59 protein-coding genes and 1 other RNA gene are annotated in these 57,671 nt (G+C 39.6%); 51 read left to right on the top strand and 9 right to left on the bottom strand.

Annotated elements, in window-relative coordinates; genetic code table 11:
* Positions 1-30 precede the first annotated feature (30 nt).
* From JOD21_RS00300 to JOD21_RS00290, 3 genes are read left to right on the top strand one after another with little or no spacing between them, the layout of a single operon-like run.
* Complete coding sequence (locus tag JOD21_RS00300) at positions 31-711, top strand: DnaD domain-containing protein (protein WP_204727668.1); 681 nt, start codon at positions 31-33, stop codon at positions 709-711.
* 14 nt (positions 712-725) lie between these two features.
* A complete protein-coding gene (gene nth / locus JOD21_RS00295) occupies positions 726-1,391 on the top strand; it encodes an endonuclease III (RefSeq protein WP_204727667.1) in 666 nt (221 codons plus the stop codon).
* Complete coding sequence (locus JOD21_RS00290; protein WP_204727666.1) at positions 1,388-1,882, top strand: YpoC family protein; 495 nt, start codon at positions 1,388-1,390, stop codon at positions 1,880-1,882. Before nth ends, JOD21_RS00290 begins: the two co-directional genes overlap by 4 nt.
* A gap of 15 nt (positions 1,883-1,897) precedes the next feature.
* Here the strand turns inward: JOD21_RS00290 and JOD21_RS00285 are convergent, their stop codons facing one another.
* Positions 1,898-4,654 carry a PBP1A family penicillin-binding protein gene (locus tag JOD21_RS00285; protein WP_204727665.1) on the bottom strand — a complete coding sequence of 919 codons (2,757 nt, stop codon included), beginning with the start codon at positions 4,652-4,654 and terminating at the stop codon, positions 1,898-1,900.
* Between the two features lie 3 nt (positions 4,655-4,657).
* Positions 4,658-5,278, bottom strand: a complete 621-nt coding sequence (recU, locus tag JOD21_RS00280; protein ID WP_204727664.1) for a Holliday junction resolvase RecU — start codon at positions 5,276-5,278, stop codon at positions 4,658-4,660.
* 147 nt (positions 5,279-5,425) lie between these two features.
* Here recU and JOD21_RS00275 point away from each other — a divergent pair, with 147 nt between their 5' ends.
* From JOD21_RS00275 to JOD21_RS00230, 10 genes are all read left to right on the top strand, one after another.
* Complete coding sequence (locus JOD21_RS00275; RefSeq protein ID WP_204727663.1) at positions 5,426-5,800, top strand: YppE family protein; 375 nt, start codon at positions 5,426-5,428, stop codon at positions 5,798-5,800.
* Between the two features lie 267 nt (positions 5,801-6,067).
* Positions 6,068-8,356 (top strand): DEAD/DEAH box helicase, encoded by a 2,289-nt coding sequence (locus JOD21_RS00270; RefSeq protein WP_204727662.1) that lies wholly within the window; start codon positions 6,068-6,070, stop codon positions 8,354-8,356.
* Positions 8,346-9,572 carry a ribonuclease H-like domain-containing protein gene (locus JOD21_RS00265; protein WP_204727661.1) on the top strand — a complete coding sequence of 409 codons (1,227 nt, stop codon included), beginning with the start codon at positions 8,346-8,348 and terminating at the stop codon, positions 9,570-9,572. The genes JOD21_RS00270 and JOD21_RS00265 overlap by 11 nt, the downstream gene beginning before the upstream one ends.
* 384 nt (positions 9,573-9,956) lie before the next feature.
* Positions 9,957-10,517, top strand: a complete 561-nt coding sequence (locus tag JOD21_RS00260) for an SLOG family protein (RefSeq protein ID WP_204727660.1) — start codon at positions 9,957-9,959, stop codon at positions 10,515-10,517.
* Positions 10,518-10,576: 59 nt separating this feature from the next.
* Positions 10,577-10,900 (top strand): cell division regulator GpsB, encoded by a 324-nt coding sequence (gpsB, locus tag JOD21_RS00255; RefSeq protein ID WP_204727659.1) that lies wholly within the window; start codon positions 10,577-10,579, stop codon positions 10,898-10,900.
* 62 nt (positions 10,901-10,962) lie between these two features.
* Positions 10,963-11,341, top strand: an RNA gene (gene rnpB, locus JOD21_RS00250) — RNase P RNA component class B.
* A gap of 108 nt (positions 11,342-11,449) precedes the next feature.
* The gene (locus JOD21_RS00245) at positions 11,450-12,592 is read left to right on the top strand and encodes a THUMP domain-containing class I SAM-dependent RNA methyltransferase (protein WP_204727658.1); all 1,143 of its coding nucleotides are present in this window, start codon (positions 11,450-11,452) and stop codon (positions 12,590-12,592) included.
* A 12-nt stretch (positions 12,593-12,604) separates the two neighbouring features.
* Positions 12,605-14,518: an ATP-dependent DNA helicase gene (locus JOD21_RS00240; protein ID WP_204727657.1), complete on the top strand. Its 1,914-nt coding sequence runs from the start codon at positions 12,605-12,607 to the stop codon at positions 14,516-14,518.
* Positions 14,519-14,653: 135 nt separating this feature from the next.
* Positions 14,654-16,177 (top strand): carboxypeptidase M32, encoded by a 1,524-nt coding sequence (locus tag JOD21_RS00235; RefSeq protein ID WP_338032853.1) that lies wholly within the window; start codon positions 14,654-14,656, stop codon positions 16,175-16,177.
* A gap of 13 nt (positions 16,178-16,190) precedes the next feature.
* A complete protein-coding gene (locus tag JOD21_RS00230) occupies positions 16,191-16,964 on the top strand; it encodes an SDR family NAD(P)-dependent oxidoreductase (RefSeq protein WP_204727655.1) in 774 nt (257 codons plus the stop codon).
* Between the two features lie 67 nt (positions 16,965-17,031).
* On the opposite strand, the gene JOD21_RS00225 is transcribed toward JOD21_RS00230, so the two are convergent.
* Positions 17,032-17,484 (bottom strand): chemotaxis protein CheX, encoded by a 453-nt coding sequence (locus JOD21_RS00225; RefSeq protein ID WP_204727654.1) that lies wholly within the window; start codon positions 17,482-17,484, stop codon positions 17,032-17,034.
* A gap of 182 nt (positions 17,485-17,666) precedes the next feature.
* On the opposite strand from JOD21_RS00225, the gene JOD21_RS00220 reads away from it, so the two are divergent.
* From JOD21_RS00220 to JOD21_RS00205, 4 genes are all read left to right on the top strand, one after another.
* The gene (locus JOD21_RS00220) at positions 17,667-21,236 is read left to right on the top strand and encodes a dynamin family protein (protein WP_204727653.1); all 3,570 of its coding nucleotides are present in this window, start codon (positions 17,667-17,669) and stop codon (positions 21,234-21,236) included.
* 174 nt (positions 21,237-21,410) lie between these two features.
* Positions 21,411-22,262: a sulfurtransferase gene (locus JOD21_RS00215; protein WP_204727652.1), complete on the top strand. Its 852-nt coding sequence runs from the start codon at positions 21,411-21,413 to the stop codon at positions 22,260-22,262.
* A 3-nt stretch (positions 22,263-22,265) separates the two neighbouring features.
* Positions 22,266-23,132 (top strand): 5'-3' exonuclease, encoded by an 867-nt coding sequence (locus tag JOD21_RS00210; protein ID WP_204727651.1) that lies wholly within the window; start codon positions 22,266-22,268, stop codon positions 23,130-23,132.
* On the top strand, positions 23,129-23,398 hold the full coding sequence (locus tag JOD21_RS00205; RefSeq protein WP_204727650.1) for a DUF6123 family protein: 270 nt from the start codon (positions 23,129-23,131) through the stop codon (positions 23,396-23,398). Before JOD21_RS00210 ends, JOD21_RS00205 begins: the two co-directional genes overlap by 4 nt.
* A gap of 46 nt (positions 23,399-23,444) precedes the next feature.
* Here JOD21_RS00205 and JOD21_RS00200 read toward each other — a convergent pair whose 3' ends face one another.
* Positions 23,445-23,846, bottom strand: a complete 402-nt coding sequence (locus JOD21_RS00200) for a reverse transcriptase-like protein (protein WP_204727649.1) — start codon at positions 23,844-23,846, stop codon at positions 23,445-23,447.
* A gap of 90 nt (positions 23,847-23,936) precedes the next feature.
* Here JOD21_RS00200 and JOD21_RS00195 point away from each other — a divergent pair, with 90 nt between their 5' ends.
* Positions 23,937-24,605: a reverse transcriptase-like protein gene (locus JOD21_RS00195; RefSeq protein WP_204727648.1), complete on the top strand. Its 669-nt coding sequence runs from the start codon at positions 23,937-23,939 to the stop codon at positions 24,603-24,605.
* 1 nt (position 24,606) lies between these two features.
* A complete protein-coding gene (locus JOD21_RS00190) occupies positions 24,607-24,783 on the top strand; it encodes a zinc-finger domain-containing protein (RefSeq protein WP_152614718.1) in 177 nt (58 codons plus the stop codon).
* 35 nt (positions 24,784-24,818) lie between these two features.
* Here the strand turns inward: JOD21_RS00190 and cspD are convergent, their stop codons facing one another.
* Positions 24,819-25,022 (bottom strand): cold-shock protein CspD, encoded by a 204-nt coding sequence (gene cspD / locus JOD21_RS00185; RefSeq protein ID WP_204727647.1) that lies wholly within the window; start codon positions 25,020-25,022, stop codon positions 24,819-24,821.
* 225 nt (positions 25,023-25,247) lie between these two features.
* Here cspD and mntR point away from each other — a divergent pair, with 225 nt between their 5' ends.
* The 8 genes from mntR to JOD21_RS00145 all read left to right on the top strand — a co-directional run bounded on the left by mntR (position 25,248) and on the right by JOD21_RS00145 (position 32,993).
* A complete protein-coding gene (gene mntR, locus JOD21_RS00180) occupies positions 25,248-25,667 on the top strand; it encodes a transcriptional regulator MntR (protein ID WP_204727646.1) in 420 nt (139 codons plus the stop codon).
* A gap of 86 nt (positions 25,668-25,753) precedes the next feature.
* A complete protein-coding gene (locus JOD21_RS00175) occupies positions 25,754-27,439 on the top strand; it encodes a formate--tetrahydrofolate ligase (RefSeq protein ID WP_204727645.1) in 1,686 nt (561 codons plus the stop codon).
* A 134-nt stretch (positions 27,440-27,573) separates the two neighbouring features.
* Positions 27,574-28,074, top strand: a complete 501-nt coding sequence (locus JOD21_RS00170) for a hypothetical protein (protein WP_204727644.1) — start codon at positions 27,574-27,576, stop codon at positions 28,072-28,074.
* The gene (locus tag JOD21_RS00165) at positions 28,071-28,685 is read left to right on the top strand and encodes an HD domain-containing protein (protein WP_204727643.1); all 615 of its coding nucleotides are present in this window, start codon (positions 28,071-28,073) and stop codon (positions 28,683-28,685) included. The genes JOD21_RS00170 and JOD21_RS00165 overlap by 4 nt, the downstream gene beginning before the upstream one ends.
* Positions 28,682-30,562 carry an ABC-F family ATP-binding cassette domain-containing protein gene (locus JOD21_RS00160; protein WP_204727642.1) on the top strand — a complete coding sequence of 627 codons (1,881 nt, stop codon included), beginning with the start codon at positions 28,682-28,684 and terminating at the stop codon, positions 30,560-30,562. The genes JOD21_RS00165 and JOD21_RS00160 overlap by 4 nt, the downstream gene beginning before the upstream one ends.
* Before the next feature lie 72 nt (positions 30,563-30,634).
* Positions 30,635-31,774 (top strand): conserved virulence factor C family protein, encoded by a 1,140-nt coding sequence (locus JOD21_RS00155; RefSeq protein ID WP_204727641.1) that lies wholly within the window; start codon positions 30,635-30,637, stop codon positions 31,772-31,774.
* A gap of 1 nt (position 31,775) precedes the next feature.
* Positions 31,776-32,210 carry a BrxA/BrxB family bacilliredoxin gene (locus JOD21_RS00150; RefSeq protein ID WP_204727640.1) on the top strand — a complete coding sequence of 145 codons (435 nt, stop codon included), beginning with the start codon at positions 31,776-31,778 and terminating at the stop codon, positions 32,208-32,210.
* 9 nt (positions 32,211-32,219) lie between these two features.
* On the top strand, positions 32,220-32,993 hold the full coding sequence (locus JOD21_RS00145) for a class I SAM-dependent methyltransferase (RefSeq protein ID WP_204727639.1): 774 nt from the start codon (positions 32,220-32,222) through the stop codon (positions 32,991-32,993).
* Positions 32,994-33,031: 38 nt separating this feature from the next.
* Here the strand turns inward: JOD21_RS00145 and JOD21_RS00140 are convergent, their stop codons facing one another.
* Complete coding sequence (locus JOD21_RS00140; RefSeq protein WP_204727638.1) at positions 33,032-33,607, bottom strand: YpjP family protein; 576 nt, start codon at positions 33,605-33,607, stop codon at positions 33,032-33,034.
* A 268-nt stretch (positions 33,608-33,875) separates the two neighbouring features.
* Here JOD21_RS00140 and JOD21_RS00135 point away from each other — a divergent pair, with 268 nt between their 5' ends.
* Together JOD21_RS00135 and JOD21_RS00130 are read left to right on the top strand one after the other, a co-directional pair.
* Positions 33,876-34,817 (top strand): thymidylate synthase, encoded by a 942-nt coding sequence (locus JOD21_RS00135; protein WP_204727637.1) that lies wholly within the window; start codon positions 33,876-33,878, stop codon positions 34,815-34,817.
* A gap of 12 nt (positions 34,818-34,829) precedes the next feature.
* Positions 34,830-35,312, top strand: coding sequence for a dihydrofolate reductase (locus tag JOD21_RS00130; RefSeq protein WP_204727636.1), 483 nt, complete (start codon positions 34,830-34,832; stop codon positions 35,310-35,312).
* 35 nt (positions 35,313-35,347) lie between these two features.
* Here JOD21_RS00130 and trhA read toward each other — a convergent pair whose 3' ends face one another.
* The gene (gene trhA / locus JOD21_RS00125) at positions 35,348-35,983 is read right to left on the bottom strand and encodes a PAQR family membrane homeostasis protein TrhA (RefSeq protein WP_041122646.1); all 636 of its coding nucleotides are present in this window, start codon (positions 35,981-35,983) and stop codon (positions 35,348-35,350) included.
* A gap of 247 nt (positions 35,984-36,230) precedes the next feature.
* On the opposite strand from trhA, the gene JOD21_RS00120 reads away from it, so the two are divergent.
* The 16 genes from JOD21_RS00120 to JOD21_RS00045 all read left to right on the top strand — a co-directional run bounded on the left by JOD21_RS00120 (position 36,231) and on the right by JOD21_RS00045 (position 49,810).
* Positions 36,231-37,052 carry a DegV family protein gene (locus JOD21_RS00120; RefSeq protein WP_204727635.1) on the top strand — a complete coding sequence of 274 codons (822 nt, stop codon included), beginning with the start codon at positions 36,231-36,233 and terminating at the stop codon, positions 37,050-37,052.
* Between the two features lie 145 nt (positions 37,053-37,197).
* Positions 37,198-38,010, top strand: coding sequence for an SGNH/GDSL hydrolase family protein (locus tag JOD21_RS00115; protein ID WP_204727634.1), 813 nt, complete (start codon positions 37,198-37,200; stop codon positions 38,008-38,010).
* A gap of 1 nt (position 38,011) precedes the next feature.
* The gene (locus JOD21_RS00110) at positions 38,012-38,587 is read left to right on the top strand and encodes a YpmS family protein (RefSeq protein WP_204727633.1); all 576 of its coding nucleotides are present in this window, start codon (positions 38,012-38,014) and stop codon (positions 38,585-38,587) included.
* 15 nt (positions 38,588-38,602) lie between these two features.
* Positions 38,603-39,139, top strand: a complete 537-nt coding sequence (msrA, locus tag JOD21_RS00105) for a peptide-methionine (S)-S-oxide reductase MsrA (RefSeq protein ID WP_204727632.1) — start codon at positions 38,603-38,605, stop codon at positions 39,137-39,139.
* Positions 39,136-39,558, top strand: a complete 423-nt coding sequence (gene msrB, locus JOD21_RS00100; RefSeq protein ID WP_204727631.1) for a peptide-methionine (R)-S-oxide reductase MsrB — start codon at positions 39,136-39,138, stop codon at positions 39,556-39,558. Before msrA ends, msrB begins: the two co-directional genes overlap by 4 nt.
* A 94-nt stretch (positions 39,559-39,652) precedes the next feature.
* Positions 39,653-40,153 (top strand): PTS sugar transporter subunit IIA, encoded by a 501-nt coding sequence (locus JOD21_RS00095; protein ID WP_204727630.1) that lies wholly within the window; start codon positions 39,653-39,655, stop codon positions 40,151-40,153.
* A 70-nt stretch (positions 40,154-40,223) separates the two neighbouring features.
* Positions 40,224-40,442: a YozE family protein gene (locus JOD21_RS00090; RefSeq protein WP_204727629.1), complete on the top strand. Its 219-nt coding sequence runs from the start codon at positions 40,224-40,226 to the stop codon at positions 40,440-40,442.
* 98 nt (positions 40,443-40,540) lie between these two features.
* Positions 40,541-41,245 (top strand): purine-nucleoside phosphorylase, encoded by a 705-nt coding sequence (deoD, locus tag JOD21_RS00085; RefSeq protein WP_204727628.1) that lies wholly within the window; start codon positions 40,541-40,543, stop codon positions 41,243-41,245.
* Between the two features lie 168 nt (positions 41,246-41,413).
* On the top strand, positions 41,414-42,907 hold the full coding sequence (locus tag JOD21_RS00080) for a S41 family peptidase (RefSeq protein WP_204727627.1): 1,494 nt from the start codon (positions 41,414-41,416) through the stop codon (positions 42,905-42,907).
* A 60-nt stretch (positions 42,908-42,967) separates the two neighbouring features.
* On the top strand, positions 42,968-43,882 hold the full coding sequence (locus tag JOD21_RS00075; protein ID WP_204727626.1) for a CobW family GTP-binding protein: 915 nt from the start codon (positions 42,968-42,970) through the stop codon (positions 43,880-43,882).
* Entirely contained in the window at positions 43,879-44,136 is a 258-nt protein-coding gene (locus JOD21_RS00070; protein WP_204727625.1) for a hypothetical protein, read from the top strand. Before JOD21_RS00075 ends, JOD21_RS00070 begins: the two co-directional genes overlap by 4 nt.
* A gap of 299 nt (positions 44,137-44,435) precedes the next feature.
* Complete coding sequence (locus JOD21_RS00065) at positions 44,436-45,203, top strand: CAP domain-containing protein (protein WP_204727624.1); 768 nt, start codon at positions 44,436-44,438, stop codon at positions 45,201-45,203.
* A gap of 90 nt (positions 45,204-45,293) precedes the next feature.
* On the top strand, positions 45,294-46,796 hold the full coding sequence (locus tag JOD21_RS00060; protein WP_204727623.1) for a spore germination protein: 1,503 nt from the start codon (positions 45,294-45,296) through the stop codon (positions 46,794-46,796).
* On the top strand, positions 46,783-47,871 hold the full coding sequence (locus tag JOD21_RS00055) for a GerAB/ArcD/ProY family transporter (protein ID WP_204727622.1): 1,089 nt from the start codon (positions 46,783-46,785) through the stop codon (positions 47,869-47,871). Before JOD21_RS00060 ends, JOD21_RS00055 begins: the two co-directional genes overlap by 14 nt.
* On the top strand, positions 47,868-48,962 hold the full coding sequence (locus tag JOD21_RS00050) for a Ger(x)C family spore germination protein (protein ID WP_204727621.1): 1,095 nt from the start codon (positions 47,868-47,870) through the stop codon (positions 48,960-48,962). Before JOD21_RS00055 ends, JOD21_RS00050 begins: the two co-directional genes overlap by 4 nt.
* A 74-nt stretch (positions 48,963-49,036) precedes the next feature.
* Positions 49,037-49,810 carry an SDR family oxidoreductase gene (locus JOD21_RS00045; RefSeq protein ID WP_204727620.1) on the top strand — a complete coding sequence of 258 codons (774 nt, stop codon included), beginning with the start codon at positions 49,037-49,039 and terminating at the stop codon, positions 49,808-49,810.
* Between the two features lie 12 nt (positions 49,811-49,822).
* On the opposite strand, the gene JOD21_RS00040 is transcribed toward JOD21_RS00045, so the two are convergent.
* On the bottom strand, positions 49,823-51,184 hold the full coding sequence (locus JOD21_RS00040; protein WP_204727619.1) for an MATE family efflux transporter: 1,362 nt from the start codon (positions 51,182-51,184) through the stop codon (positions 49,823-49,825).
* 98 nt (positions 51,185-51,282) lie between these two features.
* Here JOD21_RS00040 and JOD21_RS00035 point away from each other — a divergent pair, with 98 nt between their 5' ends.
* From JOD21_RS00035 to JOD21_RS00010, 6 genes are all read left to right on the top strand, one after another.
* Positions 51,283-52,035, top strand: a complete 753-nt coding sequence (locus tag JOD21_RS00035) for a carotenoid biosynthesis protein (protein ID WP_204727618.1) — start codon at positions 51,283-51,285, stop codon at positions 52,033-52,035.
* Positions 52,032-52,736, top strand: coding sequence for a lysophospholipid acyltransferase family protein (locus JOD21_RS00030; protein ID WP_204727617.1), 705 nt, complete (start codon positions 52,032-52,034; stop codon positions 52,734-52,736). The genes JOD21_RS00035 and JOD21_RS00030 overlap by 4 nt, the downstream gene beginning before the upstream one ends.
* 30 nt (positions 52,737-52,766) lie before the next feature.
* Positions 52,767-53,855 carry a glycosyltransferase family 2 protein gene (locus JOD21_RS00025; protein WP_204727616.1) on the top strand — a complete coding sequence of 363 codons (1,089 nt, stop codon included), beginning with the start codon at positions 52,767-52,769 and terminating at the stop codon, positions 53,853-53,855.
* Entirely contained in the window at positions 53,852-55,324 is a 1,473-nt protein-coding gene (locus JOD21_RS00020) for a phytoene desaturase family protein (RefSeq protein ID WP_204727615.1), read from the top strand. The genes JOD21_RS00025 and JOD21_RS00020 overlap by 4 nt, the downstream gene beginning before the upstream one ends.
* 50 nt (positions 55,325-55,374) lie before the next feature.
* On the top strand, positions 55,375-56,451 hold the full coding sequence (locus JOD21_RS00015; protein WP_204727614.1) for an undecaprenyldiphospho-muramoylpentapeptide beta-N-acetylglucosaminyltransferase: 1,077 nt from the start codon (positions 55,375-55,377) through the stop codon (positions 56,449-56,451).
* Positions 56,452-56,525: 74 nt separating this feature from the next.
* Positions 56,526-57,173: an SDR family oxidoreductase gene (locus JOD21_RS00010; RefSeq protein WP_204727613.1), complete on the top strand. Its 648-nt coding sequence runs from the start codon at positions 56,526-56,528 to the stop codon at positions 57,171-57,173.
* A gap of 66 nt (positions 57,174-57,239) precedes the next feature.
* Here JOD21_RS00010 and JOD21_RS00005 read toward each other — a convergent pair.
* Positions 57,240-57,671 (bottom strand): IS3 family transposase (locus JOD21_RS00005; RefSeq protein WP_204727612.1); only part of this gene is annotated, 432 nt, incomplete at its 5' end.

Raw genomic sequence — 57,671 nt, 5'->3', positions numbered from 1 at the left:
GGTCATTTTTCAACAGGAAGGAGTGACATAATGGGACAGACCTCACTGCAATCCTGGATTAAAGAGGGCTATACAGCCATACCTGTTATGCTGCTGAAATACTATAAAAAATTAAACCTGACAGAAACAGAGAGTATGCTGATCATACAGCTCCATGCATTCATAGATAAAGGCAACCTATTTCCAACACCGGATCAGATTGCTGACAGGATGACACTTACTTCTTCAGAATGTCTGAAAATCATTCAGAAGCTGATGAAAAAAAACCTGATTGCCATACATGAGGGTGAAGAAGAGATAAAGACTGAACATTATTCACTCGACCCGTTATGGAATTGTATCCTGACCATTGCAGAGCAGGAAAAATTCCAGGAAACAGTCGAACAGACCATGGCGATGCAGACGGATCTATATACAATGTTTGAGCAGGAGTTTGGCAGACCTCTTTCCCCGCTTGAATGTGAAACTCTTGCGATGTGGATTGATCAGGATGGTCACAGTTCAGAAATTGTTAAGGCAGCACTGAGAGAAGCGGTCATCTCTGAAAAACTGAACTTCAGGTATATTGACAGAATTCTTTTTGAATGGAAAAAGAAAGGGATTAAATCATCTGCTGATGCCAAAAAGCAGGGTGAACAATTCAGAAAACCTAAGCAGCAGGCAGAAAAACCTCACGAGCCTGCACCATTTTATAACTGGCTTGAGAACTGATAGGAAGTGAACATATGCTGACTAAAATCCAGATCAGAGAGTGTCTCAATGAAATGGAGAAAATGTTTCCGGATGCTCATTGTGAATTAATTCATGAAAATGCTTTTGAACTGACAATAGCTGTATTATTATCTGCGCAATGTACAGATGCACTCGTAAATAAAGTGACTGCAGAATTATTTAAAAAATATAAAACACCTGAAGATTACCTGGAAGTTTCACTTGAAGAGTTGCAAAATGATATCCGCTCCATCGGACTTTACAGAAATAAAGCCAAGCATATCCGTAATCTGTGCGAAAGACTGATAGAACATTATAACGGCGAAATCCCTGCCGATCACAAAGAGCTGACAACGTTGCCCGGAGTGGGTCGTAAAACTGCAAATGTGGTGATGTCTGTAGCATTTAATTGGCCTGCGATTGCAGTAGATACCCATGTTGAAAGGATATCAAAAAGGCTTGGGATTTGCCGGTGGAAGGATTCTGTGATTGAAGTAGAGGAGACGCTGATGAGAAAAGTTCCAAAAGATGAATGGTCTGTTACTCATCACAGGATGATCTTTTTTGGCAGATATCATTGTAAAGCGCAGCGACCTGACTGCGTAAATTGTCCACTACTTCATTTGTGCAGAGAAGGAAAGAAGCGTCAAAAGAAAAATAATCAGGAGTTAATAACATGAAAATAATTGTTCCTGAGCAATATAAGCACCCATTGTTTTACAGAGAATCAGCTGATGTGGAGATAAATGAGACATGTTTATTTGAACATCATTTTGGTCCAGATCTATTCTATCTTAATCAACAGGAAAAGCCATGGGAAGAAATTGAACGGTGGACAAAGTTGATTAAACTGGAATGGGAAACGCTCTCGGCTGAGATGAGACCACTATTTGAAGGGCATGCTGATCAGACATATGACTCAATGGTGAAAGGACTGTCTTTATTTTTTACTCTGCTTTACTGGAGTAATGAGCAGCACATTTCTGTTTCTTCATGGGAGGAAGATCTGAAAAAATTTGAAGTATCAATTATGAATGCCCATGAAAGAATTTCATTTGTCATGAAGCGCCCGGCTGTGTACTTTTCATATATACAGCTTGATGAGATGTTTCGTGAGTTAAATAAAACTTCAGCTAAATTTCATGCAATGAGAAAAAGAAAGCGCGGATAAGCCCGCGCTTTCTTTTTATTGTTCACTATCACTGTTGTTTCCGTCGGATGCTCCTTCAGCAGGCTCTTCCGGATTTTCATCTCCACCGGTATCTTCTCCGTCCTGTCCACCGGTGTCTCCGTTACCGCCTTCCTGACTGTCACCCTGGCCCTGACCGTCGCCCTGGCCCTGATCATTTCCCTGGCCGTTATTCTCTTCGCCAGTGTTACCTTCACCATTATTGCCTTCATTGCTGCTATTGTCTGTATTTTCATCTTCAGGATTTTGTTCTTCCTGATTTTCATTTTGATCTTCACTGTTTTCTTCATTTTCCTGATCGGTATTTTCATCTTCGTTCTGGTTTTCCTCTTCAGAACGGATGACTTCAACATTGGTACTTGCAGAACTGCTGCGCTCTTCATCAGCGATTGCAGTTACAGTGAAGGTATAAGTTGAACCTTCTTCAACCTGTTCAATATTCAAGCCGTTCTGTGCAGTCACAGCAAGTTCTCTTTCTTCACCGCCATCAATACTGACAAGTACTTCAAATTCGACTTCTCTATTATCATTTTCATCCTGGCTGTGATCCCAGGTCAGCTGTATGGTGCCGTTTTCAGCATTGTAAGCTGCTGACAGGTTTGAAGGAGCCTGCAGATCCGGTATAACATATTCTTCTGAAACTGAAGTTGGCTCAGTACCTTTGATAAATAATTCAACCGATTTCTGATCAGCCGGTGTATATTCACTTGCAAGCTGAACAGGGGAGGTACCTTTTTCGATTTCTACTTCAACAACACTCTCCGGTTTCTCAAAATCAGGTGTCTCAATTCCTTCATGAACACCGCTCATGATATCTCTGAAAATATATTGTGATACCCAGCGGTCCTGAGGCGACAGGTAATTAATATCCTGATCTTTTTCATAACCGAGCCATACTGCAGCTGTGTACTGAGTTGTAAACCCGGCGAACCACGAATCAGGAGCTCCGTTTGAAGGGATGCCACCTGCATTTAACTGATCAGCTGTATAGTTGGTCGTTCCGGATTTACCTGCAAGCGGCAACCCGTTAACCTGTGCCAGCTCACCAGTAGCACCAGGCGCTAATACATCTTTGAGCATATCTGCCATCATATATGCAGTAGAATCTTTCATTACAACTTCTGATTCTGATTCAAGTTCCATAGAAGAACCATCTCTGAATTCAATGCTTGTAACTGAATAAGGTTCATTGTATACACCGTTGTTTCCAAATGCTGCGTACGCGCCTGCCATTTCAAGAGTATTTGTACGCGGTTCACCGCCGATTGCAGCACTTTCACACAGGACGTCTCCGCAGGCTTTCGTATCAAAATTCCATCCTAGATCTCTTAAAAATTGTGTACCCTGTTCCTGACCGACTTCCATATAAGCTTTGATCGCTGTAATATTTCTTGAGTCAGCGAGTGCATCTCTCATCGTCATAGGACCTTTAAACTGTCCATCATAGTTATTTGGAGCAAATCCGTCTGAATACTCATATGGTTCATCAACTAAAGTGTGAGCAGTAGACCAGTCCAGGTATTCAATTGCCGGCGCATAATCAAGCAAAGGTTTTATCGCTGATCCTGGCTGCCGGTTTATATCTGTAGCAAAATTATAACCTCTCTTCACTTCGTCACCGTATCCGCGTCCGCCGCCAATCGCTCTGATTGCACCTGTTTGCGTATCAAGCAAGGTGACACCTGCTTGTGATATTGTGCCATTCATATCGGCAGGAAACTGAATACTGCCATCATTTAATGTATTTTCAACAACTGTTTGTGCGTCGGGATTAAGTGTTGTATTGATTGTCAGTCCATCTTCGTAAGGATTAACATCCTCTAAACTTTCCAATTCATCAAGTACAACATCTACAAAAGCGTCATATTGTGATTCTTCTGCAGCAAGCTGCTGTCTTGGATTGCCGGACCCTTCACTGCGGTCAACAAGGCCATCTGTAATATCTGTTTCAATCGCCTGAGTCATTTCTTCCTCTGAGATTTTACCGTGATTATGCATTTGTCTTAATACAATATCACGACGTTCTTTCGCAAGCTCAGGATTTTCATACGGGTTATAGGCATTAGGACGCTGAGGCAGGCCTGCAAGAAGGGCAGCCTGATGCAGCTGAAGATCAGCAAGATCAGCATCAAAATAATATTCAGAAGCCGTTCTGATTCCGTATATGCTGTCTGAATAATAGATTTTATTTACATACATCTCAAAGATCTCTTCTTTTTTATAATCCTGCTCAAGCTGATAAGCAAGCCATGCTTCCTGAGCTTTACGCTCAAGAGATTTCTCAGGTGTCAGTACTGACTGCTTAATAACCTGCTGGGTTAATGTACTGGCACCTTCAGCACCGAAACCTTCTGTTATGTTAGCGAGAACCGCACCCATCAGACGGAAAAAATCGACTCCCTGATGTTCATAAAAGCGGTTATCTTCAATGGCAAGTACGGCATTTTCCACTACTGGAGGGATCTCATCGTAAGGAACAAACTCTCTATTCTCCGCTCCGATTTTTGCAAACACATCCCCGTTAACATCAAGTAATTCAGTTGTAATAGGATCCACGAAGTCCTCTTCATTCAGTTCAGGCGCCTGTGAAGCGTAGTATGCGAATAAACCGCCGCCAAACAGCAGACCGGCAACACCTATTACTAAAATAGTAATCAGGATCTTTTTAAAAATTGATCCTTTTTTCTTTTTGGTTTTCTTTTTGGAAGATTTTTGTGCATTTCTTTTTTCTTCCCTTGATTTATAATCAGCCATTTATTAATTCCTCTCTTTCAAAAACTCTTCAAGCAAATGATCAATAATTTTAAGGTAATCTATCCTTGGATGCAAGCCCAAAGGAATAAAGTAACCGGATTCCACAATTTCATCTTTCTTCATAGACTTTCTGCCACCGTTTTGCATCCTTTCCCAGAAGTAATGCAGTCGCTCATAAGGTAACAGGTAGATCTCTTCTGTCATTGAAAACCTGATAATGACAAATGCAATGCCTCTTTGTTTTGTAACCTGCCGCATATGGTCAAGCTGGTGCTGGTGAAAATTCTGAAGCGGAAAAGAAGTACGGTTCCTTGTCTCTTTAGCTTCAAAATCAATATAATAACCGTTGTATACTCCATTATAGTCAGTGGTAGATGCCTGCTTAAAATAAGCTTCCTTAATGACAGCCGCACTTCTCTTCGGATAATCCACTGTGACAATCTGAACAGGAACAGGTTTTTTATGAATGACTGCTTTACCTGTTTCAACATAATAGTCATTCGTTTCATTCAGATCTTCTTCGAGGGTCATTCCTCTTTTTCCATGAGAAAATGATTTTTCCTGTGCTTTTACCGTCTTATTTTTCGGACTGAATTTTTTTCCGTTGGGATAATGAAATTCCATACGTAACACCTCACCTGAACATCATACCACAAGCCATGTCAGCTCAAACCGCAGAGGTCTGACAATTAGACGAACTGACACGCCAAGAAGTTACATGATGAAATTCGTTTGTTAAAATAGCAACATACATGGATTGAGGTGAAGTAAATGGAATATGAAAATATCTATCAGCAGACAGTTCAGCTGATTAACATCACTAATAAAGCAAACGAACAATATAACCAGAGAAGGGAAACAGGTGAAAAAGGAGATTTCTATCAGGAAGTAAAACCTTTTGCTGATCAGGCGCATGTTATTTTAAATCAGTGGAAAAAGGAAGCTTCAGACTTTCTGATCCATCATCCGAAAAAAAATATACATCAGAATCAAATCGCCGCTACTGCCGAGAATCTTGAATTAATTGTGGTACAATGCTTTTTCCCGGAAACAAGCTACAAACGGTTCAAAAGCTACGTACAATCAAGCCTATATGTACTTGAACAGCTCAGAGATCTTCTAATCAGTCACTCATCGGAAGAATAGGCATATGCTGTTTAAAAAGGGGATCAGCTATGAAATATTGTCCATATTGTAATCTTCCCTATGCCCCACGGACTTTACAGGATCAGACGCCACAACAAATACCGGGAAAACCACGGGTTGATGTTAATAATATTATGTCAACCTGCAATCAGGTGATGAGTACAGTCAGCCAGGCAAATCAGCTGATACTGTCACTGACCAGGGTATTCCGGTAGTGATTTGCTATAAAGAATATACGTTCGTATAATAGTGGTATGAGGTGGTCTTATGCGTAAAAAAACACTTAGTGAAATCGCAGAAAATTTCAGAAACGATAAAGAAATCGCCAGTCAAATTATTAAATGGCATACAATCGAACCAAAGGAAGCGGTATATGCACCGCTTCCTGATCAAATACATCCAGATTTATCGAAAGCACTTGAACGAAGGGGAATAGGCAGGCTGTATTCGCATCAGGCTGAAGCCTACCAGGCTGTATCTGACGGGAAATCCATTACAGCGGTGACACCGACTGCATCGGGTAAAACACTTTGTTATAATTTGCCGGTTATCCAGCAGATTATGAACAATAAACATAGCAGGGCACTTTATATTTTTCCGACTAAAGCACTTGCACAGGATCAGAAAACAGAACTGAACGAATTACTTGAACTTGCTGAAGCGTCAATTAATTCTTATACGTATGATGGCGACACACCGGCAGGAATCAGACAAAAGGTCCGTAAAGCCGGTCATATTGTTATTACAAATCCTGATATGCTTCATTCAGCTATATTGCCTCATCACACAAAATGGGTATCATTATTCGAAAACCTTAAATACGTAGTGATAGATGAGCTTCATATATACAGGGGTGTATTTGGAAGTCACGTAGCAAATGTGATTAAAAGGTTAAAGAGAATCTGCTCTTTTTATGGCAGTGATCCTGTATTTATTTGTACATCAGCTACAATTGCCAACCCTAAAGAGCTTGCTGAAAAACTGACAGGAAAACAAATGCAATTAATTGATCAAAACGGAGCCCCGTCTGCGAGAAAGCATTTTGTTTTTTACAATCCACCGGTCGTTAATCACCAGATGAATATCAGGAGAAGTGCAACGCTTGAGGTCAGACGGATTGCAGGATTATTACTGAAAGAAAAAATACAGACCATCGTTTTCGCCAGAAGCAGAGTGCGGGTTGAAATTATTCTGACCTACTTACAGGAACTGGTTAAAAATGAACTTGGTCCAAAATCTATAAGGGGATATCGCGGGGGGTATCTGCCAACTCAACGGAGAGAAATTGAAAAGGGTTTAAGAAATGGAGATGTATATGGAGTGGTCAGCACGAATGCGCTTGAGCTGGGCGTCGATATTGGTCAGCTTCAGGCCTGTGTCATGACAGGATATCCGGGCACGATCGCAAGTGCCTGGCAGCAGGCCGGACGGGCAGGTCGCAGACAGGGCGAAGCATTGATCCTGATGGTGGCGAGTTCAAGTCCGCTGGATCAGTTCGTCATACAGCATCCTGATTATTTTCTCGAAGCAAGTCCTGAAACAGCGAGAATCAATCCTGAAAACATTATTATTATGCTCGATCACCTGAAATGTGCTGCATTTGAACTTCCATTCAATGAGGGAGAAGCATTTGGTGGTATAGACCCGGAAGACCTTCTTGAGTATCTGACTGAAGAAAGAGTGCTCCATAAGTCCCGGGGGAAATGGCACTGGATGAATGATGCTTTTCCTGCACATAACATAAGCTTAAGGTCTGCATCTCAGGAAAATGTTGTGATTATTGATCAGACAGAAACTGCTGCACATAAAGTGCTTGGTGAGATGGATCGCTTCAGCGCAATGACGCTTTTACATGATGAAGCGATTTATTTACATCAGGGTGTGCAGTATCAGGTGGAATTTCTGGATTGGGAAGAAAAGAAAGCTTTTGTACGGGAAGTTGAAGTCGATTATTATACTGATGCCAATCTCGCTGTGCAACTGTCTGTGCTGGAAGAAGATAAAAGCAGTGAGACAGAGCTGGCTCGTGTTTCTTACGGTGATGTATCTGTCAGGGCTATGGCTACGATCTTTAAGAAAATCAAATTTGACACGCATGAGAATATCGGGTCAGGACCGATTGATCTTCCTGAAGAGGAGCTGCACACAAATGCTTCCTGGTTCTCCTTAAAAGAAGAGCTTCAGGATATGACTGATGACAGAGTGGAGCAGGGGCTGATCGGAGCCGCACATGCACTGAAGGCAATTGTTCCTGTTCACGTCATGTGCGATCCTCAGGATATTCAGATTACCCCTCAGGTTAAAGCTGTCCATAATCAGCTGCCTACAATATTTATTTATGACCGCTATCCCGGTGGTATCGGCTTAAGTGAAAAGGTATATGAACTCGGCAGCACACTTATTTCAGAAGCAGCAGGTCTTGTTCGCGGGTGCAGCTGTGAAGAAGGCTGCCCATCATGTGTGGGAACTGAAATTTCGTTAACCGGCGGTAAAAGGGATGCATTAATCCTGCTTAAGCTATTTGCAGAAGCAATGGAGAGTAATCATGAACTTTAAAAAAAAGCTCGAACGCATGAAGCCTCACATTAAAAAGACTACGGAAAAACCTGTGGTTCAGACAGAAAAACTCCCTTTTCTAGACGTATGGAATAATCATGACACTTTTGTGTATCAATCTGAGGATCACTTTTGTCTGATCAGAGAAGTTCATTATGAGTTAGATCACAGACACGGAGAGTTTAAGCTTTCATCATTAATTAAAGCAGTTGAGATGTGGAACAGAAGTGATTTTAATCATTCATTATCCGCTAAAGGCTATAAAGCTGAGGATTTATTCTTTTTTGATACGGAAACAACCGGTCTCAGTGGGACAGGCACGACGATTTTTCTATTGGGATATGCCAGGTTTGACGGTGAAAAAATCATTTTGAAACAGCATATATTAACTGACCCTTCAAATGAAGTAGCTTTATATCTAAGCTTCCTTGAAAATGTTAATTATGAAATGCTCGTAACCTTTAATGGCAAATCATTTGACTGGCCACAGGTGAAATCCCGGCATACATTAATCAGAAATCATGTACCTAAGCTTCCTGAAACCGGCCACTTTGACTTATACCACGCGGCAAAACGTTTATGGAAATCAAGTATGACATCTTTAAAGCTTAAAAGTATTGAAGAAGAAAAGCTTGGATTTGAAAGAAAAGAAGACATTCCCGGTTATCTCGCACCTGCAATCTATTTTGATTTTGTGGAAAGAAAAAATCCTGAAGGTATGTTAAAAGTACTTGAACATAATGAAAAAGATATTTTATCACTGATTACTTTATATGCTCATATATCCGCTCAGCTGCTTGGCAATGATGAAAACCAGAGCAGCAGTGAAAAACTTGAAGCAGGAAAGTGGTACAAAAAAGAAGGGGAACAGAAAAGATCAAGTGATTATCTGAATGCATCATTTGAAATGGACCAAAACCCTTCAGCTGCCTATTATTTAGCAATGGATTACAAAAAACAGGAACACTTTGAGCGGGCTATTTCCCTTTTTGAGGTAACTCTTGAATACGGCTCCCCGAGAGAGCAAAGAGAATCAGCAATCGAACTTGCAAAGATTCATGAGCATCAGCTGAAGAAACTTGATCAGGCTTACCTGTATACAATGAAGGCGATTAAAGCACTTGATGCTGAAGACTTAAGGCAGGAGCGCAAAACAGACAAGCTTGAAAAAATAAAATATAGAATGAACAGAATTTCCCGGAAAATGAGGAAATAATTTAAGATAGTATTTCCCGGGCAAGCGCAAGATATGACAGCTTTCTTCCTTTTTCTTAACGTGAAAAAAACACACATACACATAATTTTCACAAAATAGACATGATTCGATGTTTATCAGGTGGTTGTTTACAATTCAAAACAATTGTACTATTAAATTATTGATAAAATTTGGGGTTGAAAGCATGAGAAAATTATTATTACTATTGTTTTTCTTTGTCATTGGTGCAACTGCTTACGTATTCTCAGCAATAGGAGATCAACTTTCAGTATTATAATAACAAAATACCGGTTAGATCAGCTGAGTAACAGACTATCGGAAGCGGCAGGATAAAGGTCCCGCCGCTTTCTTTTTCTTCAGACAGGGTAAAGGTTGTGAAGAATTGTGAAGACAATATTTATTACAGGATACAAAGCGCATGAAATAGGAATATTTAAAAATGATGATCCTGCAGTCCGGATCATTAGAAAATCTATCAGACAGCATCTTATGTCACTTGCAGACGAGGGCCTCGAGTGGGTATTAGTGTCAGGTTCTCTTGGAGTGGAGTTATGGGCAGCAGAAGAGGTTATTTCATTAAAAGAAACAGTGCCTGAGTTAAAGCTTGCAGTGCTCACTCCTTTTCTTAATCAGGAGGAAAAATGGAGCGAGGGCAATCAGACTTATTATGAGGACATAACTAAGAACGCAGATTTTGTATCCTCTATATCAAATAAACCATATACAGATCCATCCCAATTTAAAAATAGAGATGACTTTATATTGAAAAAGGCAGACGGTCTCTTAGTCATTTATGATGAAGACAAAAAAGGTTCCCCGTCATTCCTGATTGAGAAAGCTGAAAAAGAAAAAACGAAATATAATCTGGATATAATCCGTATTAATTTTCAGGATCTTCAATGGATTGCTGATGAAGAGGCATTATCTGAATCAGAACCAGATTGACAACTGTCCCGCTTTTTGAAAAAATAAACGTATTGGAAAGAATAGCCGAGGTGAAAGGTATGAAAAATGAAGTAGCGCAATTAAGTGCGAAAGAAATTCTAGAACGTGAATTCAAAACGGCAATGAGAGGCTATAAGCCTGAAGAAGTAGACGCTTTTTTAGATCAGATTATTAAAGATTATGAAGCATTTAACGAGAGAATTGAATCGCTTGAAAATGAACTGAAAAAAGCTCAGAAAAGCTCAGAACCCCAGCGGAGATCAGCAGTTCAGCAGACACAGCCACAGACAACTGCTGGCGGCACCACGAACTTTGATATCCTGAAGAGACTTTCGAATCTGGAAAAAGAAGTATTCGGCAGAAAATTATACGAAGACAGGTAAAAGATGTTACTTGCTAAAACTTCCTGATCAATGTATAATTTTATCTTGGCTAAACCGGCTATTTGGTTGGGCAATTGCTGCGTTATGCAGAGGAAAGTCCATGCTCACACGGTGCTGAGATGCCCGTAGTGTTCGTGCTTCGCGAAATAATAAGCGAAGGCAGTCTGAGTGATCGGGCTGACGGCAGAGAGGATACCTAAGTCCACTGGATATGGTATGAATCTCTTGAAAGTGCCACAGTGACGAAGTTCTGTCAGAAATGACAGAAGTGGAACGAGGTAAACCCCGCGAGTGAGAAACTCAAACAATGGTAGAGGCACTTTCCCGGAGGAAATGAACAATGGGAAAGGCTGGCATGATGCCGGCAGATAGATGATTGCCGCATGTCGTACGAGCCTAAAAGGCGCTTAAGTACGCTTGAACAAAACATGGCTTACAGACCATTAGCTGGTTGACCAATTTAATACATGTACATTTCAGAAGGCATGACCGTATCAGGAGGTCTGCCTTTTTTCTTTCAGAAGTGATATAAATAATACGAGGTGACATATGGCTACTTATAAATTAATTGCAACTGCAGCGATGGGGCTTGAATCGATCGTTGCAAGAGAAGTTAAAGACCTTGGATATGAAACAACAGTTGAAAATGGAAAAATCTTTTTTGAGGGTGACGAACTTGCTATTGCGAGATCAAATATGTGGCTGCGCACTGCCGATCGTGTGAAAATTGTGATGGGCGAATTTAATGCTTACACGTTTGATCAGCTTTTTGAAGGGACAAAAGCGCTGCCCTGGGAAACCTTAATGCCGGTAGACGCTGCATTCCCCGTATCAGGAAAGTCTGTGAAGTCAAAGCTGTACAGTGTTCCTGACTGTCAGTCGATTGTTAAAAAAGCTATTGTAGAGCGCATGAAAGCGGCTTATAAAAGAATGAGTTTTCTTGAAGAAAGCGGCCCCACTTACAAGATAGAAGTGGCAATCCGTAATGATAAAGTAACGCTGACTATTGACACAAGCGGTGCCGGACTTCATAAAAGAGGCTACCGAACCGGCCAGGGGGAAGCCCCGCTTAAGGAAACAATGGCTGCTGCCTTAATCAAACTGACGAACTGGCGTCCTGATAAACCATTCCACGATCCGTTCTGCGGTTCGGGAACGATCCCGATTGAAGCAGCACTGATTGGTCAGAATATCGCCCCGGGATTTAACCGGGAATTCATTTCAGAAGAATGGCCGGTCATTCCTGAATCAATTTGGGAAAAAGTCAGATTGGATGCAGAAGAAGCAGCCGACTACGACCAGCCGCTTGAGATTTACGGAACAGATATAGACCATAAAATTATTGAAGTTGCAAAAGAAAATGCAATTGAAGCGGGACTGGGTGATCTGATTCAGTTTAAACAGATGCAGGTGAAAGATTTCACTGCCTCATCAGATTATGGTGTTATCGTAGGTAACCCGCCATACGGTGAGCGGATTGGTGAGGAAGAAGAGGTTGAGAGAATGTATCGTGATATGGGTCAGGTATTTGAACAGTATCCTACCTGGTCAAAATATCTGATTACTTCTCACCCTGATTTTGAGGATCTGTATGGGAAAAAAGCTACGAAGAAACGCAAATTGTTCAACGGCTTTATCCGTACAGATTACTATCAGTATTTTGGTCAGCGCCCACCAAGAAATACGAATTAAAGGAATGATACAATGAAGAGTAAAAGCCTTCCTTTTCCAATAACGAGTGACCAGTCGTTCTATGAAGCACTGGGGGACTGGATTGGAGACGTGTTTTATGACATACTTCCGGAAAAAGGACTTGAACTGCGTGATGAGCAGATTTTTATGGCATTTCAGCTTGAGCAGGCTTATAAAAATAAATCAGTCATTTTTGCAGAAGCGGGCGTAGGTACCGGGAAAACGATCGCCTATCTGCTTTACGCTGTTGCCTATGCCAGATATACAGGAAAGCCCGCTATTATTTCATGTGCAGATGAAACGCTCATAGAACAATTAGTTAAACCGACTGGTGATATAAAAAAAATCGAACAGATGCTTGATATGCAAATCGATGTCAGGCTTGCTAAATCAAGGGAACAGTACTTATGTCTGAAGAAACTTGATGACGCTGATAAGCGGACAGAGGATGAAGCCATTGAAGATGTTTATCTTCAGTTGCCTGAATTTGTTTACGGGGCTGGGTCTATGTCATCATTTTATCCATACGGGGACCGTAAAGAATACCCTTACCTTGATGATGAACAGTGGCAGGCAGTCAATTATGATTCATTGCAGGATTGTCTCAGCTGTGATGTGAGACATCGTTGCGGTCAGACACTGCACCGGGAATATTACAGGCAGGCAGGTGATCTGATTGTGTGTTCTCACGATTTTTATATGGAACACATCTGGACGAAAGACTCCAGAATCAGGGAAGGGCAGCTGCCGTTATTGCCAGAAGCAAGCTCAGTCATTTTCGATGAAGGCCATTTACTTGAATATGCAGCACAAAAAGCATTGACTTATAAAACGTCACTGCAATCAATGGAAAAAGTCCTTTCGAAACTATCTGCCAATGATGTAAGGGAAAAGACACTTCATTTGATTGATTCAATTCTTGAATTACACGATGACTGGTTTTCACTGATCAGTGGAAGTGCAGACCGCAGTTCGGAAAGAATGAAAATCAATAAAACGGATCAGTTGATAAAAACATCAGCAACTTTAAAGAAGTCAATTGATCAGCTGCTTGAAGAACTTGTCTTTGAATCTGAATTATATGTAATAGATGAATATGACCTGAAGATTTCTGAAGAATATTTAGAAACAGTTTTATTCTCATTAAAACTGCTTGCTGAAGATGATAATGCAATCATCTGGCTTGAGGAAAGTTTTGATGATGAAAGACTCGTCATTATGCCAAGGATGGTCGAAGAAATTTTAAGAGAAGAAGTGTTTTCAAAAAAGCTTCCATTTATTTTTTCTTCAGCGACATTATCGGTAGATGAGGATTTCACTTATCTGGCTTCAAGTCTGGGAATTGATGATTACACATCTTTCACAGTAGAATCACCATATGAGTATGATGAAGTCATGAAGATCACTATTTATCTTGAAGATCCTGATAAAACAGATACAATTTCCAAGATTGTGAATCATAATGATGGAGGATCACTCATCCTGTTTAATAACCGTGAAGATCAGGATTTGTTCAGGTTTACAAATATGATTGAAAATAAACAGCTCTTGTTTGAGGGCGATGAAGAAATCAGTTCGCTCGTTGAGAAGTTTCAGGAGGATGCCACGTCTGTACTCGCATCACTGAATTTGTGGGAAGGTCTTGATGTACCAGGCATCAGCCTAAAGCATGTCGTCGTAGATTCACTTCCGTTTCCACCGGATGACCCGGTGTTTGAAGCGAAAAGGAACCATGCTGCAGATCCTTTGACTGAAGTTGATCTGCCCTATATGCTGCTCAGATTACAGCAGGGAGTCGGCCGATTGATTCGTTCTTCTGCAGACAGCGGTCATATATCAATCTTTTTAACTACTGAAGAAGAACAGTGGATTCCTGCAATCAAGAAAATACTTCCGGTTACGCCTGAAATAATCAGTTATGATTGATAAAAAGAATCAAATTTTTAAAAAAGATTGAGACAAACCATTGTCTCAGTCTTTTTTTATATTTCAAAATCCGAAGTAAATCGGACGATTGTTCAGAAAAGTATGATAAGATAAAAGTGATTATTGAATGGAGGGATTAAGTTGACATTAGAAACAGTAAAAAATAATTTTGTAAGCCATTTAAATAAAATTTCGGCGCATGAAGAAGCACTTGGTTTAATATTTTGGGATCTGCGGACAGGGGCACCAAAAAAGGCGATTGGACAGCGGTCTGAAGTCATAGGAATCCTGTCATCAGAAGTATTTAATCTATCAACATCAGATCAGATGGCTGAATACATAAAAGAGTTAACTGCTCACAAAAGTGAGCTCGATGAACTGACAGTAAAAATGCTTGAGGAATGCCGGAAGGATTTTGACCGGAACCGCAAAATCCCCGAAGACGAATTTAAACAATATGTGATTTTAAAATCAAAAGCTGAAAGCATCTGGGAAGAGGCACGTGAGAAATCTGACTTTGCTTTGTTTGAACCCTATTTGACAGAACTGGTAGCGACTACAAGACGCTTTGTGGAGTATTGGGGGTACGAGGAAAATCCTTATAATACGCTGCTTGATATGTTTGAACCTGGTGTGACAGTGGATGTACTTGATCAGGTGTTTGGTCGGGTGCGGGAAGCAATCGTCCCACTGGTTAAAGGAATTGAAGCATCAACAGTTAAACCGGATACAGCGTTTATTTATAAGCATTTTCCCAAGGAATCTCAAAAAGAATTCAGTATTCACGTGTTAAAAGAGCTGGGCTATGATTTTGAAGCAGGCAGACTCGATGAAACGGTTCATCCATTTGCAACAGGACTTAATACGGGCGATGTAAGAATTACAACCCGCTATGATGAATTTGATTTCAGAGGTGCAATTTTTGGAACAATCCATGAATGCGGACATGCACTCTATGAACAGAATATTGATCCTGCTCTTACAGGAACACCGCTGAGTGGTGGTACATCTATGGGAATTCATGAATCTCAGTCCCTGTTCATGGAAAACTTTGTGGGAAGACACCCTGAATTCTGGCGCCGTCATTTACCTTCTCTTCAAAAGTATTCACCTGAACAATTCAATGATGTGTCTGTTGAGGATTTCCTGCAGGGAATTAATGAATCGAAACCTTCATTAATCAGAGTTGATGCGGATGAACTTACTTACACACTTCATATCATGATCAGATATGAGATTGAAAAAGGTTTATTCAATGGAGATTATGAGGTAAGTGAACTTCCTGAAGTGTGGAATCGGAAATATGAAGAATATCTTGGAATCGTACCATCTAATGCCGCAGAAGGTATCTTGCAGGACGTACACTGGTCAGGAGGATCTTTTGGCTACTTCCCGTCATACGCTTTAGGATATATGTATGCAGCACAGTTCAAACAGGCGATGTTAAAAGATATTCCTGAATTTGACCATCACATTGCAAGCGGTGATGTTACACCGATTAAGAATTGGATGACGGAAAAGGTTCATCGCTTTGGAAAAACAAAAAAACCACTAGAAATTCTGCAAGAGGCAACAGGTGAAGGGCTAAATGCTGAATATCTGATACAGTATCTTGAAGAAAAGTATTCTAAGCTATATAATCTGAACGCTGTTAAGTAAGGGGGCATTGACGATGGACCTTCCATCATTTGGACTTGAGGGTAAAAAAGCTATTATTACCGGGGCCGGAAGAGGTATAGGGCGTGCGCTGGCAATTGGTTTTTCAAAAGCAGGTGCAGAAGTTATTCTTTGCTCACGCACGAGATCAGAACTTGAACATGTTAGAAATGAAATTGAGAATAATGGCGGAAGAGCATCTATATTCACGCTTGACGTCACGGATACATCTGCTATTCAGCAGACAGTTCATGATATTTATGAGGATCATGGAAGTATTGATGTGCTTGTTAACAATGCCGGCATGAATATCAGATCAAAAGCAAGTGATGTGACAGAAGATGAATGGGTAAAAATTATGGATACGAATGTTAAGTCCGCCTTTATGATGTCCCAGTCTGTAGGAGCCCGTATGCAGGAGCAGAATAAAGGTGGAAGTATTCTTTCAGTTTCCTCAGTTGCAGGGCATGTGGCACTTAAAACAGGTGTTGTATATGCTGCTTCAAAAGCGGCCATGATACAAATGACAAAAGTGCTCGCATTTGAATGGGGAAACAGTAATATAAGGGTAAATTCGATCGGTCCATGGTATTTTGAAACACCTTTAACAAAAGAACTGCTTGAAGATGAACATTATTTGAGCCAAATCCTGGCTGTGACGCCTTTGAAAAGAGTCGGACAGGTAGAAGAACTTGTTGGCCCCGCTTTGTTCTTATCATCAGATGCAGCGAGCTATGTCACCGGTCAAACGCTATTTGTAGATGGAGGAATGACCATTAACGGTTTTTAATTCATCTATCTGAGATCTCAGCAGCAGGCAATAATAAAAAAGCTGGGACAATGAAGTCCCAGCTTTTTTACTGCTGAATTGAAACAAGAATTGAAAAATCACCAATGCCATTTGCATTGAAAGGTAAATGGATTGCCTGAACAAAATTATAAAGCTTTGTCTGGCCTGACATAACAGAAGGAGGCGTAATATCCATCTCAACACCTTCTGCAGAAATATACGTAGTGAGGTTTCCAGCGATCATATTACCTACTTCTCCAATAAAAGAAATAAGCATTTCATCTTCAAGGTACATCCCATACATAGATTCCCCAAGACTGCTGAAGTGTGCTTTATCCCCATCTATTAAAATATTACCTTTGAGTTCGCCTGTCATACCGATTAATACAGCAATCTGATTCTGCTCATAAGGTGCAGTCAATACTGTAGGTTTGCTATGTTCAATTGGCACAGGAACAACACTGCGGATAGAATGTACCATGCCATTTAAGAGATTAGATACTACTTTTGAATTACTCATGCGCAACCTCCGATCTAATAATGAATATATTATACCATTACTTTATTCATATATAATAGTCAGAACAGATATTTTTTATGTTATTTTCAATTTTATTATCTGTCATGTAAAATTTTCGATACAATTAAGACATAGATGGAGTCACTATTAGAATAGAAACGATCATAAAAGGAATGATTTTAATGAATAGATCCGAATTTAAGACCCGTAAATCAGTGTTACTGGCTGAGTGTAATGGCTTTTATAATAAAGCGATGGATATAGGAGATGTAAAAAGAGCTGAAAAAATAATGATGCTTGCTAAAAAACTTCATCATGAAGAAATAGTCATTGCATTCTGCGGGCATTTTTCTGCCGGGAAGTCTGCAATGATTAACTACTTAGCAGGTGAATCCATTTTACCTTCGAGTCCTATTCCGACTAGTGCCAATCTGATAGCACTGCATTCAGGCGGCTACAAACCTGTCAGAGTAACCACAGAAGATGATCAGGTATTTGAGCTTGAACCGCCACTTAATGAAAGTTCAATTTCGTTACTCGGAAAAGAAGGGTTAAGTGTTAAAAGGATTGATATATGGAAAGAGTCCACTCTGGCTGAAGGTATTACGTTACTTGATACGCCTGGAATCGACTCTGTTGACGATGCGCACAAACGGTCTACAGAATCAGCTATCCACCTGGCGGATCTGCTGTTTTACGTAATGGATTACAACCACGTTCAGTCAGAGATGAATTTTGAATACATAAAACAGATGTCCAGGCATAACAGAAAAATATACGCTGTTATTAACCAGATTGATAAACATAGAGAAGAAGAGCTTACTTTTGATACATTTAGACAATCAGTTGAAAGAGCGTTTTTTGAATGGGGAGCACGTCCGGAAAAGTTTTTCTATACTTCACTGAGACGCACGGAAATGCATGAGAATCAAAGTGATGAACTTAAAGAAGAGATCAGTAAAATGACGGCGAATAAATACAGCCTTCTGATTGATTCAGTTGCGAGCTCTCTCAGCGTACTTAAAGAAGAAATGACAGATTACCTCAAAGAAGAGGCTGAAGAAATAACTGATGCTTACAGTTCAATCATAAGCAGTCAGGATATTGAACAACAGGAGGAACTGTTTAAGCTTGCTGAAGAATCGGAAGCCGGTCAAGTCGTATCTTCAGACGACTGGTCTGACAAGTTCGACAGAGACATGAATAAAATGCTTCAGTCGAGCTACCTGATGCCATCAGAAGTACGTGCAGTTGCTGAAAAATATCTGGAATCAGTTCAGGAGAAATTTAAAGTAGGAATCATGTTCACAGCCAAAAAAACGCAAGAGGAAAAGCAGGCTAGGGAAAATGAGCTGCGATCAAGTTTATCAGCTGTCATTGATGAACAGCTGATCTGGCACGCAAAAGCTCTGATTTACCGTCATTTGGAATTGTCAGGTGTTAATAAGTCTGAATGGACAGATGAGATTGAATCACTGTCCATCGATGATCCGATCAAGCTTGCTCAAAAGAATATCAAGCCGGGGGCAGGTTATACGGGTGAAGCATTATTAAATTATTGCGATGCGCTCGCTGACGACTTCAGAAAAAAAATAAAAACACAAATGCTGGAAATAAAAAATCATATTTTGCAGCAATTTGAGGATTTAATAGAAGAAAACACGCTGAGAAAGTCTGCGGAGTATACAGAACTGATCAAGAAAGTGAACGTGCTCAAACAGTTGAAAACGATTGAAACTAACATTCACGGACTTAAAAACATTGATACCGATCAGGAAAATGCAAATAAATGGATCGGGAATTGGAGTGAAGAGGGCAGCGTTGAGAAAATTTCATCGCTTGATCATCTCCTTAGCAATGAAGACTCCACGCATGAAGAGATCAAAGAATCTGAATCAATTGATACAGTAGACAGAAATGAATCAGAATTACTTAAAAAAAGTTTACAGCTTGCAGAAGCAGTCAGTCATATCAGAGGTTTTGAAAAGCAGTCAGAAATTTTATTCGACCAGGCAGACAGGTTAAAAAATAAAAAATATACAGTCGCTTTATTCGGTGCATTCAGCGCAGGAAAATCAAGCTTTGCCAATGCATTGCTTGGAGATAAAATATTACCTGTTTCACCTAATCCTACTACAGCTTCAATCAATAAAATATTCCCTCCGGATCACGATCATCCGGATCAAAGTGTAATTGTTCATTTTAAAAAAGAAGCAGACCTTTTGGCAGATTTGCAGGAAGCTTCAGGTATAAATCATATCAAAGCGCTGGAAGAAATGGCAGATAAACTTCCGGATCTGATACAGCGTCCAAATGAGATTTCTGAGTCAAAAAAAAGTTTTATCAGAGCTTTTCTCAAAGGCTGGAAAAATTATCACCCTGACCTGGGAACTGAAAAAGAAGTTTCAATGGAAGATTTTGAAGGATTTGTTTCAAATGAATACCAGTCATGTTTTGTAGAAGCAATTGATTTATATGCAGATTCATCAATTGCAGCCAATGGGATCACTCTTGTTGATACACCAGGAGCAGATTCTGTTAATGCCAGACATACGGACGTTTCATTTGATTTTATACGTAACTCAGACGCGATCCTGTTTGTTACTTATTTTAATCATGCTTTTGCCAGAGCAGATCGGGAATTTCTGATTCAGATGGGAAGAGTTAAGGATAGCTTTGAACATGATAAAATGTTTTTTATCGTAAATGCAGTCGATCTTGCTGAGAGTGAAGAAGAAAAACAGGAAGTGATTCAGTATGTTAAAAAGCAGCTTCAAACCTTTGGTGTAAGACAGCCTAAAATTTTTGGCGTATCCAGTCTCCAGGCACTGAGCCATCACGGTGAATCAGGAATTGAAGAATTTAATTCAGCATTCACCACCTTTATCGACCAGGAGCTTGATGTCATTGTCATTAAAAACACTGCTGACTACTATGACCAGACAATTAGCAGAATGAAGTCTTTGCTGAATCAGGCAAGAGCGGATGAAGATAAAAAGGCAATTAGAAAGTTAAGCCTTGAACAGTTGACAGAGAGTATAGATTCATATTTTAATGACGAATATTTAGAATCAGTGCAGTTACAGGCTGATCAGGAACTAAAAGAACTCCTGCACTACGTACATCAACGAGTTTTTTACAGGTTTTCAGATTTCTTTAAAGAGTCATTTAATCCTTCAGGCTTTAACGGGTATTCGAGTAAAATCGCATTGTCAAAAGCCATCAGCGAACTAATTGAAATCGTTAAATTTGATTTTATACAGGAATTCAAGGTTGTAAACTATAGGATGGAACAATTAATCAGGAAGTTATATCAATCTGAACTCGAAAGAATATGGGACCAGGTCAAAGTTGAGTTTCCTGAAGGGATTAAACCCGTTTCAGATGTAAAGCAAACAGAACTACTGACATTTAACCAGTCATTTGAAGATATGAAGGAATCTGATTTTAATAAAGAGCTGTCAATGTTCAAAAATACAAAATCATTTTTTGAGAAAAATGAAAAGAAATTTATGCAGCATGCTTTAGAAGAACGGTTTAAAGAAAAATCGAAAGAAGAAATCTCGCTTATTACAGATCAAATTTCATCATGGGTTTCGAGTGAAGTGATTGATATCCAGCAGAAATTATTTACAGCATGGAAAAAAGACCTGAAAGAACAGATCACTTCAACGCTGAATGGATTATATTCAGAAGAGTTTGCAGCTGAAATAGAACGTGCTCTTGAAAAGGTCAAATCTGATGAGTCATAATCCTTTTCATGTATGTGCCACATGTATTCATTTTCATAGTGATAAAACCAAGAGTGGTCGTATGCGGTATTTTTGTGAAAGACTTGGATACGAAACAAAGCCGGGTTACAAGTTTAACTGCTGGGAACCAAAAGAACATGTCAAAAAACTTATGGACAAAAGGAGGAACACTTGATGCAGTTTTCAGTAACAGCAGAATGGCTGAATGAACAAATCAGACAGAAAAAACCGGTGACGATCCTTGACTGCAGATTTGACTTGAAAGAACCGGATGCAGGGGAAGCGGAGTATTTGAAAAACCATATACCAGGTGCAGTATATATACACCTTGATCGAGACCTTTCGGGTGAAGTGAAAAATCATGGGGGCCGTCACCCTTTACCTGAAATGAATCAATTTCATGATAAAATGCAACGTGCAGGGGTGAATGCTGCAGATCCAGTTATTGTGTATGACGGCGGAGAGGGTGCATTTGCTGCCCGAGCCTGGTGGTTATTTACATTTGCAGGGCATAAGCAAACATTTCTTCTCGACGGAGGGTTTCAGGAGTGGCGTGAAAAAGGATATCCGCTAAGCGAAACGATACCTGATGTTAAAAAAGGTATCTTTGAACTTAATCTTCAGCTCGAAGCAGTAGCTGATACAGCTGAAGTAGAACAGATTGTTGCCGGTCACACAAAAGGCACGCTGATTGATACCAGAGAGTCTATGAGGTACAGAGGTGATCATGAACCAATTGACAGAGTGGCCGGACATATTCCGGGTGCGCTGAACTATGAATGGTTTGAAACCTATCAGGCAGGCAATCTATTAAAAGCTGATGATCAGAAAAAGAGGTTTTCAAACCTGGATCCCGATCAGCCGCTCGTCGTCTATTGCGGAAGTGGTGTCACAGCCTGTCCAAATGTTATTGCTCTCAAAATGGCAGGATTTAAACATGTTAAACTATATACAGGCAGTTACAGTGACTGGATTTCTTATGCAGATCACGAAATTGAAACCTGTGAAACACACAAAAAGGAGTAGAAAATGAAGCATACACTATTAATAGATGGTATGGCACTGTTGTTCAGATCTTTTTTCGCAACAGCAGTGACTAACCAGTTCATGTATAATGATAAAGGTTTACCTACAAATGGTATTCAGGGGTTTGTAAAGCATACGTTGACAGCTGCAAATATTATTAAACCGACACACGTAGCAATTTGCTGGGATATGGGAAAAGACACATTTCGGAACGAATCATTCTCTTCATACAAAGCAAATCGAAATGCACCTCCTGAAGAATTGATCCCGCAATTTGATCTGGTTAAAAAAATTGCTGAAGAACTTCATTTTCACAATATAGGTGTAAAAGGGTATGAAGCAGATGATTGTATTGGGACGATTGCCAAAGCAGAAAGTGATGGGAAAGTCAGTATTGTTAGCGGAGATAAGGACCTGTTACAGCTGTTAAGCCCAAATGTGGATCTCTGGCTCGTTAAAAAAGGATTTGGTACGTATGAAACCTATACGCTAGACCGTTTTGTATCGGAATATGAAATAACACCCCGCCAGTTTATAGATGTGAAAGGACTGATGGGAGACACAAGTGATGGTTACCCAGGGGTGAAAGGGATCGGAGAAAAAACAGCATTCAAGTTGATTAAAGAGTACGGTTCAGTAGAAAACCTACTTAAAAACCTGGATCAGTTGACTCCTGGTCAAAGAAAGAAAATCACAGAAGATGAAGAGATGCTTCACATATCCAGAAAACTAGCAGAGATCTATTGTGAAGTTCCATTAGAACTTCCGGTAATCAGGGAATGGAATGGTCTTCCTGATCATGCTGAAAAAGTGATAGATGAGCATGGTCTCAGATCTGTTAAAAGATTTATGGAGCAGCTCGCAAAATGAAAAAATCCCTTGATGACTTTGTAGCAGATCTCCATGCAAGAGGATTTAAGCTGGACGAGGAAGCAATTGGTTTTATTTATTTTGGAAGGAAATTTACTGGTGCTGAAGACCAGTTAATCAAAATGGCAATAGAGGTTACATTAAAGTGTCAAAAAAGATTCGATTCAAGCTTTTACATGTCAGTGCTCGAAGAACTGTCAGGAAAAGAATGGAGCGGTAAAGATGAAATGACTGCTCATCTGAAGGCGAAGGGAATGGCATTATAATAAAACGGGATTGCTGGTACATCATGTGCAGCATCCCGTTTTTCTTTTAAACATTTTTATCTTTCTGCACATGTATGGCCTGCCTTGCAAGCTTGTCAGCCACGTGATTTTCTTTACCCGGTATCCATTTTATAAACAGTAGATCAAATTGATCAAGAAGCTGAATCATTCTCTCCAGATAATGTGCGTACTTCTTATTCTTTATATACCTCTTTTCAACGGCCTGAAATACAGCCTGTGAATCGGTTTTACATGAAATAATCTGATCTTTATACGGAAGACATTTTTCAAGTCCAAGCAGCAGCGCTTCATATTCAGCTTCATGGTTTGACATCTCCGGTAATGGAAAAGATAATTGAACACTATCTTTACCATTTTTTATAAAAACTCCGGCTCCACTGATTCCGGGATTTCCTGCGCTTGCGCCGTCTATAAATAGTTCAATCATAATTTCAGCCCCCTGAATGAAGTGTATCAGCAGTTGCAACGCTGCACAATTCAAATGTACAATAGAAAGAATGAAGGAGGGATCAGTACGTTGAATATATTTTTTAAAGCAAAATATCAGCACCCTTCAGGCACGTATATCACGTTTCAAAGCAGTTGGCTAAATGAGCAAAGCGCCCCTTTGTTCATTACAGATTTTGAAAAAACGGGAAGGTTTCATGACATCTCCATTCATGATGATCTGGGACAGGAATGGAATGTGAAAGAATTTAAAAAACTGATGACTAAAACAGAAGGAGAGGCAAAGAATATAAATGTTCTCTTCGATGCTTCTTTTGATAAAAGCACCAGGGAGACAGGGCTGGGCTGGATTATTACTTATGACAGGAACGGCGAATCAGTTACTGAAAAGAGTAACCGTTTTGTAAGTGGTGTATTAACGAATAATGAAGCAGAATATATGGCTTTATATTATGCACTTGAACATGCGATTAATGTTGCAAATGGACATATTCAGCAAATCACTTGCAGTGGTGACGCATTGACAGTGATTAATCAGTTGAACGGGGAATGGCCGAGTTATGATGAGAACTTAAATAAATGGGCGGACCGGGTTGAAAAGTTAGCTGCGGACAAAAAGATGCCAATAGTTTTAAAACACATTACAAGGTCAATTAATAAAGGTGCACACAAACTGGCTGATCAGGCGAGAAGCAATGTAAATATAAAAAGTCAAAGCAGGACTGATAGGGATGAATAATATGGAAAAACAAGTTGCTTTATCTGCTGTCGATGAACTGATGAATACGTATTGTAAGAGCTGCCCTGTTAAAAAGCAGCTCCGGGCTGAAAAGGGTAAGCTTTATGCTCATAAATTCTGTATAACGGAATGTTCAATCGGAATGAAAATAAAAGAACTTGGCAAACAGTTGTCATAAGCAATTAAAAAAAGCCGGCAGTGCCGGCTTTTTGCTTACTCTTTTTTTACGACATTCGCAGCCTGAGGGCCGCGATTACCTTCTATGATTTCAAAAGAAACTTCCTGACCTTCTTCAAGGGATTTGTAGCCATCACCCTGCACGGCTGTAAAATGCACAAATACATCATCGCCACCTTCAACCTCTAAAAAACCGTAGCCTTTTTCGTTATTGAACCATTTTACTTTGCCATTATGCATCTGATTTCCTCCCTGCTATTTATCCCTTACAGATTAAAGTATAAAGATATTTATCAATAAATGATAATTTCACTATACACATCATTAAAAATTGAGTCAATCATTAGTTTGAATTTTCTAAATCATTATTCCGGGTTCCTTTTAAGCATTAAGTTGTGTCCCGAAGGCGGTTATAGTACACTTTACAAGTAATGAAATCATGGTTTTTTGAGGAGGGGTCCCCGCATGCCAACGCCCAGCATGGAGGATTATATAGAACAGATTTACATACTAATTGATCAAAAAGGGTATGCAAGAGTGTCAGATATAGCTGAGGCATTATCGGTCCATCCATCCTCTGTTACTAAAATGGTGCAGAAGCTCGATAAGGACGAATATCTGATATATGAAAAATACCGAGGGCTCATTTTAACTAAAAAAGGAAATAAAATAGGCAAGAGACTTGTATTCAGACATGAATTGCTGGAGCAGTTTTTAACTGTTATAGGAGTTAAAGATGAGAATATTTATAATGATGTCGAGGGGATCGAACATCATTTAAGCTGGAACTCCATAGACCGTATAGGAGATCTAGTACAGCTTTTCGAAAACGAACCTGAACTTGTGGAGAAGCTTCGGAGATTACAGGAAAAGGAAGACCAGTAAGCCGCTTTTTAAGCGGCTTTTTGTTTGTTTAAAAATAAATAGGGCATGTTATAATGTTGATATTACATAGGATGTGGAGGCTCATTATGACGACAAAAAAAACTGTTCCTTCTGATATTGATATCGCTCAGGCTGCGACTATGATGCCGATTACCGAGATTGCTGCCGGAGCCGGCATGACACCTGATGATATTGAAATGTATGGTAAATACAAAGCAAAAATCACTTTTGACACGATTGACCGATTAAAAAATGCCAAGGAAGGTAAGTTAATACTTGTCACTTCAATTAATCCGACTCCTGCCGGTGAAGGTAAGTCAACTGTAACTGTAGGACTTGCTGATGCATTAAAGGCATCCGGTAAAAACTCAATGGTAGCGCTGAGAGAACCTTCACTTGGTCCAGTTATGGGCGTAAAAGGCGGTGCAACAGGCGGCGGTTATGCACAGGTGCTGCCAATGGAAGATATTAATCTGCATTTCACCGGTGACATACATGCAATCACAACTGCTAATAATGCACTTTCAGCATTTATAGATAATCATATTCATCAGGGGAATGATCTTCAGATCGATCCAAGAAAGATTATCTGGAAACGTGTGATGGATATGAATGATCGTGCGCTCAGACAGATTGTCGTTGGACTTGGCGGTCCCGCAAGAGGGGTGCCAAGAGAAGATGGTTTTGACATCACCGTCGCTTCAGAAATTATGGCAGTACTTTGTCTGTCATCAGGGATCAAGGATATGAAGAACCGTCTATCCAATATTGTCGTTGCATACACATACCAGGGCGAGCCTGTGACGGTGTCTGACCTTGAAGTCCAGGGCTCATTAGCACTGCTTTTAAAAGATGCGCTAAAACCGAATTTAGTTCAGACGCTTGAACAGACGCCTGCACTCATTCATGGTGGTCCATTTGCAAATATTGCTCATGGCTGTAATTCAGTTCTGGCCACTCAGACAGCGTTAAAACTGGCTGATTATGTCGTAACAGAGTCCGGTTTTGGAGCAGATCTCGGAGCAGAAAAGTTTTTAAATATTAAAACCAGAACTTCAGGGAAACACCCCGATGCAGTGGTGATCGTGGCAACAGTCCGCGCGCTTAAAATGCACGGTGGAAAATCTAAAAAAGAGCTGACAGAAACAGATACTGAAGCATTAAAATCAGGACTTACCAATCTTGAAAAACACCTTGAAACAATCCGTGAATTTGGTCTGCCTGCTGTCGTAGCGATTAACAAATTTCATACTGACAGTGCATCTGAGATTGAAATACTTCAAGATTTCTGCAAAGCACAACAGGTTCCTTTTTCTTTAACCGAAGTGTGGGAAAAGGGTGAAGAAGGCGGTAAAGACCTTGCAGCTAAAGTCATTGATGCGATTGAAGGAGAAAGCAGCTTTAAGTACCTTTATGATCTTGAAATGCCTGTGAAAGAAAAAATTAACATGATCATTCAGAAAGTATACGGCGGGTCAGAGGCAGTATTTTCTAAAAAAGCAGAGGCACAGATCAGACAATTCGAATCATATGGATGGGGATGCCTGCCTGTATGCATGGCAAAAACACAATATTCATTGTCAGATGACCCCACATTGTTTGGCCGTCCTGAAAACTTCAAAGTAACAATCAGAGAAGTTGTGCCAAAACTTGGAGCAGGTTTTCTGGTTGCACTTACAGGAGATGTGATGACAATGCCGGGTCTTCCAAAAACGCCAGCTGCTCAAAACATGGATGTGACAAGCGAAGGTAAAGGAGTAGGACTGTTTTAATATATTCATTAAAGCAAAAGCATCCATCACCGGATGCTTTTGCTTTTTAAGGGCTGACTATGATCAGGCACTCATTTCATCGCTCTTAGCAGCATGAATATGCTATGATGACGAAAAAGAATGCGGGAGGCACTATGTTTGATCCAACAGCTTTTGATAACTTAAAAACCGTATTGGAAGGTACAGTTTATGACCGGGATCTAGATGGTACTATTAAGATCACTTCACGTACAGACCAGGTCGATATTGCAACCTTATGCCGCAGTTTTAATTTAACTTTTCATGTGAAAGAAAATGTATTTGAAGCTGACATGAATCTGTATGCAGACCTGAAAAAGCTGACAGCAGAATTACTGCCGGGCAATAAAGAAGTTGAGGCAGGCGCAGCTATATCTATTATTTTCAGAAAATATGGCGATGCATGGTCTGAATCAGAATTAAGTGTGCTCTCTAAGCAATGGGGAGAGAACAGATGTTATGATATAAGGAAGATCACCTCAACAAGAAACCCTGATTTCTGTGAGGCAGTTGTCCGTTTTGATAGAACAATTACAGAAGATATGCTGAGAGATATAGAAGATATGGTTTACTTCGTTATAGAAACACTCGATTTACTGGAGGTTACAGAACGTTGATTAATATATCCCTCCACCAATTAAAAAAAGCCGAGCAGCAAATGTACTTATTTCACAGGGGTGACAGGAAGGGTCATGGATGGGATCACATCCTCAGAGTAAAAAACCTTGCACTGAAAATTGCAGAGATAGAAGGAGTAAAACAGAAAGAATTAGTTGAACTAATCTCGCTTTTTCATGATGCAGGTGATGATAAAATGCATCGCAGTCCTGAAGAGGCAGCTGAATTTCTGAATCGGATGATCAGCCTGCTTGAATTTTCACCGGCCGAAAAAGATTATCTGATTCCGCAAATTAAAGCAGTCAGCTTCCGGAACAGAGATCTATTCCAGGGAGGATTTGAGAGTCAAATTGTTGCGGATGCTGACAGGCTCGATGCAATAGGTGCAATAGGTGCAGCACGTGCATTTACATATGGGGGAGCCGGCGGTCAAAAGCTTTACAGCATAAAGAGCGGGGAACCTTCAGTCATTGATCACTTCGATAAAAAACTGTTAAAGCTGAAAGATATCATGAATACGAAAACAGGCTATAAAATTGCACTTGAGAGGCATATATTCTTAGAGCAATTTAAAGATCAATTTCTAAACGAATGGAATGGTAAGAAATGAAGCAGTGTAAAGTTTTGAATGTGCAAAAAGCGTATGGGGAAAAAAATCTGTTTCAGGATTTGTCATTCACAATCACTGATACTGATAAAATTGGTCTGATCGGAGTCAATGGAACAGGCAAATCAACCCTAATGAAAATGATTGCCGGAAAAGAATACGCTGACACCGGTGAAATTGAATATCCGAAAAATTATACGATTAAGCTGCTGGACCAGGAGCCGGACCTGAATGACCATTTAACGGTGATGGAAACAGTTTTTGAAAGTGACGCTGACATAACAAAGCTGATGAACCAGTATCAAATGATCATGAATGAATTCGAGAAAAATCCTGAGTCGGATCAAATTCAGGAGAGAATGCTCAGCATCCAGCAGAAGATGGATGAACATAATGCCTGGGATGCTGCTGCAAAAGCAAAAGCGGTTTTGTCAAAACTTGGTATGAATCAGACTGAAATGAAAATCAGTCAGTTGTCCGGTGGTCAGAAAAAGAGAGTGGCACTGGCTCAGGTGCTGCTTGAGGAACCGGATCTGCTGCTGCTGGATGAACCTACGAACCACCTTGATTATGAAGCGATACTCTGGCTGGGCCAATACTTACAAAAGTACAGTGGAGCGATTTTATTCGTATCACATGACCGTTATTTTATTGACCAGGTATCAAATTCTATGCTGGAACTTGAAAAAGGAAAAGCATATAAATACAAAGGGAATTATCAGCAGTTTATTGAAACGAAAGCAGAACGTGAAGAGCAGCAGGCTTCTGAAGAAAGAAAAAAGAATAATCTTTATAAAAACGAACTGGCCTGGATGCGAAAAGGCGCTAAGGCGCGAACGACGAAACAAAAAGCTAGAATCCAGCGTTTTGAGACACTTGAAAAATCGGTTGGAAACCAGGATGATTCTGAGCTTAATATCGGGTCTCTCAGCAGCCGGCTGGGTAAACAGGTGATAGAGCTTAAGGCAGTAACTAAAGCGTATGATCAGGTGTTATTTAAAGATTTCAGTCTGCTTGTAACTCCGGGAGACAGAATCGGAATTGTTGGGTCCAACGGGAGCGGGAAATCAACATTAATGAACTTGATCGCAGGAAGAATTAAGCCTGACAGCGGCAGTGTGGATATCGGACAAACAGTAAAGATCGGCTATTTTTCCCAGGAAATCGAAGAGATGGATCAAACGATGCGAATGATTGAATATATACGTGAATCAGCTGAGGCGATTGAGACCGCTGATGGAACTGTTTCACCATCCCAGATCCTTGAACAGTTCTTATTTCCTCCTGAAGTCCATGGAACTCCGATATATAAGCTGTCCGGCGGAGAAAAGAGAAGACTGTTCTTATTAAAATTATTAATGAAACAGCCTAATGTTCTAATGTTAGACGAGCCTACTAATGATCTTGATACACAAACACTGACCGTTCTTGAAAATTTTCTTGAAGGGTTTAAAGGTGTCGTCATCACTGTCTCTCACGACAGATATTTCCTTGATAAAACAGCAGAAAAACTGATCATTCTCAATCAGTCAGAAACGCCTGATATCACACTGGACGATTATTCAACTTATCTTGAAATGAAATTTTCATCTGGCATGGAAAAAACTCAGGAAGCACCTAATAAGAATGCCGAAGAGAAACCGGCGGGTGAAGCGAAAGAGAAAACAAGATTATCGTACAAAGAGAAACTTGAGTGGGAAACAATTACTTCTACGATAGAAGAAAAAGAGATGCTGATAGAAGCGCTCGAACTTGAATTGAATGAAACCGGCAGCGATTATATGAGAGCAGAAGAGATTAATGAAGAACTTGCTACACTTAATCAAAAGCTTGAAGAATTAATTGAGCGGTGGAGTTACCTTTCTGAATATGCTGAGTAAGCCCATTTGTTCAATTGAAAAATCTATTATGATACAATGCAACTAGAATTGGCAAAAACCGGAGGGATAACGTTGAAAATATTATCGATAGAACCAACGCCGAGTCCTAATACAATGAAGGTCATTGTAGATGAGGCACTTGCTGGTGGTAAAAGTAACAATTATAAAAAAGATGATGCGGCAAATGCCCCTTTGAAAATTAAACAATTGCTGGAGATTGATGGAGTGAAGGGAATCTACCACGTAGCTGATTTCCTGGCGGTTGAACGTCACCCGAAAGCGGATTGGGAGGCAGTACTGCCGGAAGTGCGTGCTATATTTGGTGAAGATACAGAGGAAGAGGAAATTGAAGAAAAGGCTGATGAACATTTTGGAGAAGTAAATGTCCAGGTTCTTCAGTTCAAAGGAATTCCACTTCAGATAAAATTACTGACTGGTGATGAGGAAAAGCGTTATGGTTTACCTGATTATTTTGCTCAGGCAATGAGCAATGCACAGCTTGAAGGCGATAACGTTGTCCTTCAGAGAAAATGGAAAGATTTTGGCATCCGGTATGGAGACCTGGATAAAATAGCTGAAGAAGTAACAGATGAAATTCTCGCATCTTATCCATCGAGCAGAGTTCAGGCAATTGTAGAAGCGTCACGGGAAGCAGGTGATACGCCTGTTAAGAGCAGGGAACTGAAAAAGATCTCCGCTGACACGTTAAGAAACTGTGAAACATGGCAGGAAAGGTACCAGCTGCTCGAACAGATTCCTGAACCGGGTACAGATGATATCCCAATGCTGAATGTAGCACTTGAAGATGAAAAAGTATCAGTCAGAAGACTTGCAGTCGTTTACCTCGGCATGATTGAAGACGAAGAAGTTCTTCCATCATTATATAAGGGGCTTAACGATAAAAACGCATCTGTCAGAAGAACTGCAGGGGATTGTTTGTCAGATTTAGGGTTTCCTGCTGCAGAGCGTGAAATGATGAAAGCTCTGTCTGATAAAAATAAGCTTGTCCGCTGGAGAGCAGCAATGTTCTTATATGAAGCAGGAACAGCTGAATCACTTGAAGCGTTAAGAGCTGCAGAAGATGACCCTGAATTTGAAGTTAAATTGCAGATTAAAATGGCGATTGAAAGGATTTCCGAAGGTCAGGAAGCAAAAGGCTCTGTCTGGAAGCAGATGACAGAAGCCAGAAAGCAAAGAATGGAGGAAAAATAACATGTCAATGGCATATGAAGAATATATGAGACAATTGGTTAAACCGATGAGACAGGAACTCACGCAGGCAGGATTTCAGGAACTTAGAACAGAAGAAGAAGTAGAATCTTTCTTAGAAGAGTCAAAAGGTACTTCTCTTGTGGTTGTTAATTCAGTTTGCGGGTGTGCAGCAGGACTGGCACGTCCTGCAGTGACTCAGGCCTTAATCACACATGACAAAGAGCCCGACCATCTCGTGACAGTATTTGCAGGTCAGGATAAAGAAGCTACAGCAAAAATGCGTGCTCAGTTCCCGGATTTTGAACCTTCGTCGCCATCAATCATGCTGTTAAAAGATAATGAAGTTGTACATTTTATTCCACGTGAAGAGATAGAAGATCATGAAGTTGAAGACATTGTGGATAATCTGAAATCCGCGATGGATCAGCACTGCTAGGATTATTCAGTGATCATTACAACATCAGGAAGGCCTGGTGCGGGGTCTTTCTCAAATCTTAAAATTGCATCTGAGTATTTCAGTGATGCCCAGGTGGTTGACAGAAATAAAAGATCTATTTCTTCTCTGCAGGAAGTCTACAGGGATGATATTCTGATTGCAGGAGATAAAAGATTTGAATACTTTAGTGCTGATGTGGAGAAACCTTTCTTTTACCACCCCAATTCAGCTTCATTCCGGATAAAAAGAATGATGAATGGAGAGACAGATCCACTGATACAGGCAGCGGATCTGTCTTCTGATGATCTGTTTCTTGACTGTACTGCAGGTATGGCCTCTGATGCCCTTGTAGCTTCCTGGTATTGCAATCAACCGGCGACGGCCATTGAAGCCAGAAAAGAAATTGCATTTATTACAGGGCAGGGATTAAAAACTTTTACCCACAGGTCTGAGGATATTAACCGGGCAATGAGACAAATCAAATTGTTTCATGCAGATGCTTTTACCTTTTTACAATCCTGTCCTGATAACAGTTATGATGTCGTGTACTTTGATCCAATGTTTACAGAAACAATTGAGTCAGAAGGGATTTCTCCATTAAAAAAGCTGGCATATATACAGGATGAAAATCTGTCAAATGCAATTAATGAAGCGAAAAGAGTATCGAGAAAAAAGGTTATGTTAAAAGACCATTTCAGATCCCACCGTTTTTCAGCATTTGGCTTTACTCAACTGATCAGACAGTCGACAAAGCAGCATTACGGGATCATAAATAAAGGCTGAAACATCCGTTTAATACCGGTGTTTCAGCCTTTAACATGTTAATGAACCTGCTCTGAGCCAAACCTGGCAGGTGTATCTTTTCCCCAATAAATTTCTGCTAATTCGTGATGAGTTTCAAATCCGTCTTCTGCTGAATGATAATGGAAATTAAAACTGTACCCCTCTAGAGGTGGGCGGTCTTTTCTCACATGAAAATATAGAATTTCATCATTTGATTTTGTGTCCATAATATGAAAGATTCTTTCCCCATCACCTTTTCCAACCACCGGAGAGATGGCTAAATCAGTGATTTCTTCCTCTGGATATGTATCGAAAAGATCCATAATGATTTCTTCTATTTTTGGTATTACTTCTGATTCAAAGTCAGATTCGATTCTCGGAAGGATTCGTTCCCCTAGTTTTGTGGCCGTAATTTCTTTAGCCTGTGAAATCAATTGCTCTGCTGTCTGCTCTTTATTAAGTGCCGGTAAAGGCGTAACTTCCAAGTGGTCAGTTGCAAACTGCTGTTCATCTGATTTTTGATTATTTCCTGCGAGCAGATCCTGTGGTGAGATCATACCAAACGTCAGGATTGAAATTAAAATGACAAAAGACTTTTTAATCCAGTTAGGCATATGCATCTATTCCTTTCATCACTGAAGTGCAGATCAATCTGTTATGGACTGATAATGTTAAATCAATTATACTAGAATACGAAAAGAAAAGCTTCAGTTTTCTAAAAATGTTCACTGAACAGGAGGTTATGACAGTGGAAGAAATCATGATTTCAATCGGATTTTTATTAATGCTTGCATACTTTGTGTATTTACAATTTGCTGAATGATCTAAAGCTGGCTGATGCCAGCTTTTTATTTACATCAGCATAAAACGGAGGGCAAATAAATGAAACAATATCATGAACTGCTTGAAAAAGTATTAAAAGAAGGAACCAGTAAGAGTGACCGAACAGGAACGGGCACAATCAGCCTGTTTGGTCATCAGATGCGCTTTGATCTCCAGGAAGGTTTCCCACTCGTTACTACCAAGCGGGTGCCCTTTAAGCTGATTGTCAGTGAACTGCTGTGGTTTATAAAAGGGGAAACGAATATAAAATACCTCTTAGAACACAATAATCATATATGGGATGAATGGGCATTTAAAAACTGGATAGAATCAGATGATTACTCAGGGCCTGATATGACTAATTTTGGTTTAAGGTCACTTGAAGATGAAGCATTCAGAGAACAATATCATGAACAGATGAAAATTTTTCAGGATAAAATCCTTCAGGATCAATCTTTTGCAGATCAATACGGTGATCTGGGATCAGTGTATGGCAAACAGTGGCGCAACTGGAAGAAATCAAACGGTGAAACAATTGATCAGCTTCAGGACGTCATTCATTCAATCAGGCATTCTCCGGATTCAAGGAGACATATCGTCAGTGCCTGGAACCCTGAAGATGTACCGTCTATGGCGCTTCCACCATGTCACACACTTTTTCAGTTCTATGTAGCTGATGGTAAACTGTCATGCCAGTTATATCAGAGAAGCGGCGACTTATTTCTCGGGATTCCATTTAATATAGCAAGTTACGCGTTACTCACACACCTGATTGCGAATGAATGCGGGTTAGCTGTCGGAGAATTTATTCATACAATTGGTGACGCACATATTTACTCAAATCATATTGAACAGGTAAAAACGCAGCTTGGGAGAGATTTTAAAGATAGCCCAATACTTAGTAGCAACTCCGAAAAATCAATATATGATTTAACACCTGATGACATTAAGATTGAAAATTATCATCCACATCCTGCTATCAAAGCACCTGTGGCAGTTTAGGAGGAGTTATATTTGATTTCTATGATCAGTGCTCATGACCTTAATCGTGTGATCGGAAAAAATGGTGATATGCCGTGGAACTTACCGGATGATCTCAGGTATTTTCAGAGAGTGACATCCGGACACAGTATACTGATGGGCAGAAAAACGTTTGAGTCAATGAATGGACCATTAAAAAATAGGAAAAATATTGTTCTGACAAGTAACAAAGACTGGTCCCATGACGGTGCTATTGTTGTACATGATCTCGATGATGGATTAAATCTGCTGAATGAAGATGAAGAAGGATTTGTCATTGGCGGAGGAGAGATCTATAAGATGGCGCTTGAGAAAGCGGACAGACTATATATTACCCTTATTCATGAAGAATTTGACGGTGATACTTACTTTCCAGCGTATTCAACAGATAATTGGAAACTTGTATCGAATACAAAAGGTATTGAAAATGAACAAAATCCTTACTTTTATGAATATAGAGTTTATGACAAAAAATAAAAAAATTCAGAAGAGCGCTCGCTCTTCTGAATTTTTTATGCGTAAAAGTACACGCAGAAATACATAAATGCACTTCCTGCTATGACAAACAAATGCCAGATCGCATGATTGTATGGAATCTTTCTCCAAACATAAAATATAGCACCGACTGAATAAAATAATCCACCTGTCAGAAGAAGACCAAATCCTGCAGGAGAGAGTTCATTATACAGTGGAACTGCTGCGATAATGATCAGCCAGCCCATCAGAACATAAAATAATGTAGAAATAATCTGATACCGGTCTACAAAATAACATTTAAATACGATGCCTGCTACAGCGAGTCCCCAGACAAGACCAAATATCGTCCAGCCGAGCGGATCTCTAATTGTAACAAGGACAAATGGTGTATAAGTACCTGCAATCAGCAGATAGATAGCTGAATGATCCAGGATAGCAAAAAAGCGTTTCAACTTTTCAGTTCTGACACTGTGCAGAAGTGTTGAGCATAGATACAAAATAAGCATGGTGGAACCAAAAATTGCAAAACTGACAATATGCCAGGCTGTCCCTCTTTCAACTGCTGCAAGAATAATCATCACCAAAGCAGGGATGGACAGTAAAAAGCCGGCTCCATGTGTAACGGCATTCCAAAATTCTTCTCTTTTATCTTTATAGTCGAAAGTATCCAAGTGAATATCACCTCAAAGTGTTTCTGTTTTTATTATTGTACTGCTATCATATTATTCAGGCAACGATTAAAGAGGTGACTGAATTTGTCATAGATAATTATTAGTCTGAAAAAGCGTTTACAGCCTTTATTTGCCGGGTATGTATGACAACTGTCACTAATTTATAAATAACGCCTGAAGTATTATGAGAATATACAATGAACGAGTATAATAATGAATAATAACCTATTGGATAAGGGGTAGTTGGATGATTAAAATAGTGACTGACTCTACTTCAGATTTAACTAATGAAGAAATTGAAAAGTATGGAATAACAGTTGTACCATTAACATTAGTGATTGATGGAGAATCGTATTTGGACCGGTTCGAAATATCTCCATCAGAATTTATGCAGAAAATGGCGTCTTCTAAAGAATTGCCTAAGAGCTCACAGCCATCTGCAGGGGCGTTTAAAGAGGTTTATGATCGATTGGGTGAAGACGGTTCAGAAGTCATCTCAATTCATATGACAGGTAAAATGAGCGGTACAGTCAGATCTGCAGAAAGTGCAGCAGACTTGACTGATACGAAAGTGACTGTGATTGACTCAGGGTTTATCTCCAGAGCGCTGGCTTATCAGGTAATTGAATCTGCAAAAGCAGCTTCTGAAAGTAAAAGTTCAGAAGAGATTGTCAGCCTGATTAAAAAAGTCAAAGATCATTCTTCATTGTTTGTTGTGGTTGATACACTGGAAAACCTTGTGAAAGGCGGAAGAATTGGCAAGGGAAGAGCTTTTTTAGGGTCACTCCTGAATATTAAACCAATCGCTTCTCTGGCTGGTGGAGAATACACGCCTGTCTCAAAAGCAAGAAATTATAATCAGGTCGCGAAATACCTGATCACTCAATACGAGCAGGACACCAGAGGGAAAAAAGTAAAAGAAGTCAGTATTGTGCACGCTGATGGAATGCCCCTCGCAGAAAAAGTATCCGGTAAAATCAATGAGGAAGTATTCCTAAGCGAAACGACTCCTGTAATCTCGACCCATACAGGTAAAGGTGCGATCGGGTTTATGTACTATTACGAATAAATGTCATAAGTGATAAAAAACTTTAATAAAAAAATGATGAACTGTGTCCGGCATTTGGGCACAGTTTTTTCAGCACTTTCACCAAACAGGTAATTGTTTGAACATGATTTCCAGGTGATATAATGGTAGTAGAGGATTTAGGCAGGTGAAAAAATTGAGAAAGTTACTATTAATGATAGTGAGCAGCTCACTTATGATTATGACAGGATGTCAGTATAGTTCCGCTGAACAGGAGAAAAGAGAAATAGAACTATCAGATAAAAAACTGCCGGACGAAGATTTTTTACCGGAACCACTGAACATCGTTTCACTGGGAGATTCTTTAACCCAGGGAGTTGGGGACAGTCAGGATTTAGGTGGTTACGTCCCAATCCTTGAGGACAGCCTTGAAGAGAGAACAGAATTTGGGGAAGTAAATATTTTAAATTACGGGAAACGCGGAAACCGTTCGGATCAGCTTTTAAAAAGAATTAAAGAAGAAGAGGAGATCCGTACAGCCATTGCATCATCTGATGTAGCTGTGATCACAATCGGCGGGAATGATGTGATGAAAGTTGTAAAGTCGACGTTCCCTTCAATGACATTTGAAAATTTTGAAGGGGCCAGGCTGAATTATGAAGAGAAGCTGGCAACAATTTTATCAGATATCAGAGAATTAAATCCGGATATTTCGATTGTTTTGATGGGTATTTATAATCCATTTTTTATTTTTTCAGCAGACGTTAAAGAAATGAAAATGATTGTTGAAACCTGGAATGCTTCAGGAGAGGCTATATTAAATGATTACGAAGATACTGCATTTGTGGAAGTAGCTGATATCTTTAGACAGACTGATCAGAATTTACTCCATACTGATTATTTTCATCCGAATGATGATGGATACTCATTAATAGCGGAAAGAATTGAAAAAGGTGTAATCGAAGTACTAGATGGTGGCAGCAGTCAAGGAGATGATTGATATGAAAAATACCTGGAAATTTTTATTTTTTGGATTACTGCTTATCGTAATTCTTACAGCAGCAATGGTGATTTATTTATTAATGCGTCCGGTGGAAGGTGAACAGGCCATTGCGACTCCTTCTGCTTCACCAGAACCTGGGGCGGAATTTGAAGTAATTACAAACCGGGAAGACCTGACAATTATGGCGAACAGATTTATCGAGGAAGAACTTGGCGGTTCTATCGATTACTCCGTGCTATTTGATGACAGGGTAAAGTTAAATGGTGAAATTCCAATTTTCAGTACGACGATTGATTTTCAAATGTCATTTGAAGCAAATGCACTTGAAAACGGGAATTTACTGTTAACGCAGGAAAGTCTGTCTCTCGGAGCAATTGATCTTCCCGTATCCAGTGTTTTGAAATTTATTAATGATTCATACGAATTTCCCGACTGGGTAGTCATGGAACCCCAGAATCAGCAGATAGTGGTTCAGGTTACAGAAATTGATGTACCTGAAGGCCTTAATGTTAAGACGAATGAATTTAATCTGGAAGAAGATGAAATATCTTTTTCTATTTATGTACCTCAATGATAGGAGTGGTTGAATATGGCACAGTATGAAAAAGCTACATTTGCAGGAGGATGCTTCTGGTGTATGGTGAAACCTTTTGATCAGGAACCCGGGATTCATAAAGTAACATCAGGTTATACAGGAGGCCATACAGCGAATCCCACTTACGAGGAAGTCTGCAGTGAAAAAACCGGACATCGCGAGGCTGTTCAAATTGAGTTTGATCCTGATGTATATCCATATGAAAAGCTGCTTGAGCTCTTCTGGATACAAATTGATCCCACTGACAGCGACGGTCAGTTTTTTGATCGCGGTGAATCATATAAAACGGCTATCTACTTCCATGATGAAGAACAGAGAAAGCTGGCCGAGAAATCAAAAAGAGAATTGCAGGACAGCGGTAAATATAAAAAGCCGATTGTAACTGATATACTTGAAGCCAAAGAATTTTATCCGGCAGAAGAGGCACATCAAAATTATTATCAAAAAAACCCGGCACATTATCAGGCCTACTACACAGGCTCTGGCAGAAAAAAGCTGGTTGAACAGAATAAGGAGTTGTTTAATAAATGAAGAAGAATCTGGAGCAGTTAAATAAAATGCAATATGAGGTTACACAGAATAATGGTACAGAACCGCCTTTTAAAAATGAATACTGGGATGAATTCGGAGACGGTATCTATGTAGATATTATTTCAGGGAAACCACTTTTCAGTTCGAAAGATAAATATGATGCAGGTTGTGGCTGGCCTAGCTTTACAAAGCCGATTGACGAGAGTGAAATTAGTGAGAAGAAAGATACAAGTCACTTCATGATCCGGACTGAGGTCCGATCAAATGAAGCAGATGCACATCTTGGACATGTATTCGATGATGGTCCCGGACCCTCAGGATTAAGATATTGTATTAACTCAGCAGCAATGAGGTTTGTACCGTATAAAGACCTTGAGCAGGAAGGGTATGCGCAATATAAAAAATTGTTTGAGGAATGATGCTTGTGAATATATGAACAATCTGATAGACTGCTTTATGCGAAAGTTTAGCGGGATGGTAAATTGTCTATATATACATGAGGAGCGTGATTAGATGTTAAAAAAATTATTTGGTAAAAAAGAAGAAGCACCTAAAAATGTTGAAATTAAGTCTCCACTGACAGGAAATCTGTTAACACTTGATGAAGTACCGGATCCTGTATTTTCCCAAAAAATGATGGGTGACGGAGTGGCAGTGGAACCGACAGATGGGAAAGTTGTTTCACCAATTGACGGAGAAGTTGTTCAGGTATTTCCTACAAAACACGCCATCGGGCTTAAAGCAAAAAATGGAGCTGAAATTTTAATCCATATTGGTCTTGAAACTGTTTCAATGGAAGGTAATGGATTTGAAGCACATGTATCTGAGGGGTCAAAAGTAAGTGTAGGTGATCCGCTGGTAACGTTTGATCTTGAGCTGGTCCGTTCAGAAGCAAAAAGCATTATTACACCGGTAATTGTTACAAACGGTGACGATCTGGCAGGCATTGAAAAAATGACTGCATCTTTTGTACAGGCAGGACAGGATACGGTATTGAACGTATCTTCTAAATAACCTAATGACTGCTCTTCAGCATTGAAGAGCAGTTTTTTTATGGTATGATTTTTTATCAGGGGGTGAGCAGGTGAAAACATTTTATCATTATGTACTAAAATACAGAGAACCGGTGGCAAGAGATTCAAAAGAAGAGCTGGCAAATAAAATATATGATGACAGCAGCTTTCCCAAAAGATCTAAAAATTATGATGAAATCAGCAGCTACATTGAAACAAGCGACATTTATTACTCGCTTGCAGTCACGTTTGATGAACTGTGGGATGAATATAAAAATGATAAAAGATAGCAAGAAACTTAGTAGCAACTCCGAAACACTAAATCAGTTGATAATTAAAGAGAAACAGGCTACAATAAGGCTTCATAAAGGTAAGGGAGGAACAATTAATGAGTATTCATATCGGTGCAAAAAAAGGTGATATCGCAGAAACGGTACTACTACCTGGTGATCCATTAAGAGCAAAATATATTGCTGAAACTTTTCTTGAAGATGTAACCTGCTATAACGAAGTAAGAAATATGTTCGGTTATACTGGTACATATAAAGGACATAAAATTTCTGTACAGGGTACCGGAATGGGTGTTCCATCAATTTCGATTTATGCAAATGAGCTGATTGAGGAATATGGTGTGAAAAATCTGATCCGCGTAGGTACATGTGGAGCAATCCAGAAAGACGTAAAAGTCCGTGACGTTATCCTTGCCATGACTGCATCTACTGACAATAATATGAATCAAAGAACGTTTAAAGGTGTTGATTACGCACCTGCAGCTGACTTTGGACTATTAAAAAATGCTTATGATGCCGGTCTTGAAAAAGGGCTTAATCTTCAGGTTGGTAACGTATTTACAGCTGATATCTTCTATGATGATAATGCAGAGCACGAAAAATGGGCTCAGTATGGCATTTTAGCTGTAGAGATGGAGACTTCTGCACTTTACACGCTTGCTGCTAAGCATGGCAGAAAAGCACTTTCTGTATTAACTGTAAGCGACCACATCTTAACAGGTGAAGCGACTTCTTCAGAAGAGCGCCAGGTTACATTCAATGATATGATTGTCGTCGCATTAGACGCTGCGATTGCAGAATAATATTTAACCGGCTGCCTATTGCAGCCGGTTTTATTTCTTGTTTACTATGTCAATACATATTCAATTTCGACATATTGATGAATGTTCATATTTTACTTTTCCTTAATACTCAAAGCTGTTAAGATAAAGTAGATTGTCAAAAGCGTAAGTTGAGAAAGTGGTGAAAAAATGGATAATGAGCATCAAAATGTGACAAAGGAAGAAGCAAAAGAGACCTTGTCCAACTATGTAAATATAAAGAAATTTCATTTCGTGATGCTTTTATTTTTCACTGTATTAGCGACTGCTGGAATTTCCATTTTCGCACTGTCGTTTGGTGATGAAAAAGCAGTAACAGTGGGCGTGCAGGAACGAACTGAATTCAATAAACTTTACGAAGCCTATGATAAGATTCAGGAAAATTACTTTCTTGAATACACTGAGGAAGATCTGATTAATGGGGCTATTAATGGAATGGTTGATTCACTTGGAGACCCTTATTCTGATTACATGAATCAGGAAGAAACTGCACAGTTCAATGAAAATATTACTTCAAGCTTTCAGGGCATTGGTGCAGAAATTCAATCAATGAATGACTTGATCACCGTTGTATCTCCAATCAAGGGATCACCTGCAGAAAGAGCTGGTATTCAGCCAAATGATCAGATTCTGGCTGTAGACGGTGAGAGTATACAGGGTATGAGCGCTTCTGAGGCAGTCTTACTGATCAGAGGTGAAAAAGGAACTGATGTAACGTTAACGATTCAAAGACCTGGTAATCAGGAAACAATGGACCTGACCATCACACGGGATGATATTCCATTAGAAACTGTATACTATGAAATGAATGATCAGAATGTAGCAACAGTCCAGCTGACTAGTTTTTCTGAAACGACTTATGATGAACTGACTGAAGCACTGAAAGATCTTGAATCACAGGGTATGCAGGCATTAGTGTTAGACCTGAGACAAAATCCGGGTGGACTGCTGCCACAGGCTATTTCAATAGCTAATTTATTTGTACCTGCCGGTGAAACGATTGTACAAATTGAAGAGAGTAATGGTGATAAGCAAGTCATTGCAGCACAGGAAGGCGATAAAGTTGAAGTGCCAACCGCTGTTCTGATTGATGAAGGAAGTGCAAGTGCATCTGAAATTGTTGCAGCAGCAGTTAATGAAACAGCTGATATTCCTTTGTTTGGTAAAAATACATTTGGCAAAGGAACTGTTCAAACAGCAGAGGATTTCAATGATTCATCTAATTTGAAAATTACTACTGCACGCTGGTTAACACCTGAAGATAACTGGGTACATGAAGAGGGAGTAGCACCAACTACTGAAGTGGATATGCCGGACTATGCAACACTTCCATATTTAAATATAGATACACCTCTTGAAGAGTCTATCCTCTCAGAGCAGGTGAAAACTGCCGAGGAAATGCTAAATGCTTTAGGCATTAACCCGGGTGATGTTGATGGTTTATATGATGAATCTACTGTTAACGCTGTAGAAACGTATCAGGAGCAAAATGACCTGGAAGTTACAGGCGTCATAAATGCTGAAACGGCATCCTCTATTATGCTAAGCCTTCGTGAACAGCTTGAAGAGGATGACCCGCAGGAAAATAGTGCGATTAACTATTTGATTAAAGAAGCAGACATTCAGGTGGATGAAGCATCATAATATTAAAGTAATAAAAAACCTGGCCATTTACCGGCCGGGTTTTTTTGAAAGGAAGAGAAGATGAATCAGAATATACCAGTATATTTGTTATCAGGATTTTTAGGAAGCGGTAAAACAACATTATTAAAAAACCTGATTCAATATGAGAAAAAAAGTGGACGTAAACCTGCTGTATTGATGAATGAAGCAGGAAAAGTATCGATTGATTCTGAAGAAGTGGACAGTGATATACCCTTAGCTGAATTACTTGATGGCTGCATTTGCTGTACGATTCAGGACAAACTTGAAAGTCAACTTCAACAGCTATTGTTTGATGGGGGTTTTGACACGCTCATTATTGAAACTACAGGTGTTGCGCATCCGGTTGAAGTAGTAGATTCAGTGCTGTCACCTTTATTTGCGGACCGTTTCGAATTCAAAGGGATTTTAACCACTGTAGATGTCATGCAGTGGGAGAACAGGGATAATTTATCTGTGCAGGCGCTGCAGCTGTTAAGAGAACAGATCAGGTTTTCGAGTCTCGTTCTGCTTAATAAGATGGATTTAATCAGTGAGAGCCGGATACCTTTTATTTTAAACGAATTGCAAACCATTACTTCTTCGAAAATAATCATGACCCAGCATGCCAAAATAAACTTTGCTGAACTTAAAAACATTCAAACAGTAGATTATGCCGGGGCATCCAACATCCGGGCTGATAAAGAGTTAAATCTGAATGTGCTTGTCCACACTTTCTCGGATTCTGTTGAAAGAACGTTATTTGAAGATTGGATGAGGGAGGTATCCTCTACAGTGTACCGTATGAAAGGATTCGTTCCATTTAAAAATGAAAAGTACCCATCACTTGTTCAATATTCATACGGTATGCCTCTTTACTTTGAGCAGGATATGAAAATGCCGGCAAACTTTGTGATTATTGGTGAGAACCTGAATGTGGAGCACATTCGTAAAGAACTGGAACGCCTGGCGTTATGACAGATCCTCATCTTGTGCTGAGGCTGTATGCTTCATTGTGGAAAAACAGGCCGATTAATTCAATTGAAATGATGAATACATCAATTATGAGTGATTTGTATGATGAGAATACTCATCCACGTCTTAGAAGGACTCCTGAAGAAAAATACATGATAACGAGGCAATTAATCTGTGATTCAGAATTAACACCTGAGCAGCAGCGTTTATTAAATGATTATATTAAGGTGATTTATGAACAGACTTTTAACAAATGATAACCTCTTGTCATAATTGATAAATAAGAATTTTTCGCAAACGTTGTCAACTGCTATATATATGTAATGTTTTCCGCTATGGTATATCTACTAACAGCCTTTCCATGTCTTTCTATACAAGCTGTTTTTTAGAAAACCTTTATATTATCAAAAGAATAACAGTTTGTGAGACGATGAATCGTAATATTTTAGAAGATTTTCCCTGACCATTGTTCCTTCCATATGCTGCCGCAATTGTTACAGCATAACCGGTGTTAAGATGAGGTTGTCGAAAGACAAAACACTTTTGGAGGGATCTTATGTTTGGAAAAGTACTAGCATCAGCAGCCATAGTTTTTGCTCTTGTAACGCCTGCTACAGGAACAGCGAGTGCAAATTGGGAAAAGAATTTCTATCAGGATTGCTTTGAGTATTTTATAAAGCAAAATGATATTAAGATTCAGTACAAGTCACCTGAAAAAACAGTAGAAAAAGAGACTGAGTCTTCTGCTGAACCTGCACCTTCAGAAAATCCAAGTCCGGCTGATACACAGAGTGTTCAACCTGAACAGCCAGCACAAGAAAACAAAGCAGCTGAACCTGTTACACAACCTGAAGAAGTGACTGTAACGGAGCCGGCTCCACAGCCTGAAGAAGTAAAAGAACCTGAAACGGCATCAGAAGCCCCGGGTTCTGAGCAGCCTCAAGAACTTGGAAGCTTTGAGGCACAGGTGATTGAATTAACAAATCAGGAAAGAAGTAAGGCTGGTTTGCCTGCACTGTCAGCGGATGTGGAGCTATCAGCAGTAGCTGAAGAAAAATCTGCTGATATGGCAAGAAATCAATATTTCTCTCATACTAGTCCAACTTATGGATCACCATTTGATATGATGAAATCTTATGGTATTGACTACCGTTCAGCTGGTGAAAACATTGCGATGGGTCAACAAACGCCTCAGCAGGTTGTTGATGCATGGATGAACAGTGAAGGACACCGTCAGAACATTCTTAGTACTTCATATACTCATATTGGTGTTGGTTATGTAGAGAATGGCAACTACTGGACACAAATGTTTATCGGCAAATAATATATCTTACTTAAAAACTCTCCTATAAGGGGAGTTTTTTTGATTAAATTTTTCCTTCAGCAGACATACTAATGATAAGGATGTGTCTATATGAAGAAAGATCAGAAAAGGTTTAAACAACTGCAGCTGATTAAAGATTGTAACAACTTTAATGAATTAATTGAACAGATTGATTACAGCTCCGGTAATACGGATGACTTAACAACAGTTGTACTTGATTATATGGATAAGCAGACTGTTATGCTCTATTATGAATCACTGATTGATTCTCAGAAACAGAGCAACTTGCTCGAATGGATGTCAGAAATGTTTTGGAAAACTGAAGAGCTACCAGATACGCTGGATGTAAAACAGCAGGGTCCAAACCTTTCAATTGCCGCCGCTATTAATATTCTGCTCAGTGGCGAAACGCTTATTGTATTCAATGACGGAGACACCTGGACGATAACAAGTATTAAGTCCTTGAAAGTTTTTCAGCGCTCTCTTCAGGAACCGAAAAATGAACAGATTGTCCGGGGATCTCATACAGGATTTAATGAAAACCTGATTGTTAATCTAAATCTGGTCAGAAGCAGATTGAAAAGTCCTCACCTGGTTATTAAATATTTTACGATTGGATCGTATTCAAATACCAAAGGTGCACTGATTTACTTAAATGATATAGCTGATCCGATGCATGTTGAAGAATTTATGATGAGATTGCAGGCAATTGACATAGATCTGGCATTCAGTGTCGGGTATATCGAAGAATTTATTGAAGATAGTAATTACTCACCTTTCCCACAATTTCTAAATACCGAAAAGCCTGAACGCACGGCAGGTAACCTAATTGAAGGGCGAATTGCTTTCATACTGGATGGTTCACCTACTGCGCTGCTGGCTCCGGTCAACTTTTTCTCATTTTATCAGTCGCCAGACGACTATAACGGCAGATTTTTAGTTGGTACATTTTATCGATTACTGAGAATTGCGAGTTTTTTAATCGCTTTATTATTACCGGCAATTTATATTGCGACTATTAGTTACCATTTTGAAATTATTCCGGAAGATCTGACGTTACCTGCAAAAAGAGCAGTTGAAAATATTCCTTATCCGCCGCTAGTAGAAGCACTGATTCTTGAACTGACGATAGAATTAATACGGGAAGCAGGGGTCAGGCTGCCAAACCCGATTGGTCAGACAATCGGGATCGTTGGAGGTCTTGTCATTGGAGATGCTGTAGTAAATGCAGGATTCATTTCAAATCTGATGGTTATTGTCGTTGCGCTTACAGCCATTTCTTCATTCGTAGTTCCATCTGTGGAAATGAATACAACTGTCAGGATATTGCGTTTTCCTTTTATGCTTTTAGCTTCACTGTTCGGTTTCATCGGTGTAGCAGCAGGGCTCATCATTCTGCTGGTTCATTTAATTAAACTTGAGTCTCTTACATCACCGTATCTGTCACCATTAGCCCCTTTTCACTTATCAGGAATAAAAGATACTTTTATCAGACTTCCTGCGTCTAAATTACGAACCAGAGCTGCAGATGCCCAGCCGATCAAAAAAAACAGATATGGCAGAAATCGGTGGTGGAAACATGCAAAAAAATAGTATAACAGGATGGCAATTTTGTTTTTTAACTCTGCAGACTCAAATGGGTATGTCAGCTTTATCAATGCCATCACTTATCGCAAATAAAGCAGGTCAGGATGCATGGATTTCAATGATCTTAGGTGGTTTGATCGTTCAGGTGATTATCCTTATGTATATGTGGCTGATCGTCAGGTGTAAAAACTCTTCCTATTTTGACTTCTTAGCCATTGTTTTTGGAAAGGTTATCGGAAAGTTTCTACTTCTTCTGACCATACTATATATAATTTTTATTATGATTTTAGTTACAGCATCTTATCAGCAATTAATAACTGACTGGATTAACATTTACACTCCTGGGTGGATCATTGTTTTGTTACTGCTGATTCCTTCACTTTATTTAAGTATAGACAGCATTTCATTGATTGCCCGGTTCTCAATGCTGATTTCATTCTTAATTCCGGTTTTACTAATTGTTGTTCTTTTCGTGTATGCTGAGCCACAATTTTTTTATCTATTACCAATCGGTTCAGAAGGCTTGGATTCAATTATCAAAGGAGTAATACCTGCAATAGCTGCACTATCAGGATTTGAGATGATTTTATTTACTTCTCATTTTTTAAAAGGGAATAAATTAGCTGGGTTAAAGAAGGGTATGATTGGTTCAGGTTTAGTTACCTTAATATATATATATCTGATCATTTCAGTTCAAATTTTTTTTTACATTGATGAACTGAAGATCGTACCATATCCTGTTCTTTATATTATGAAGGCATTGAGTCTAATGATTATAGATAGAATTGATATTCTATTTTTAACTTTCTGGATTATTATTTCTACTGCGGTTTGCGTTAATTATTTATTTGTCGCGGGAATCAGTATGCAATCACTTTTTAACCTCCAGGCTCATAGACACATGATTATGGTTACAATAACATCAATTATGATCTTTATAGGTTCAATCTTTATTGATTCAAAAATAGAGATTACTGAGATACAGAATCAATTATTCGAAGTGGGAGTGGGATTAGTGGTGTTAATTCCCTTTTTGACACTCATTTTCAGCTTAATAACTAAAAGGTTGGGAAATAATTGAGAAAATACATTCTGATAATATTATCTGCGAGCTTATTGACAGGCTGCTGGGACCAAAATTTACTTAAGGATGTTCAGCTGATTTACACAGTAGGATATGATGTGTTAGAAGATGGATCAGAAGAAACAACCTCAGTGGCTCCTCCAGTTGACGAGATGATTGAAAATGTAAATGTTTTATCAACGAATAATAGCACTGTTCGGGATAGCAGATATCACTTAGATACGATTGTTGCAGAGCATATAGATTTTTCAAAACTGCAGGTAGTAGTTTTGGGGAATGAACTCTCTAAGGAAGAGATTTATCCTTATATAGATGTGATATATAGAGATCCCAGACACCATCTTAATGCAAGACTGGCAATGACAGATACTTCAGCTAAGGAATTACTAAATCAGCCAATTGATTCACAGAAAAATAAATCAGAATACTATGCCGGGCTCCTTGAAAGCTCTGAAATCATTAATGTCATACCTAAGATGACTTTACAGCATGCCTGTACCATTCTGCTTGATCCGGGTATTGATTTGTTTATACCACTCATCGTTTATAGAGATGAGCTAAAACGTGCAGAGGCAGTTGGTACTTCACTGTTCAGTAAGGATAAATATACGGGAGTATATTTAGATCACGATCAAAGTACTATATTTAACGTACTTAGAAATAAAACCGACAGAGTAGTGAGGCTAACAAGAAAATATTCAGAAGACAGAGAACCCGAAGTATCAAATTACATGACTCTGGAGTTTAAAAAAACTAAGACAAGCCTTGAGTTATCACAGAATCCATTCAGTCTTTCAGTGAACATTGAACTTAAAGGAGCTGTAGCAGAATATGGCCCTGATCATCTAATAGGCACAAAAAAACTAAACTCTTTAGAAGCATGGTGGGAAAACAAATTGAAGGAGGATACAGAGGTCTTATTTACGGTTTTAAAGGAAAATCAATCCGATATTTTAGGTATCGGACGAATGACAGCTGCATTAATGCCTGAAGAGTGGAATGAAAAAGAGTGGCATGAGAAATTTGCAAACCTGCCTGTAAAAGTAGATGTTGATATGACAATAACCAGTACAGGGATCATTGACTAAACGTGTTATTAGTTGCTTTCATGAATCTTTTATTCATACAATGATGATAAGAATCTTGTGTGGAGTTGACGTCAATGGAGAAAACAGCATTAATAACAGGTGGGTCAAAAGGGATCGGCAGTTATACTGCAAAACTGCTTGCATCGTCAGGATATAGAGTGATCATCAATTACAGGTCTGATGAGCAGCAGGCAGAAAAATTGGTGAATAAACTTAGTCAAATCAGTTCTCAGCCTTGTCTGGCAATAAAAGCAGATATTGCGTCTAAAGAAGGCAGTCTGACCTTATTAAATAAATTAAATGAGCAGAATATTAACTCAATCGATATATTAATTCACAATGCAGGTCCATATGTTGCTGAACGTAAGAAGATGACAGAATATTCATTTGAAGAATGGGACAATATGATAAATGGAAACCTGAGTGCTGTATTTTACTTATCCAAGCATATTGTTCCGATGATGAGAAAGAAAAAATGGGGCAGACTGATTACATTTGGTTATGACAGAGTAGACAATGTGTCAGGGTGGATCTACAGATCAGCATTTGCATCAGCCAAGAGCGGTCTTGCTTCTCTTACAAAAACGATCGCTCTTGAAGAAGCAGAAAACGGTATTACTGCGAACATGATCTGTCCCGGTGATATTGAAGGGGATTGGAAAGAGCGTGATATTGCAGATAGTGAAGGGTCGGATGATCATGATAATCCTGTCGGCAGACCCGGTACAGGTGAAGATATCGCACGCATCCTGAAATTTTTAATTGAAGATGATTCAAGTTTTATAACGGGTGCCATCATCCCTGTAACAGGCGGTAAAGATGTGTTAGGAAAAGTGTATCGGAAATAAAAAAGCTCCCGGTTATGCCCCGGGAGCTGCCTTCATTTTTTTTCGTTGTATCAGGATCATTCTAACTGTCAGTGTGATTGCACCTGCCGTCAGACCTGCGATTAAACCGATCCAGTAGCCGAAATACGACCAGTTGGTATAATTTGCAAGCAAATAACCGACAGGCAATCCGATCACCCAATAGGAAATCATCGTCATAATTAAGGTGATATTAACATCTTTATAGCCTCTTAAGACGCCCTGTACAGGTGCCTGTATCGCATCAGACAGCTGAAACAGGACGGCAAAAATTAAGAATTGTGCAGTCAGGTTAATCACTTCACGGTCTGTTACATATATACCTGCCACTGCATCACGGAAGAAGTACGTTAACACACCACCTGTGGCTGCAATTAAAACAGCAATCGTAACACCCATATAACTGTATATTCTGGCATCATGCATTCTGCCTGCACCAGCTTCAAAGCCTACAACAATTGTCAGTGCCATAGAGATGCTGAGAGGAATCATATATAGAAAGGAAGAAAAGTTTATAGCAGCCTGATGTGCAGCAATGACTTCAGTCGAGTAGACGCTCATAAACAAAGTTACGGCTGAAAATATACTCGTCTCAAAAAATATAGAGAAACCGATTGGAATACCAATTAACAGTATTTCCTTCCATTTTGAAAAATCAAATGCAGCCTTTTGTCTGAACACCTGATATAAACTGAATGGACGGTTGCGATGAACAATCAGTATTGAAATCAGACAGATCAGCCAGTAGGTAATGGCCGAAGCTACACCGGCTCCTACACCGCCAAGAGCAGGTAGACCGAGTTTTCCGAATATGAGAATATAATTAAACACAACATTAATCGGTAGTGACATAAGCGTTACATACATGGTTACCCGGGTAAACCCAAGTGCATCAATAAATGACCTCAGTACGTTATATATAAACAGAGGGATGATCCCAACAGATAAAGCTGCAAGATAAAGCCCGGCAACCCTTCTGACTTCTGGTTCTATATTCATAATAGATAAGATTGGTCCGACAACGATAAAACCGATTATCAGAATAATTACTGCCATAATAACGGCAAGGTACACGCCCTGAATCACTGTATTCCTTACATATTTTTCTTCTTTCGCACCAACGAGCTGCGCCACTATGGGCGTCACTGCCAGCAGAATTCCCGACAGTCCTGTAAAGACAGGCATCCAGAGGGACGAGCCGATTGCTACTCCTGCAAGATCAGCAGTCGAATACTGACCGGACATAATTGTATCAAAGAAATTCATTGCAAAAAGTCCAAGTTGAGTGACCAGAATTGGTATTAGAATAAATGAAAACTGTTTTAACTTTTGTTTCATGGTAAACGTTTGTTCCATTGAGACCCAGCTCTCTTTCTCTCTATAAAAGTACTCATATTTAAACCTCAGAGAATTATAACACAGTTTTATAACAAATAGTTTTGGATGGTGACGTCATGAATAATGTCTGGAAAATATTTATCGTATGGTATGTAATCGGTGTGGTATTGGTTGCTTTTGACCTGCTTCCGCCATTTCTGGAATGGGCAAATGCAGTATTTTTATATCTCGCAGGGATCCTGGCAATCTATTATTCAACGAAAGTGTTAGGTCTAATAAAAGGTATCGTCATCAGTGTAATCATTATGGCTTTTACGATGTGGGCAGAATCATTAGGAGTCAAGTATGGCATTATTTTTGGCGCTTACCACTATGAACAGGATTTTGGCATTCAGGTTTTCGGCGTGCCTCTAACGATAGGTTTCGCATGGGTTATGGTTATATTTACTTCACTCAGCTTCATGCATCGGCTGTTAGAGCAGCCTAAAAGTATGAAAAAAGGATTATTTTTTGCTTTAATTACATCACTCTTGGCAGTGTGTATGGACCTGATTATCGACCCTGTAGCTTATCAGGCGAAACAGTACTGGGTGTGGGATGATACAGGACCCTATTATGATATACCTACACAAAATTTTCTTGCCTGGTTCTATGTATCTTTCATTATTCAGATTGTCATTTATTTTCTAACTCATGTACCAACATCTGAGTTGTGGACTAAACGGACAAACTGGCTCTACTTCATGATGATTATTATGTTCGTGATTACTGCATTGGCTTACCAGCTTTACCTTGCAGTAATTGTCACAGCGTCAGGCTTAGCAATAACGTACTCAATATACCTTTTATTCAGCAGGAGGTTCCAATGAATCAAAAATCCGGAAAAACTGAAAGGGTTCTAGGAACTTATTTAACGTGGCAGTTAAAAAAACACTTTTACAGAGTACATCTGAAAGACAGCCAGTCACATACTGCAGGGTCAAAACTTTATATTATTAACCATTCGAGCTGGTGGGATGGCCTGATTGTGTTTTATTTGAACCGATATTATTTAAAAGAGAACGCCTATGCGATGATGAGTCAAGAAGGGATGGAAAAATTTTCATTCTTCTCAAAGATCGGCGCTTTTCCAGTCGATCCTGCTTCCCCGAAATCGATTATTCGTAGCCTGCAGTTCGCAGATGCCCGTCTTAAGGAAAAGCAGTCTGTCTGGATTTTTCCACAGGGGAGGGAAGAACACCTCGAGAAAAGACCCTTATCATTTATGAATGGACCTGCTTATCTGCTTGAAAAAAATCCTGAAACAGAAATGATTCCAGTCTCATGCTACTATACTTTCAGACATGATCAGCGCCCGGAATTATTCATTTCAATCGGTAAGTCTGCAGAAAAAGATGCACTCAATGAATTAACCCGGGAGCAAAAAAGTGACAGCCTGCGAATGCTGCTTGAAAGTAATCTGGATCAATTAAAATCTGATATCGTAAATGAGAATATAACTACGTACGAATTATTTATAAAAGGATTTAAAACTTCAAGTGAATGGCTGGAATATTTAAAGAGGAAATAATGTGAGCAGTAAACCGAAAGAAGGTTGAAAATGATTATTTACATATTTATTCTTCTGTTGTTTTTATTCGTTACCATCATCAATGTTCTTACGATGCCACGTTTGAAAAAAGCTGTTAAAAATGAATCTTTCAAAGTATCATTTCTGATTCCTATGAGAAATGAGGAGAAAAATGTCAAAGGTATCATCGATTCTGTGTTGCGCTCTGATTATCACAACCGGGAAGTGATTGTACTGAATGACCAGTCTGAGGATCGGACTGCGGAGGTTCTATCTTCTTACGGGGACAGCATTAAAGTAATCAATGGGAGACCGTTACCTGAGGGATGGGTTGGTAAAGTACATGCCTGTCATCAGTTAAGCAAAGAGGCAAACGGTGATTTTCTTTGTTTCATAGATGCTGATGTCAGACTGGATCAACATGCTGTTTCACGTGCTTTATATTTATTAAAAAAGAAAAACGCGTCACTGATCACAGGGTTTCCAAAGTTTCCGGCTCATTCTTTTTTAGCAAAACTGCTCGTGCCGCTTCAGCATTTCTTCGTATTCTTTCATCTGCCTAATTTTATGGCTAATTACACAAAACTGCCTGCATTTACTGCTGCACACGGTGCTTTTATGTTGTTTGAAAAAGAAGCGTACTTCAAATCTGGTGGTCATGAGTCTGTTAAAAGATCTCTGGTAGAAGATATACATATTACAAGACACCTTAAAAGCGAAGGTTACACATGTATTTTAAGTAATGTATCAAGTCATATAACCTGTGATATGTATGAGACGAATCGTGAAGTATGGGAAGGCTTTAGTAAGAATATTTTTACTGGACTCGGCAGAAATGTGCCTGCTGCTTTAGCAGTTTCGGTATTTTACTTGTGTTTTTACTTTTTACCATTACCACTTGCTATCACAGGCATAATGGTCGAAAACTATATTTGGATTGTTCCGCTGATGATCGTTTTCCTACAGACTTTTGTGATTGACCTGTCAACCGGTCAAACGAAATTTCACTTTCTCTATATGCCTCTATCGGCGATTGCATTAGTGATTTTATTACTGGCTTCAATGAGTAAAAGCTTAACCGGAAAAGGTTATACGTGGAAGGGGAGAACATACAATTGAAGAAAATCTGTATAATTGGCGCAGGACTTGGTGGACTAGCCTGTGGGATCAGACTGCAGTCAAAAGGATTCCAAGTGACAATAATAGAAAAAAATCAACATCCCGGTGGAAAAATGATGCCTGTAGAACTGGGAGACTACCGATTTGATTTTGGTCCCAATACCATCACGATGCCCTGGGTTTTTAACCGCGTACTAAAAGATACGGGCTTTCATTTAAATGATTACCTCACGTTTACGAGACTTGAGAGACATACAAAGAATATATTTCATGATGGTACATCCTTTATCCAGTCAGTGCATGCTGATGAAGTAATCAGTCAACTGAAAGAACTTGACCCTTATGCTGCGGACAGGTACTGGGATTACCTGAAGGAAGTTGAACGGTTGTATAAGCTTTCTGAAAAAGCTTTCTTTCCAAGAGCCATTACATCATACAAAGACTTTCTGGCTCCTTCGATGTCTAAAGCGTTCTTTTCCGTCCGGCCTTTTGAAAAACTGGCACATTTCAATAAAAAATATTTTTCTAATCCTCACCTGCAGAAAGTTTTCAACCGGTATGCCACTTATATCGGCTCTTCTCCATATCAGACGCCAGCCACTTTTTCCATGATTGCCTACCTTGAAATGATATCAGGTGTGTATACAGTGAAAGGTGGAAACACACAAATAGCAAAGTCATATGAGGAAGTCTTTAAAAAGCTTGGCGGTGAAATCATTTACGATGAAACCGCTGTAGAAATATGCATTAAAGATAAAACCGCCTATGCATTAAAAACTGATTCAGGTGCTTTATATGAGTTTGATCGTCTTGTCATAAATGGTGACTACGTGACTTCAACCAGAAATCTGATTAAAGAATCCGATAGAAAAGGACTTTCTGACCGTAAACTTGATCAATACGAACCGTCTATTTCAGCTTTTGTTATTTTAGCCGGCTTGAAAACGTATCAGCCCAATATTCATCACCATCAAGTCTACTTTCCTGAAGACTATCAAAAGGAATTTGAAGATATTTTCATTTATAAGAGATTACCCGAAGACCCTACCATTTATATCAGCCACAGCGCGTACACAGATCATTCGGTATCGAAAGGAAGCAATTTGTTCATTTTAGTCAATGCTCCTGCTGCACCCATACAGTCAGTGAAGGCTTATAAAGAAAAGATCTATCGTACGCTTGAAAGCAAAGGGATTCCAATCAGGGAACAGCTCGAGGTTGAAAAAGTGTTTGCACCTGATACATTGAAATCGATGTTTCACGCTTATAAAGGATCTATTTACGGTTTATCCTCGAATTCGATGAAAGATGCATTTTTAAGACCTGGAAATAAGAGTAAATATATTCAACACTTATATTATACTGGAGGGTCCACCCACCCCGGTGGAGGATCACCGATGGTTGTGATGAGCGGAATGAATGTGGCGGATTCAATCATTTCTGATATCGGCTCTTTTCGTTTCGAGTGAATCAGGTATAATAGGAACGTAATGAATTTTTAGATTGGAGTCACAAACGAATGAAGAAAATTTTATTCACCGGAGGCGGTTCTGCTGGTCATGTATCAGTGAATACAGCTCTCATACCTGAATTTATGAAAAACAACTGGCAGGTCTCTTATATAGGATCACACGATGGAATCGAAAAAGATATTATCACAAAGAAATTTTCTGAAGTTCCTTACTACGGTATATCAAGCGGAAAATTAAGACGTTATTTTTCAATAAAAAATTTTACTGATCCGTTCAGAGTGCTTGCAGGAACGGTTCAGGCATTTTTAAGAATTAAGAAGATTAAGCCGGATGTAATCTTTTCTAAAGGCGGATTCGTCTCCGTACCGGTTTTGCTTGCTGCGAAGATGGCAGGGGTTCCTGTTGCCATTCATGAATCCGATGTTACCCCTGGGCTTGCGAATAAGCTGGCTATGCCATTTGCTACAAAAATTTATACTACCTTTTATGATACGCTGCAATATGTCCCAAAAGAAAAGTCTACTTGTGCAGGCGCAATAATCAGAGAAGAGTTATTTGCAGGTTCCAGAGAAAAAGGGATTGCCTTTTCAGGGCTGGATCAGACTAAACCGATCATTTTAGTAATGGGGGGCAGCCTTGGGGCAAAAGGGATTAATGCAACAGTCCGAAGTGCACTCCATGAATTAACACAGCACTATTCAATTATTCATTTATGTGGTAAGGGTAATGTGATTAACAATGAAAACCCTGATTACATACAGTATGAATTTGTTTCAGACGAGCTTCCGGATCTGATAGCAGCAGCAGATCTGGTGATATCAAGAGCCGGATCTAATTCTATATTCGAGTTTTTAGCACTGAAAAAGCCGATGATACTGATCCCGCTGTCGAAAGAGGCAAGCAGGGGAGATCAAATTCTCAATGCTAACTCTTTTGTCCAGCAGGGCTTTGCTTTAAAGCTCGAAGAAGAAAACCTGACTGAAGAAACGCTTCTTACAGCAGTCAGACAGCTGAGAGATCAGCAATGGTCTATGATCGAAAAAATGGACGATGCACCACCTTCTTATACAATCAGTCAGATGGCTGAAGAAATAACCAGGCTTTCGACAAAAAGCGGACAGTAGTCCGTTTTTTGTTTACCCTTTTAAGAATGGGGAAAAGCATACCATTCAACTATCTAGTAATGGAGGTTTTTTCTATGGATGTATTAGTAATTGGCGCAAATGGAACAACCGGAAGACTGACTGTTGATCTTCTGGCAAAAAGAAATAAATATTATGCCAGGGGAATGGTCAGAAAAGAAATCCAGTTTGAAGAAATTGAAAAGCTTGGAGGCCTTCCTGTAAAAGGTGACCTCGAAGGTGATTTTGAACAGGCTTTCGATGAAGTAGATGCGGTTATTTTTGCTGCTGGTTCAGGAGGCCATACAGGCCCTGATAAAACAAAAGCAGTTGATGAAGAGGGTGCAATGAAAGCCATTGACATGGCTGTTCAAAAAGGGGTCAGTAAATTTGTGATGCTGAGTGCGATCGGTGCGGGAGATCTGACTTCAATGGATATTCCTGAAGATATGGAAGATTATTACCGTGCTAAGCATGCAGCAGATAGCCACCTTGAGAAGAGTGGACTTAATTATACGATTGTAAGACCGGGATTATTAACCGACAATAGTGGAACCGGCAAGATCAGAGCTTCTGAAGTGTTGGGAGATCGTAAGGGTGAGATCACCCGAAGCGATGTAGCTCAAGTACTTGTTGCGGCACTTGAGCACGAAAATCTGAAAAACAAAGCAGTTGAAATTCTAAATGATGAAGAAGATTTAATGACTGCCTTAAACAGAGCATAGAAAAAGTCCGGATCACATTGAACTGCGCCCTGTCAAGTAGACAGTAAAAAAGAAAAAAGGTTAGAACTACGCTACGGCCTGGTATCGATACTCTATCGGTGCCAGGTTGTTTAATTTCTCTTGATATCGTCCCTCGTTATAAAATCGCATATATTGATCGATGTCGTCGACCAATTCTTCATAGCTCTTGTACTGTTTCAATTCATAGCTTTCGCATTTGAAGTGACCGAAGAAGCTCTCGATCGGTGCGTTGTCGATACACTTCCCGACACGGGACATACTGCGCGTGATCCCTGCCTCTGTCGTGATGTGACGATATTCTTTCGATGTATACTGTGATCCACGGTCGCTATGGAGTAGGGGAGTCGCGTCCGGGTTCGCTTCGATGGCTGCCTTGAGCGTATCCATCACCAAGGCGTTGTTGTTGAAGTGACCGATCTTATAGGCTACGGCAGATCCGTCGTACAGGTCCTTGATCACACTCAAATAAGCCTTGTT

It is taken from the genome of Jeotgalibacillus terrae, from assembly GCF_016908195.1.
GTDB lineage: Bacteria > Bacillota > Bacilli > Bacillales > Jeotgalibacillaceae > Jeotgalibacillus > Jeotgalibacillus terrae.
Note: the sequence above shows the minus strand (reverse complement) of the source record. Positions and strands in the feature narration are given on the sequence as shown.

What these genes read in the sequence shown, in the direction of transcription:
- JOD21_RS00300 (WP_204727668.1), top strand. Translation starts at nt 31, where the DNA reads ATGGGACAGACCTCACTGCAATCCTGGATTAAAGAGGGCTATACAGCC.
- nth (WP_204727667.1), top strand. Translation starts at nt 726, where the DNA reads ATGCTGACTAAAATCCAGATCAGAGAGTGTCTCAATGAAATGGAGAAA.
- JOD21_RS00290 (WP_204727666.1), top strand. Translation starts at nt 1,388, where the DNA reads ATGAAAATAATTGTTCCTGAGCAATATAAGCACCCATTGTTTTACAGA.
- JOD21_RS00285 (WP_204727665.1), bottom strand. Translation starts at nt 4,654, where the DNA reads ATGGCTGATTATAAATCAAGGGAAGAAAAAAGAAATGCACAAAAATCT.
- recU (WP_204727664.1), bottom strand. Translation starts at nt 5,278, where the DNA reads ATGGAATTTCATTATCCCAACGGAAAAAAATTCAGTCCGAAAAATAAG.
- JOD21_RS00275 (WP_204727663.1), top strand. Translation starts at nt 5,426, where the DNA reads ATGGAATATGAAAATATCTATCAGCAGACAGTTCAGCTGATTAACATC.
- JOD21_RS00270 (WP_204727662.1), top strand. Translation starts at nt 6,068, where the DNA reads ATGCGTAAAAAAACACTTAGTGAAATCGCAGAAAATTTCAGAAACGAT.
- JOD21_RS00265 (WP_204727661.1), top strand. Translation starts at nt 8,346, where the DNA reads ATGAACTTTAAAAAAAAGCTCGAACGCATGAAGCCTCACATTAAAAAG.
- gpsB (WP_204727659.1), top strand. Translation starts at nt 10,577, where the DNA reads ATGAAAAATGAAGTAGCGCAATTAAGTGCGAAAGAAATTCTAGAACGT.
- JOD21_RS00245 (WP_204727658.1), top strand. Translation starts at nt 11,450, where the DNA reads ATGGCTACTTATAAATTAATTGCAACTGCAGCGATGGGGCTTGAATCG.
- JOD21_RS00240 (WP_204727657.1), top strand. Translation starts at nt 12,605, where the DNA reads ATGAAGAGTAAAAGCCTTCCTTTTCCAATAACGAGTGACCAGTCGTTC.
- JOD21_RS00230 (WP_204727655.1), top strand. Translation starts at nt 16,191, where the DNA reads ATGGACCTTCCATCATTTGGACTTGAGGGTAAAAAAGCTATTATTACC.
- JOD21_RS00225 (WP_204727654.1), bottom strand. Translation starts at nt 17,484, where the DNA reads ATGAGTAATTCAAAAGTAGTATCTAATCTCTTAAATGGCATGGTACAT.
- JOD21_RS00220 (WP_204727653.1), top strand. Translation starts at nt 17,667, where the DNA reads ATGAATAGATCCGAATTTAAGACCCGTAAATCAGTGTTACTGGCTGAG.
- JOD21_RS00215 (WP_204727652.1), top strand. Translation starts at nt 21,411, where the DNA reads ATGCAGTTTTCAGTAACAGCAGAATGGCTGAATGAACAAATCAGACAG.
- JOD21_RS00210 (WP_204727651.1), top strand. Translation starts at nt 22,266, where the DNA reads ATGAAGCATACACTATTAATAGATGGTATGGCACTGTTGTTCAGATCT.
- JOD21_RS00205 (WP_204727650.1), top strand. Translation starts at nt 23,129, where the DNA reads ATGAAAAAATCCCTTGATGACTTTGTAGCAGATCTCCATGCAAGAGGA.
- JOD21_RS00200 (WP_204727649.1), bottom strand. Translation starts at nt 23,846, where the DNA reads ATGATTGAACTATTTATAGACGGCGCAAGCGCAGGAAATCCCGGAATC.
- JOD21_RS00190 (WP_152614718.1), top strand. Translation starts at nt 24,607, where the DNA reads ATGGAAAAACAAGTTGCTTTATCTGCTGTCGATGAACTGATGAATACG.
- cspD (WP_204727647.1), bottom strand. Translation starts at nt 25,022, where the DNA reads ATGCATAATGGCAAAGTAAAATGGTTCAATAACGAAAAAGGCTACGGT.
- mntR (WP_204727646.1), top strand. Translation starts at nt 25,248, where the DNA reads ATGCCAACGCCCAGCATGGAGGATTATATAGAACAGATTTACATACTA.
- JOD21_RS00175 (WP_204727645.1), top strand. Translation starts at nt 25,754, where the DNA reads ATGACGACAAAAAAAACTGTTCCTTCTGATATTGATATCGCTCAGGCT.
- JOD21_RS00170 (WP_204727644.1), top strand. Translation starts at nt 27,574, where the DNA reads ATGTTTGATCCAACAGCTTTTGATAACTTAAAAACCGTATTGGAAGGT.
- JOD21_RS00160 (WP_204727642.1), top strand. Translation starts at nt 28,682, where the DNA reads ATGAAGCAGTGTAAAGTTTTGAATGTGCAAAAAGCGTATGGGGAAAAA.
- JOD21_RS00150 (WP_204727640.1), top strand. Translation starts at nt 31,776, where the DNA reads ATGTCAATGGCATATGAAGAATATATGAGACAATTGGTTAAACCGATG.
- JOD21_RS00140 (WP_204727638.1), bottom strand. Translation starts at nt 33,607, where the DNA reads ATGCCTAACTGGATTAAAAAGTCTTTTGTCATTTTAATTTCAATCCTG.
- JOD21_RS00135 (WP_204727637.1), top strand. Translation starts at nt 33,876, where the DNA reads ATGAAACAATATCATGAACTGCTTGAAAAAGTATTAAAAGAAGGAACC.
- JOD21_RS00120 (WP_204727635.1), top strand. Translation starts at nt 36,231, where the DNA reads ATGATTAAAATAGTGACTGACTCTACTTCAGATTTAACTAATGAAGAA.
- JOD21_RS00110 (WP_204727633.1), top strand. Translation starts at nt 38,012, where the DNA reads ATGAAAAATACCTGGAAATTTTTATTTTTTGGATTACTGCTTATCGTA.
- msrA (WP_204727632.1), top strand. Translation starts at nt 38,603, where the DNA reads ATGGCACAGTATGAAAAAGCTACATTTGCAGGAGGATGCTTCTGGTGT.
- msrB (WP_204727631.1), top strand. Translation starts at nt 39,136, where the DNA reads ATGAAGAAGAATCTGGAGCAGTTAAATAAAATGCAATATGAGGTTACA.
- JOD21_RS00095 (WP_204727630.1), top strand. Translation starts at nt 39,653, where the DNA reads ATGTTAAAAAAATTATTTGGTAAAAAAGAAGAAGCACCTAAAAATGTT.
- deoD (WP_204727628.1), top strand. Translation starts at nt 40,541, where the DNA reads ATGAGTATTCATATCGGTGCAAAAAAAGGTGATATCGCAGAAACGGTA.
- JOD21_RS00080 (WP_204727627.1), top strand. Translation starts at nt 41,414, where the DNA reads ATGGATAATGAGCATCAAAATGTGACAAAGGAAGAAGCAAAAGAGACC.
- JOD21_RS00075 (WP_204727626.1), top strand. Translation starts at nt 42,968, where the DNA reads ATGAATCAGAATATACCAGTATATTTGTTATCAGGATTTTTAGGAAGC.
- JOD21_RS00070 (WP_204727625.1), top strand. Translation starts at nt 43,879, where the DNA reads ATGACAGATCCTCATCTTGTGCTGAGGCTGTATGCTTCATTGTGGAAA.
- JOD21_RS00065 (WP_204727624.1), top strand. Translation starts at nt 44,436, where the DNA reads ATGTTTGGAAAAGTACTAGCATCAGCAGCCATAGTTTTTGCTCTTGTA.
- JOD21_RS00060 (WP_204727623.1), top strand. Translation starts at nt 45,294, where the DNA reads ATGAAGAAAGATCAGAAAAGGTTTAAACAACTGCAGCTGATTAAAGAT.
- JOD21_RS00055 (WP_204727622.1), top strand. Translation starts at nt 46,783, where the DNA reads ATGCAAAAAAATAGTATAACAGGATGGCAATTTTGTTTTTTAACTCTG.
- JOD21_RS00045 (WP_204727620.1), top strand. Translation starts at nt 49,037, where the DNA reads ATGGAGAAAACAGCATTAATAACAGGTGGGTCAAAAGGGATCGGCAGT.
- JOD21_RS00040 (WP_204727619.1), bottom strand. Translation starts at nt 51,184, where the DNA reads ATGGAACAAACGTTTACCATGAAACAAAAGTTAAAACAGTTTTCATTT.
- JOD21_RS00035 (WP_204727618.1), top strand. Translation starts at nt 51,283, where the DNA reads ATGAATAATGTCTGGAAAATATTTATCGTATGGTATGTAATCGGTGTG.
- JOD21_RS00030 (WP_204727617.1), top strand. Translation starts at nt 52,032, where the DNA reads ATGAATCAAAAATCCGGAAAAACTGAAAGGGTTCTAGGAACTTATTTA.
- JOD21_RS00025 (WP_204727616.1), top strand. Translation starts at nt 52,767, where the DNA reads ATGATTATTTACATATTTATTCTTCTGTTGTTTTTATTCGTTACCATC.
- JOD21_RS00015 (WP_204727614.1), top strand. Translation starts at nt 55,375, where the DNA reads ATGAAGAAAATTTTATTCACCGGAGGCGGTTCTGCTGGTCATGTATCA.
- JOD21_RS00010 (WP_204727613.1), top strand. Translation starts at nt 56,526, where the DNA reads ATGGATGTATTAGTAATTGGCGCAAATGGAACAACCGGAAGACTGACT.